Below are 55435 nucleotides of genomic sequence, written 5' to 3' on the forward strand. Positions count from 1 at the left end.
GGCTGGGTTGCCGGTGCTCTGACCCTTGACCGGCTTGGGCGTGGAGCTCTTCGTCGAGTTCGGTCTCACCGTGGACCGGCCCGGCGAAGAGGTGGATTGGCCGGGTGGCGTTGTCGGCTTGCCCTTGGCTGGTGTGGACGTCGGACGCGCCGTGGAGCCCGGGGGTGTGACGGTGCCATTCCCGGGGACGCCGCCACTTCCGGGCGTGCTCCCAGGGCCGCCTGGACGGTTCGACGGTCCGGGCGTCGATGTGGTCCCGCCCGGGGTTGTCGCCGGACCGGAGACCGGGGCGGCCCCGGTGCGACGGGCGTCCTCGACCGCGTCAGCCGCGCCGACCTCGTCGCCGTCGGTGGTGACGACTTCCGGGGCCCGCGGGCCGGGGAGAACGCCACCCGCCCCGGGCACCACGAGTCGGTCGAGACCGGGAGGCGCCACCAGCGAGGCAACCACAAGCGCCAGGTAACCGGCGAGCCCGGCTCCCGCGACGCGGCCCGCCATCCGCAGGGCGCCCAGTCGCCGCCCGGTCGGGTCGACGAAAATCGGCTTGTCCATCTACCTTCTCCGCCACCGTCGGACTCGCGGACCCGCGCCGTCCGTAGAACCGCTGAGGTATCGCGGGGACATCGTGTCACTGCGCGCCCTCCGAGGGCGTCCAGCACTCCACGGATCGGTGGACTTCCGCAAAGGGTCGGGCGCTCGACAAGTTCAGAGCCCTGAGGGGGCTGTCGCTCGCGACGATGCACGTGTCTACCGGCGGGCCATGGTGGTGCTGGCAGGCAACGAGGTCTGGAACGCGTTCTTCTTCGGTCGCCGCAGCACCCGAGACGGCTTCTACGGGGTCCTCGCGTTCCTGCCGCCGCTGGCCCTGCTACAGACCGCAGTGGCGGGCGACACAACCTGACCGGCCCGGAGTAGGTTGGCAGGACGTTCCGGACGGGCGGTCCGGCCGTACCGGAGCCGGTTTTCCTGGCCGAGGCCGCCGCCTCTGACATCGGGAGCTTCTGCACGGATGAGCAAGATCCAGACCTTCACCGTCGCCCCCGACCGGTCAGCTCTCCTGGTCGAGACACGCAGCAACGTGGGTCCGATCGTCTTCGGTTCCCTCAGCGTCGAAGGCGAGGCCGAACTCAGTGTCGCGAGCTCGGCCATTGACTCCGCTGTTGTGTTGTCGGCGGTCATCCGCGTCCCGGTCGGTTCGCTGGAATCGGGCAACTCCCTGTACGACTCCGAACTGCGCAATCGGCTGGATCAGCGTCGCTTTCCGGCGATCACGGTGGCACTCACGCAAGCCCGCTCCCTGGGCGACGGGCGCTTCGACGCTGAGGGCGACCTGACAATCCACGGCACCACCCAGCGGCTGACCGGCAGCCTGGCGGTCACGATGCCCGATGAGAAGACCGTGATCGCCGAAGGGCGACACGTCGTCGACATCCGCGATTTCGCGATCAGCCTCCCCACGATGCTGATGCTCAAGATCTACCCCGACGTCAGCGTCCAGTTCCGAATCACGGCTGTGCGCGCCTGACCCCGCGAACACGTGCGCAGATCAGGGTTTCGCCTTCTCGACAATGCTCAACAGCTCCGGCCCGGTGAACGGTTTGACCAGGTAGCCGCTGGCGCCCTCCAGCTCGGCCCGTCGGAATTCGCGAGGATCCACGTGTGCGGAGAACAGCACAACGCCGGTGTGGCGGAGCCAGTCCCGGCGGCGCAGATCGGCGAGCAGTCCCCAGCCGTCCATGCCCGGCAGCTGCAGGTCGAGCAGGATCACGTCCGGCCGCCCGTCGGCCAGAACGTCGAGGGCGGCCTCGGCGGTCGCCGCCTCCGCGACCTGATGACCAGCACGCTCGAGCAGCAGGCGCGCGAGCAGTCGGATGTCGGGCGCGTCATCCACCACGAGCACCTGACTCATCGCCCGTCACCGTTCGCGACGCCGAACCGGAACGTCGATCCCTGTCCTGGCTCGCTGTCCACCCACACCCTGCCCCCGTGGAGTTCTACGTACTGGCGCACGATGGCCAGGCCGACGCCGGTGCCCCGCTTGGCCCTCGTGGAGCCCGGGACCCGGAAGAATCGTTCGAAGATCTCGGACTGATGCTCAGCCGCGATGCCAGGCCCGTCGTCGGCCACTGACACGACCGTGCCCTGTTCCCCCGGTCCAGCGCACACCCGAATGATCCCCGGCGGTTCTGAGTACTTGGCCGCGTTGCCGATGAGGTTGACCAGGATCCGCTGCAATGCGTCCGGGTCGGCCCACACGACCAAGTCGTCCGGCACGTCGACCTCGACGGTGCGACCGGCCAGCGCGGAGTCGAGCTGGCCTTGCACACTTCTGACCTGTTCGGCCAGACCAACGGATCGGGGCTCGATCATCACCCGACCGGCCTCTAGACGCGAGTAGTCCAGCAGGCGCTCGACCATCTGATGCATGTCATACGCGTTGCGTTCGATCGGCTCCAGCAACAGCGCATGCTCGGTGGGGGTCGCGCGCAGAAGCGAGGAGAAACCCAGGATCGCGGTCAGCGGCGTTCGCAACTCGTGCGAGACCGTGGCCAAGAACTCCTCCTTCGCCCTGTCGAGTCGGCGCAATTCCTCGCTGGCCGCCCGCTCGCGATCCAGGGCCTCGCGGGCCGTTGCCTCGGCTCGCGTCCGGACGCTGACGTCCTGGCACACGCCACTCGCGCCGATGACGCGACCGTCGGGGTCGCGAGTGGGCTCGATGGCCAGGAACACCCAGACCGTCGAGCCGTCCGGATGCCGGGCGCGGTGATCGAGCTCGGCCGGAGTGCGACCCGCCAGTACTTCCGCCAGCGCGGCGCGGACCAGATCCTGATCGTCGGGGTGGATCAGGTCGAGATGGGCGCTGAACGAGGGAAAGAACTCGGCGGGGTCCACGCCGAAGATCGCGTACATGCCCTCCGACCACTGCACCATCGAGGCGCCGAAGTCGACCACGAAGGTGCCGGTGCCCGCGAGCGCTTCACTGCGACGCACCCGCCGCTCGCTCTCCGCCAGGGTGCGCTGCGACTCCCGCCGCTCGGTGAGGTCGAACGCGACCACCCACCAACCGCCACCCTCACCCGGCGCCGATGTCGGGGCAAGGGTCAGGACCACTGGCACGACCTGGTCGTCGGTCCGACGCAGCTGAAGTTGGAGATCGTCATCGATTCGCGCGCCGGCGCCGGCCTGCACGAGCACCTTTGCGAACCTGACCGCATCCGGGGGGTGCAGCGCATCCACGAAGGGCGCACCCACCAGATCGCCGTCGATCCGGCCGAGCATCCGCCGCGCGGCCCGGTTACGCCAGGTGACCACCCCCGCCGAGTCGAGGTGGAACGTCGCGTCGGTGGAAGAGTCCAGGATCGCGGCGAGGTCTGGATCCACCGCCACGCCGGTCGCGGCGACGTGGGCTGTGGAAGTGGCAGCCAGAGAGTTCACCTGGGCCCCCTCGCGGGTGCCAGCTCAGACCGCCGAGCCGAGCTGCAGGACATCGGCCAACCGATCAGGCACGGGTCCATCGCGAAGGCTCTTCTCCAAGCAACCCCGCGCACCCAACTCATACGCGCGCTCGGCGAACTCGTGCAAGGCGTAGCCCGAATGGAACACGATCTGCGTGCGCGGGGACGTCTCCAGGATGAGCGGCACCGCGTCCAGGCCGTCCATGTCCGGAAGCGAGAGGTCGAGCAGCACAACGTCCGGGCGCAGCCGACCGCTCAGGTCGATCGCTTCCTGTCCGGTGGCGCCCTCGCCGCAGACCTCGAACTCCGAACTGGCCGCAAACTGCAGTTTCAGTAATAGCCGGATGTCCGGTGAGTCGTCGATGATGACGAGCGTCAGCACGGCTGGGACCTTCTCCCCCTGGCAAGGTCAAAGCGAGGACCTCAGGGTCCCGCCCAGAAAGTATCGGCTGCGCAGACACTCGACTTGACCCCTTTCCGGCGGTTCGATTGCGGTCATCAGCGGACTCCACCAGAGTGCGACGGAAGTGGCGATTCGGGCAGGGCCGGACGACCCGCCGCTGGCCCCATTTACGGTCGATCGATGGCCCATATGGACAAGGACCTTCGGCCCAGGGGCAGCGGCCCGCGTGGGCCGGAGGCATCGTCGCCTTCAGGTTCCGGTCGAGGTCGGACCGGCCGGCTGAACCAAGGCGCGGACCCGTGCCACCAGGTCGATCACGGACCCGGGACGGCTGTCCGCCGAGTCGAGCAATGCCGCGCCGAGGTTCTGCAACGAGTGGCCGGCGTGGTGCCGCATGGCGGTCACGAGGTCGGCGACCTCATCGGAGTCCCGGACGGCCTTGAGTGCGTCAAGGACCTCATCGCTCGTCTGGCCGCCCCGGGCGCAGGTCATCCACCCGGCGAAGAATGCGAAGAGGATTCCCACGGTCGCGCCTCCGAACTCCTACGAGACCGCTCGGACACCAAGCGCAACTCATTGTGTTCGCCCACGGGCACCCGCTTCCTGTCGCCACCGTAGTCCCCCACGGCGACCTACTGGAAGCCTCACTTCTACTGCCTGGAAAAGCACACCGAGACCTGGCTGCTCAACGCCTAGTCTCATGCTGGTTCGTCGGCGACCACGTGTCTGACGGACCTTCCCCCGGCCCGGTCAGCTTCGCTAGCCTTCGCCCAGCGCTGGCCAGGGCTCGGAGGTCGAGATGCACCGACGGATCCAGTTGACGTGCGCATGGGCCGGGCCACTCCTGGTGGTCCTGGTCGGGCTCGGGCTCACGGTGTTCGCCGACCTGATCCCGGCGAACAGTCCGGGGGACAGCTCCGGCCAGGTGGTCCAGCACTACGCCGACCACACCACCGGCATCCGCATCGGCATGGTGCTGGTGATATTCGGCGGAGGCTTGATCGTCCCCTGGGCCATCGCCCTGGCGACCCAGGTCCGCCGGGCGGCGCCGGGTCATCCCATCCTGTTCCACATCCAGGTCGCCTGCTCGATCGGCGCCTGCATGCTCCTGGTGATCTTCAGTCTGGTCGGCGGTCTCGCGGCCTTCCGGCCCGGGGAGATCGACGAGCAAACGACGCAGGCACTCAACGACCTGCTCTGGTTCTGCTGGGTCATCCCGGGCTCGTACTTCGAGGTGTGGTCCGTCGTGGTCGGAGTCTCGATCCTGCTGGACAAGCGGGCTCAGCCGATCTTCCCCCGGTGGTCCGGCTACCTGAGCATCCTGGCGGCCATGTCCTACCTGCCGGGGTGCTTGGGCTACTTCTTCAAGGACGGACCGTTCGCCTACAACGGCCTGTTCGTGTGGTGGATCCCGACCGTGGTGTTCTTCGCCTGGATCATGCCGATGTCGTTCCTGACCATCGGTGCGATCAACCAGGAGGCCCGGGAGAACCCCGACGGTGCGCCGACGATCGCAGACCCGGCCGTGGTCGCCGAGTTCGCCCGGCTGCGCTCCGAGCTCGCGCGCCGCGGGCTGACCCAACCCGATCCGGTCGGGACGAATGTTCCCTGAGCCGCCGAGGCGTCGGACCTCCTCCATCCCGGCTATCCCGCCGCTACCCGAGGGGTCGGGTCCGGCCGCGATTCGCACGGCCTTGCTACCGGAGGAGCACGAGGAGTTCGACCGCGACTACCGGCGCGCGTTGGCGTCAGCCGCGGACTCGCTCGACCTCGCCGAGGTGTTGCGGATCCTGGAGCATTGGCGGCTTCGGGTGATCATTTCCTCGGACCCTGAGGCCTACCGGCTCGGACTCGCGCACGCGGTCACCCTGCTGTCGGGCGAGCAAGCGCCGGTGGGCGAGCCTCTGACGAGCGTCAAGGAGCGGCTCGACCAGCTCGGTGCGTAGGTGTACCGGGTCGTCGAGGGCGAGCACGCCGCCCAGCAGGTCGCTGCGCTGCCGCCGGACGCGTTGGCCGCCTACGCGCAGGCCCGCGTTGTGTCTGGAGGTCGCGCCCTGGTCGGGCGATCCCTACAAGGACGAGTATCCGGAACGACCGGTCAGGGTCTTGCCCTTCGGTGGTGGTGGCGGAGCCACCTACCTGATCCTGGAACCGCGACGAGAGGTGCACCGCCTGTGGTCGCAGCTGGCATAGCACTCAGTGCTATACTTTGATCCATGACCGGGCGTGGCGACCTGCTGCGTGAGGTGATGCTCAACACGAGCACCACCCAGTCCGAGCTGTCGCGGCTCAGCGGAGTCCGCCAGCCCAGCATCAGCCAGTTCCTATCAGGCAAGGTCGAGCTGAGCGACGAACAGCTCGACCGACTCCTGTCCTGCATGGGCTACCGGCTCGAAGTCGTGCGACGACCGGTCGAGCCGAAGCTGACCCGATCCGAGCGCCGGTCGTGGGAGTTGCACCGCCGGCTCTCGTCCCACTTGAACCGCTCAACCCTCGAAGAGTGGCGCCCCACGATCGAGCGCAACCTGGAACGCCTGCGCGGCCGGGTGATCGGTCAGCCCCACCTCCGGAACCTCGACCACTGGACGTCGCTCGTCCAGCGAGGCGACGTCCTGCGCCTCCATCGGATGATGACAGGGCTCGATCGTGAGTCGATCGAGATGCGCGAGGTCTCCCCGATGGGCGGGCTGCTCGCCGCGGACCAACGCGCCGAGGTTCTCGCGACGGCCGACTGATGCGCCGCGACCAATTGGAGCACGCCATCCGCACGGTCTGTCAGATCATCGGCGCGCCCGCGGTGATCGTGGTGGGCTCGCAGTCGATCCTGGGTACCTTCGATGAGGAGCAACTGCCGGCCGAGGCCACGATGTCGATCGAGGTCGACATCCTGCCCATCGCCGACGACAACCACGAGACCGCACGGCTCGCTGACCTCATCGAAGGTGTAGCCGGAGAGTTCTCGCCGTTCGAGGAGCTCCACGGGTTCAGTCTCGACGGCGTCGACCTGGAGACCTGCGCCCTCCCGGAAGGCTGGCGCGAGCGTCTGGTCAAGGTCCAGAACGCCAACACTGCTGCGCCCTCTGGCGAGCCACAGTTCACGGGCTGGTGCCTCGACAAGGAGGACCTCTGTGTGGCGAAGCTCTGCGCCCTTCGTGAGAAAGACCAGAACTTCGTTGCCGCGCTCATGGAGGCGCACCTGATCGACGTCCAGACGATTGTCGACCGACTACCCACTGTCGAACATCGTCACCACAAGTCGGCGGATCGGCGATCTCATGGCTGCGATCATGGACGTGACCTCGCCCGGAAATCGGCTATGCCGAGTAGACGGTGACCTCACCGACCCGCTCCAAAATTGCAGTGTCGGCGCGGTGGAGGACTGGCGCGGGATCGCCGCCGGCCGGCAATGGCTCGGAGTTCGTCCAGCGAATGCGCCGGCGTCCATTGCGGCGAGTCGCGAAAGTGTGCGTACAAGCTGCCCACCAACGATTAAAACCCCGATCGCCGTGGTGGGCAATCAGGGCCCTGACCTGCGGAAACGGTAGTAGCGGGGGTAGGATTTGAACCTACGACCTCTGGGTTATGAGCGACCCGAGCAGGTGGGTGTCATCCGCCGTCGGTAGACGGCCGCGGCCGCGCCGGCGAGCAGGTTTGAAGAACCTGATCGAAGACGACAATCACGACACGCCCCCTGTTGAGGCGTGACCCCAATCCTCGGCAGTCGCGGAGGGGGTCAGGGCACCCCTGGGGCGCGACGCTCCTTCACCGCCGGGATCATGTCTGGTATCGCCCGCCCGGCTCGCCACCATCGCCTGGTCGGCGTCCGGCCTCCGGTAGCCAGGCACCCGGCCGGATCGAGCACGACCGGACAGCGTCGAGAGGAATCCATGTCCCCCGCCCCCCGCAGCCGCCGTTCCGAGACACCGACCAGCCGACGGATCCGCGCGATCGCCGGCGGTGCCTCGATCGTGCTCCTCCTGACCGGATGCGGCCCTTTCGGCGGTGGGTCCGACGAGGACGAGGTGACCGCGACCGGCGCGGCGTTCCTCGCCGACTGGTCCGCCGGTCGGTACGCGGACGCGGCCGCCCGCACCACCGACCCGCGCCAGGCGGAGGCGGTCCTGCGCAAGGTGCAGGACACGCTTCGGCTGGGCACCCGGTCGTTCCGTCCCGGTGTGCTCTCCGGATGCAAGGACGACCGGCCCTGCGTGCTCGCCTTCGACGCAACGCTCTCGCTCGACGCCCTCGGGGACTGGAGCTACGGGGGCGCGTTGACCCTCAAGGAGAACCCGGACCATTCCGACCCGGCCCGAGCGTGGCAGGTCGACTGGAGTCCTGCGGTCGTCCACCCGAAGCTCACCAGCGACACTGCGCTGGCGCGCGTGCGCAAGCTCCCCTCGCGCGCCCCGATCCTGGGCCGCGACGGCGACCCGCTGGTGATCGAACGGGAGGTCGTCCGGGTCGGCGTGGCCGCCGGGAAGATCCCGGCTCAGGAATTGGCGAAGCTCTCCGAGGTGCTCGACGTCGGCTACGACGGACTGGTCAAGCGGACCCAGAACGCGCCGGCAGGCCAGTTCGTCGAGGCGGTGGTCCTGCGCCGGGCGGAGTTCGAGGCCGTCAAGCCGAGACTGGACGCCCTCGAGGGCGTCGTGACACGGAGCGACATGCTCCCCCTCGCTCCGACCCGGCAGTACGCCCGGGGCGTGCTCGGCACCGTCGGCGTGGCCACGAAGGAGACGCTGGAGAAGGCCGGCCCCACGGCCTCCGGCGTCGACGCCATCGGCTCGTCCGGCTTGCAGGCCGTCTATCAGAAGCAACTGGCCGGGCAACCGGGCGGGCGGGTCGACCTCGTCGACGCAGACGACGGCTCGGTGCTGGAGACGCTGCACGAGTTCACCCCGGTGGCCGGCACGCCATTGCGGATCTCGCTGGACAAGCAGGTGCAGGACGCGGCCGAACGCGCGCTGGAGTCGACCGAGGGGACTGCCTCGCTGGTGGCCATCGACACCGAGACCGGGGAGATCCTCGCCGTTGCCAACAGCCCGAAGGGCAGGGCCGGCGAGGACCGGGCCCTGGGCGGCCGGTACGCCCCCGGCTCCACCTTCAAGATCATCACGACGACCGCGCTGCTGCGCGACGGGCTCTCGCCGTCCGACACTGTCCCCTGCCCGCCGAGCATCAACGTCGGCGGCAAGCGGTTCGAGAACTACGACGGCCTCGGGTCCCTGGGCGAAGTCCCGTTCAGCGAGGACTTCACCGAGTCCTGCAACACCGCCTTCATCTCCAAGGCCGAGGACCTGGCGCCGGACGCGCTGAAGAAGGCGGCGGACTCCTTCGGCATCGGCGGCACGTGGGACCTCGCCATGAACAGCTTCTCCGGTGACGTCCCGGCGTCCTCGGACTCGGTCGACCAGGCCGCCGCCGCGATCGGCCAAGGGCGGGTCCTGATGAGCCCCCTGGCGATGGCCTCGGTCGCGGCCACCGTCGCCTCCGGGACCCCGCTGACTCCGCGGCTGGTCCTGAGCGGACCGCCGGCGGAAACGGCCCCCGCGGCGCCGCTCCCGGACGGCCCCGCGCCCCTGCCCGCATTGCCAGAGGCGGCGACGCTGCGCGACCTCATGCTGGCGACCGTGCGCTCCGGGACCGCCCGCGTCCTGGAGATCCCGGGCGAGCAGATCGGGGCGAAGACGGGCACCGCCGAGTACGGCAGCGGCACCCAGGCCGGCCTGCACGCCTGGATGGTCGGATTCCTGGACCACATCGCGTTCGCCGTCATCGTGGAGAACGGGGTGACCGGGGCGCAGACGGCCGGCCCGATCGCCCGTCGCTTCCTGCTCGACGTCCGCGACCTCGGCTGATCCTCCCCGGGCCCAGGCAGGAGGGCCGGGGATGGTTCCTGAACGGACAACGCTCGAAATCTGACGCGGTTTCAGAGGTCAGGGGATCCGCAGACCCAGAGGTCTGAGGCCCGCTGTACTCATCGCCAGTGCCCACGGTCCGGGACCGCGTTTGATGATCTCTCGCCGCAGCCGGTCTTCGTGGCGCAGGAACAGCTCCAGTTGTTGATGCGGGCCGAGGTCCTTCTTGGTCCCGATCCACACGGAACGGATTCCAAATTCGGCGTGGCCGCCAACTCGGCTGGTCGGGTGCGGATGCGCTTGTCGCGGGTGATCACGATCAACTTCCGGTGGGCGACGACAGGCATCCAGTCGAGATCCGGGGTACCAAGCGGAACTTGGGGCAGGCCAGGATGTCCCGGAAACAGCACGTCATCGCGCCCGCTCCTCAAGAGCAGCTTGCCAAGGCCCAAGGCGTTCTCGTCGGTGAAGTACAGCGCCCTTGGCGCCTTGGGCATCAGGCAGCAGGCTCGCGACCGACTATCAGCTCGAACCGAATCGCTGCATCGACCTGTTGGGCCGTCAGATCGTAGAGGTCGGCTAGTTCCTCGCGACTAGTACCAGCGCTGTAGTCCTCAGCTAGTGATTCGGTCCGCACGTTACGGATCGTCGGCTGGCCGAAACTGCGGACGGGGTCCATCACGACCTCAGGGGTACGAGGATCGGGCCGGAGGCGTCCGGCGACGCCCTCGTCATAGTCAACTGCCGAGCTGAATCGCTCAGCCTCGTCCGCGAGGATCAGCTGGTTGTTACGCACGATGACCAACTGCAGGCGGCGCTCCAGCTTCACCTGCTCCTGCACCACGCGGACCAACTCTCGCCCCTCGACCTCGAGGAACGGCCGAGCGTGCGCCAAGGGGTACAGACCGAACTCTTCGCGAAGCCGCACGATCGCCGGACGCATCCGCTGAACCGGGACGTCACGGCTGCGGAACTCCGCCAAAAGACGAGCCTCGACCATCTCGCCCCACGTCACGGCGTCGGACCCGGAGGGCTCCGGACGCAGCACGGGGTCGTAGAAGCAGCTGGCTCGTTCGTAGCCCTCGAGCCATCGACGAGCAGTGCCTGCATGCAGACCGACCAAGCGATCGACATCCCCGTAGGAGTAGATCGCGCGAGGTCGAGCATCGAACTGGCCATGCGCACATCTTGCACCTGGCCACCCACTGCACGCGCTCAAGTTCATCCGTGTTGGCAACACCGCCCAAGCAGCGCACGTCCGCCGCAATCCAGCGACGTCCGCCGAGGGGTCGCTCGAGTCCGTCTCGGCGTGTCGCGAAATCTGCGTACAAGCTGCGTACAAGCTGCGTACTCAAGAGCCCCGATCGCCGTATGTGGCGATCAGGGCTCTGACCTGCGGAAGCTAAGTAGCGGGGGCAGGATTTGAACCTGCGACCTCTGGGTTATGAGCGCTCAGAAGGCCTGGTCGATCTCGCCGATCCAGCTGTTGACCTGGCTCACGGCGTCGTCGAGAGGAATCGTGATGGCCGCCGATGATGCGGCCCGTGCATAGTCGTTCGCCCAGTGCGGATGGGAAATCACGGTTGGCGGCCAAGCCCGAGGAGTCAACCCGAGGTGCTCAGCTTCTTGGGCTCGACCTTCGAACACCGCGGCCCCGGCAGCACGGATCTCGCTGAGTCGCGGGCTCCCGGTTGCCTGCGTGAGGTCGCGCAGGAGCAGGAGGTCCACGACGTCACGAGGGCGGTCGTTGACGCTCGCCGGCGGATCGTGAAGATCCGACACGGCATGGAGCTTCTGCGCGATCTGGAACCTCATGGCGATGCCAACGAGAACGTCAGGGTCAGGCAGGCCGAAGCCGGCCAGCGGGGGTGGCTGGATGGATTCGAACTCGTCACCGACGCCGGCCTCATCAGGGGAGACCTCGATCTGGATACGCCGCCACGTGACACCGCGGAGCCCGATGATGATGTCGAATCGTCGGGGCTTGAGGGTTCTCGCGGGCACGTTGACCACCGTGACCTCACCACGCCGCAACGTCAGTGGGCCCCACGGCTCGGCCAGTACACGCTCGAGTTCGACCAGGAACGCATCGAGGTCGGCCCTGACCAGTCCGTCGACATCCTTGGTAGCGCGCGCTGTGGAGGTGAGGCGGTGCTGGAGGAGAGTGCCCCCTTTGAGCAGGAACACCTGCCTGTCGTCGACGTCGACGACTCGCTGCAGCGCCGCGATCACCACCGAAGAGGCGACGAGCCACCCGAGTCGCCCTCCGCTCGCCTCCGGGCCGAGCTTGCTCTCCGCTTGGAAGATCCAGTTGTTCAGCACCGCCGCGGACACCGGCTGCCTGTCCTTCGGCTTCAAGGTCCGCAGCAAGTCGGCGAGCCGCGAACCGACGGGTTCATCGCTCATGACGCAGCTCCAGTGCCGTCGCGAGCTCGTCGCGCTCCGCGCTCTGCAGGTATCCCTGGGCATGGCCGCGCTCAAGGGCCTGGCGAAGCACATACGTGGGAGTTCCGTAATCGAGGCACTGGGCCACGGCCGCCGCCGGAGCCACCGTGGGGATCTCCTGCCACCAACCGATCTGACGTTGCGTCAAATCTTCATAGTGGACCTCATACAGCTCTCCACCCGCGCGGCGAAGTCGGCGCCGCTTGGCGACAGTGACGTGGATGCGGTTGGGGTTGACGTCACTGATGCCATAGGCGTCGAGCGCGGTTTCGTGACTCAGACAGGCCTCGGGCGCTCGAGTCCACAGGACCGCCAGCGCGTACGGGTCGTACTGGTCGACCGGGTACTGCGGGAACCGGTACACCCCGTGGGCCGCGCGGTTCAGGGTTCCCCGGTGGACCAACATCTGCAAGGTCTGGATGCCGATTCCCAACGTGTCCGCCTGCTGAGCCGTCACGTACCCGTGCTGACGCGTCGCCACCTCCCAGAGGTCGTCCCGCGCGAGGGCTCTGCCCGGTTTCATGGCAAAACTATAACGTAACCGTGGTACTTTTGCCAGAGGACCAGCTGCTACCAGCTCCGCTCGTCGAACAGCTTGATCAGATTGCGCTTCGGCTTGTGGGTGGCGCGCAGCTTCATCAGGTACGGCGAGAAGTCCGGCGCCCGGTCCGCGGCGAGCATCAGGCGGCCCACCCGAGCGATCAGGTCCACCGCCTCGGCATAGGCCTGGTTGTTCTTCGCATCAATGCGACGCTCGACCTCGGCCTGCCAGATCGGGATCACCTCCAACGGATGCTCGGCCTCACGCAACGCGGCGAGTCTCAACCACAGCACCCGCCGGCAGCCCGCCCCATTCGCTTCCGTCCAGGCCTGCTCGACATCACCGTCGAAGAGCAGCACCTCGACCAGCGTCGAGCTGTCCAGACCATAGGACGACCACGGACTTGCCCGACCCTTCGTCGGCTGCTTATTAGCTTGGGTGATCCGCTTTCGCAGCAGCTCCAAGGCCTGCTCATGCCAGTCCGGCCACAGATCGGCGCGCTGCGCCTGCTCGGCCAGCTGTTGGTAGGTGCGTAGCCCGGGGGTGGCGTCATACGCATCCCACGCCACCCGCACGGCGTCCTCGCCGCGACCGGCACGGTGGTACTCCTGCGCCGCCGCCTCCACCAACCGCGAGTCCGAGCCACCGTGCAACGCCAGGCCCTTCTCCGCCCAGGCCAGCGCGTCCTCGTAGCGCTTCGCACCGCGGTAGACCTCGGCGATCCGCACGAACTGATAGGCGCAGGACTGGTCCCGCGCCAGAACATCGACCACCGCGTCGACATCACCGGTCAGCGCGGCGAGGGACTCCATGATGTTGGTGATCCGGAAGCGTCGGGATGAGTAGCTGCGCTCCTCCTGCCCTGGCCCTAGTGATGGCAGGGCGTCCCACTCCTCCTGCGCGAGGCGCCGGTACTCGACGAGACCCTTGTCACCGAGCACGTCTGCGTAGGTGCCTGCAGCACCGAAGAAGACATCGAGGTCGCCGGCGTGCCGCTCGCGGTCGAACAGATTCCGGGCGAGTGTCACCGGATCGGGCTTGACCGCCAGGCACGCATCGTGGTGCAGGTCATGCAGTCGTTCGGCAATGCCGGACATCCACCCATCGGAGTCATCGACGGAGCCGACGGCATCCTCTGCCCGGTCGATGGCATGCTCGGCCAGCGCGATCACCTGCTCGGCGTGCCCGTCGCCGACCAGGTCCTGCAACGAGTCGAGGACCGAGTTGACGTTGGCCACGTAGTCGTACATCTCGCGGTAACCGACGTAGTCGTCCACCACGAACGCCTCGTCGATCGCATGCCGAAACACCGCTGGGTTCGCCGAACCCCCGCCCGCCCGCGCCGCATCCATCCTCAGGCGCGCGTCGAAGATGTCGTCCTCAGCCGCACGCCCGACTAGGAGGTCCACCAACACGTAGTGGTCCAGGCCTTCCAAGTAGCCCCGGACATCGACCCCCGCCTCGGCACTCGCGCTCGGATCCGCGCCCGGATCGGTCACCACCAGCGCCACGGCTACCGCGTGCTTGCAGAACCGACCCTCCTGGCCCACCGGGCAGGAGCAGTTGTAGGCCGGTTCATCGTCGTCGTCGAGCCAGAGTTCGACCTGGTACGACGCCGAGCCGCGCACCTTGGCCTTGACGCTGTCCTCGCTGGCCGCCCGTTTGCCCACTCGGTCCTTCGCGGCGTACAGCAGGCCGCGCTCGAACGAACGCCGATCCGCCAACGCCTCAACCGAACGCCGGGCGAACGCCCGCCTGAATGAACCGCCCCAACCGTGGAGCAGCTCCGAGCCGCGCTCACCCGATGACGGACGACAAGAGGGTCGGCGCCATCGCCGCCCTGGCCGGTGTGGGGCTGGCGCTGTGTTGCGCCCTACCGGTGCTGGTGAGTCTCGGCGCCGGGATCACCATCGCCGGGCTCGGGCTCGGCAGCTCGGCGCTCGCCGTCGCCGGACTGATCGTCGTGGCCGTGGGCGTCGGGCAGTTCCGCCGCCACCGCACGTGCGGATCGGCGCAGCCTTCGGAGCGAAGGGAGCGCACCGGCGATGTCGACCGCGGTGGGACGCGCTGAGCTGCAGCGCCTTCTGGACGCCGGAGCCCAGCTCGTCGAGGTGTCCCCACGAAGGAGTACGACGAGGAGCACCTTCCCGGCGCCCTGCACCTGCCGCTGAAATCGCTGACCCGGCCGAAGGCGGAGGAGATCCTCGACCGAGTTCGCCCGGTCATCGCTACTGCTGGGACGCGCTCTGCGATATGACCCCGCGGGCCGCGGCCAGGCTCGAGGCGTTCGGCTACCCCGAGGTCTTCGACTACGTCGTCGGCAAGGCGGATTGGCTCGCCGCCGGTCTGCCCACCCAAGGCAACCGCCCGCACCCCGCGCGGGTGGCCGAGGTCATGAACCGGTCGGTGCCGACCTGCACCCCCGACGAGCGGATCGCCGACGTGGTCGCCCGACTGCCCCCCGGGTCAGCAGTCTGCGTGGTCATCAATGACCATCGAGTCGTCCAGGGACGGCTGCGCCAGCTCAGCGCTACTTCGCGCGTTCGCGGAAGACCTGACCCCGCGCTGGGAGCGAGGGCAGGCAGCGACGAGAGGTGCTCAGGTCTGGGCAGTTGGCGTCTTGCTCGGTCAGAATGTTCCTGCCGCGTGCCTCGTCAGGGAGTGTTGATGTACATGCAGTCGAGGAGCGTACGGGTCGACCTGTCCACGCATCGCGAGATCAAGGCGCTCGCCGCCGAGCTCGGCACGAGCATCGGGGACACCGTCGCGCTCGCGATCCGCAGGCTGCGGCAGGACCAGATCGGTGCCCAACTGCGGACAGAGCAGACAGCCGCCGAGGCGGCCTGGCAAGACGCCGAAACCGAGTGATCCTGCGCGAAAGCATCATCGTGGACCTCAACCCCGGCCAATCGGCCGCCAGGCAGGTCTGGGCTCCGTGTCGATTCTTGTCCCGGTTGCCAGAACCTAGCCCGGGTCGATCTCCCTGAGAATCACCACGGGGATTTCCCGCTCGGTTCGCTGCTGATAGGTCGCGTAAGCGCGATACATCTTCACCAGCTTTGGCCAGAGCCGCGCCTTGTCGTCCGCGTTCGCGACCTCGGCGCGCATCTCGCGCCGGGTTCCCAAGACCTCGACGGTGACCTTCGGATCGGCGACCAAGTTGTGGAACCACTGCGGGGACCGGTCGTCCCCGCCGTAACTGGCCACCACGACGATCCGCGCACCGTCGCTCAGGTAGACCAGCGGCACGGTGCGGGCCTTGCCCGACTTACGCCCGGCGGTGGTCAGCAGCAGCACCGGAGCCTTGCGAAGGTGGCTGCCGATCCTGCCGTCGGTGCGCCGGTAGACGTTGGAGTGCAGGCGATTGACGATCCTGACCGCGCGGTCCTTCATCGCTCTCGCACTCATTGGCCCAGGACCTGGCGAATCGGCGCCTGGTACCGGCCCGTGTTGGGCGGCCCGTCCTCAGCCTGGTCGGCTGGGCAGGGCCGGCCAAGCAGGTACACCGACGTCGCAACCATCCAGATCAACGGCGCGCCCAGCGGGACGTAGACCCCCAGCAGACCGTTGCTGATCTCCCAGACCCCGTGGTGCACGAAGCCGGTCGGGATGAAGAAGAGCTGCGAAGAACACGCGGGTCACCATTCCGTCGCCGCCCTCGGCCGCGCGCAGGATCGAGTACAGCCGCGCCTCGAACCAGATCAACGCGAACAGCGACAGGCAGCCCAGCGTCGCCGCGGCCCGACACGCGCCGGTATGGTCGACAAGCCCCTGCTGGACCTCGACCGCGTTGCCGTAGTCCGGCCGTCCGGGCAACCGCCAGCACGCCCATCCGAACGCGAACAGCAGGGCGGGCGCGATGCCACCCAGGGCACCGATGACGTTGCGCGCGCGTTCACTCAGCACCCGACACTCCGATCGTCACGAGCACGTGGCCCGCACAGGCGAAGGACCCCAGAGAGTGCGCGGAGCGGATCTGCCCGCGGTCACGGCCGACCGGCGCGCCCAACAGATACCGGGCACGACAGGACCTTGGCCTCGCGAGTAGCGGTGCGCTCCTGTTCGTTGAACGAGGGCGCGATGCACAAGAACAGGGTCGTGCCGTCGGCGCCGCCGAGCATGCACGCGAAGACGGCGTCGTCGCCGGTCGAGATCTCCTCCAGGATCTCCCCTCCCTCGCGCACCCGCACAACACGGTGCCCCAGGGCATCGGCGGCCCAGATCAATCCCTCGGCGTCGAGGCAGATCCCGTCGGGCGCCAACCGCAGACCTCCCAGCACCGTCATGAGGTCATCCGACTCGGCCGGCTCCCCGAACCTCGCCCAAGCGCGACGGTTGCTCAACGAACCGTCCGGCTCGACATCGAAGGCGGTGAGCTCCTGGCCGAAGGTCTGCGCCACGATCAGCGTGCGGCAGTCATCGGTCATGACCGTGCCGTTGGGAACGACGAGGTCCTCGGCCACGATGGTGGCGCTACCGTCCGGATCTACCCTGATCAGGTTTGTGGACTTGATCGGCTTGCCGGCATGCACATCAAAGCCGATGTTGCCGACGTACGCCCTGCCCTGGTCGTCGACGACAATGTCGTTCAGGTGCCAGTCGGCCAGTTGGGAGAGGTTGGCGTGCTCGACGAGCCGACCGTCGTCCACTCGCATCAGCTTCCGATCGTGCATCGAGACCACCAGCAGCCGACCGTCCGGCAACCAACCCAGACCTGAGGGCTGGCCCGGCACCTCCACAACCGTGCTGACGGTCCCGTCGCCGGAGACGGTCACGACCTGGTGGGTGTAGAAATCCGATAGCCAGAGAGCGCCGTCGTGCCAGCGCGGCGACTCCAGGTACGAGAACCCGTCTGCCACGACCATCAGGCGGGGGTCGGCCGGGGGGAACGAGGGCGTACTCATTCGGAGCCTCCATGGGATAGGTGCATCTCGAGAAGCTTGTTCTTCTGGACCTTGCCCGACGGCGTAGTGGGCAGCGCAGGAAGGACATGCCAGACCACGGGGCGCTTCTGCTTCGCCAGCTTCATCTGCTCGAGGAAGTCAATGACCTTCTCCGGGCCGGCCCAGGCAGCCCCGGGCATCAGCGTGACGAACGCTCCGACGGCCTCGCCGAACCGTTCGTCGGGGACGCCCACGACCGCCGCGCGGTCGATGTCCGGGTAGGCGACCAGCGCGGCCTCGATGTCCTGACAGGAGAACTTCTCGCCGCCCCGGTTGATCAGGTCCTTGATCCGGCCAACCATGCGGAGCCAGCCGTCCTCGGTGACGAACCCAACGTCGCCCGAGTAGAACCACCCGTCCTCATCGAGCTGCGCCGCGGAGACCTGACTGTTCGTGTAACCGGCCATCACTTGCGGCCCTCTGATCCGCAGCTCGCCGGTCTGGCCATGCGGAAGCGGCTTCCGGTTCTCGTCGACCGCCTGGATCTCCGTCCCCTCCCCGATGAGCCCGTCGAACTCCATCCGCACCTCGGGCGGGTCTTCCGGCCGCGGGAGCGTGCACGGCCCACCGGTCTCGGTCATGCCGTAACAGGTGAGAACCGTGATCCCGAGTCCCTCGGCGCGCTGGAACAGCGAGGCCGGCGTGGGCGCGCCGCCGCTCAGGAACTTCGAGAGCCGATGATCCGGCGATCGACCCGCCTCGTAACGCTGAACGAGATCGAGCAGGAACACCGACCCGCCCGACATGAACGTCCCACCCTCTTGTTCGACCACGTCGACCGCGTCGTCGGGCTTCCATTCCGACAACAGCACGGTCCGGCAACCGGCGACCGCAGGCAGCAAGAAACCGTTGACGAATCCCGACACGTGCGAGACGGGCGTGCCGTTCATGATCACGTCGTCGGACCCGATACCCATCCGGAGCCGCAGGGTCCTGCCGAGCGCCATGATGGCCCGACCGCTGAGCATCGCGCCCTTCGGCGCAGCGGTCGTTCCCGAGGTGTACAGCACGAGGGCGCACTCGTCGCCGGGTGCCGGGTCCGGCAGCTGCGCGGGGTCGACATCGTCCAGACCGAGCTCCGGCAGCGTCGCCCAACCGTCGACCGGGCCCCCGACGCAATATCGAACTGCGACGTCGAGGCCCAGCCCGTCCAGGAGGTTCGCCATCTCAGCGGCCGGGCGACGCTGCCCCAGCTCGACCGAGACCACGACGGCCTTCGGGCGCAGGTCGGCAAGGATCTGCTTCATCTCGTGCTCGCGGTAGATCGGCACGACCGGCGAGACGACGGCCCCGATCCGGAAGGCCGCGAGCTGCAGCAGCAGGGCCTCGAGGCAGTTCGGCAGCTGCACCAGGACGCGGTCGCCAGGTCCAATGCCGCGCGCCACGAGGTCGCGGGCCGTGAGCCGGACCCACCGGGCGAACTCCCCGTAGCTGTACCGGACACCCTTGAACATGGTGAACTCGCGGTCGGGCCACCGCTGCCCGTTCTGCTCGATGAGCCAACCGAGCCGTTCCTGGGTCCACATACCGAGCGCCTCGTACCGCTCCTGACGCCGCGCGGTGTCGGCAGTGCTCGTCATCAGCACCCCTCACAGGTCGAGACGGGACCGTGCCATGACGTCGTGCCCCGCGAAACCGCGAGGTGGGTGAGTTCGCCGTCCGGGGTCGCGCCGTGCCAGTGGCGTTCACCCGGATCCGCGATCACGAGATCGCCCACGGAGATCGGGACCGGTTCCGTGCCCTCGATCGCGACGAGGCCTTGGCCCGATAGCACCACGAGCAACTGGCCGAATTCGTGGTCGTGCCAGAAGGTCCGGCCGCCCCTGACGAACGTCACGACGTGCACCTTGTCGCTCGCGACCTGCTCCCACACGTGGTGTTGGCGGATCACGCCCTCGCCCTCGAACGTCTGCGAGCGATGCGCACCTGCGTCGGCCGCTTCGGAGGCGCGGATCACGCGCATGCCGACCACCTGCCGCCGCTCCTCATGTCGTCCGCTCGCTGCCGAAGACACCGACGAAACTGACACAACGGCCGGGAGCGCCACCCAGATTGTGCGTGAGGGCAAGGTTGCGTCCGCCCTCGGCAATCGCTCGGACCGTGCGCTCTGCGGGAGCCTCGTGCCGCAGCTGCAGGAAGCACTCGAAGAGCATCCGCAGCCCCGACGCGCCGACCGGATGCCCGAAACTCTTCAGACCACCGTCGGGATTGACCGCGAGCTCCCCTGTGAGGTCGAACGTGCCGGCCAGGACGTCCTTCCACGCGAGGCCGCGTTCGGAGAAGCCCAGGTCTTCCATCAGCACCATCTCAGTCGGGGTGAAGCAGTCGTGCACCTCGGCAAGTGCGAGCTGGGCGCGCGGATCGGTCACCCCCGCCTGCGCGTAGGCGTCGCGGGCGCTGCGGACGACCTCGGGGAACGTCGTGTAGTCGTAGTCAGCGTGGCGGACGCCGGTCGCCGGGCCGGCCACGAACGACAGGCCCTTTACGTAGATCGGTTTGTCGGTGTAGCGCAGCGCATCCTCGGCGCGCACGATCACCGCCGCTGCAGCGCCGTCGGACACTCCCGAGCAGTCGAACAGGCCGATGTCCCCGGCGACGATCGGGCTGTTCGCGATTGTCGCCAGCGACACCTCCTTGCGGAACTGGGCGCGCGGGTTGCGGGCCCCGTTGTAGTGGTTCTTCCACGCGATCCGGGTCATCGCCTCCTTGATCTGCGCGCGGTCGACGCCGTACTTCTCGGCGTAGGCGGGCACCAGGTAGGAGAACTTCGCCGGGGCACTGGCGGCCGTGCTCGTGCCGTCGTTGGCGGGCCCCGGCACGACGAGGCCGGAGTAGCCGGAGTCTTTGAGCTTCTCGACGCCGACGGCCATCACCATGTCGTAGGCGCCGGAAGCGACGGCATAGCAGGCGTTCCGGATGGCTTCGCTGCCAGTCGCGCAGTAGTTCTCCACACGCGTGACGGGCTTGTAGTCCAGGGCCAGCGGGCTGGACAGCGTCATCCCCGTCATGCCGGAGCCCATGGTCCCGAGCCAGAACGCGTCGACGTCGTCGATCGCGACGCCGGCGGAAGCGATCGCGGCGGAAGTGGCGTCCACCAGCATCGACTCGGTCGAGGAGTCCCAGTGCTCGCCGAAGGGGGTGCAGCCCATTCCGACGACGGCGACCCGGTCGCAGATCCCGCGCGAGCCCATCAGGCGGCGGCCGATCGCGCGCGGGACGTGCGGAGGGGACGGGCCTTCCAGAAGTAGTCGTGGACGCCGTCCACCGTGTAGAAGCGCCGGAAGGTCATCTCGACCGGCATCCCGATCCGGATCTCGTCCGGATCGACGTCGGTCAGCTCGCATGCGTACCGGCCTCCGCCGTCGAAGTCGACGACCGCGGCGATCAGCGGAACGCCCGGCGCGGAGTAGGCCAACCGGTCGACGGTGAACGTGGCGACCACGCCGGTCGCATCCGCCAGTGGCTCGACCGTCATCTGGTCGATGGCACGGCAGATCATGCAGACCCGCTCAGGCGGCAGGTGGCGCGTCCCGCAGGCCGTACAGCGCGAGGCCTCGAACGCGAACTTCCAGCGCATGCTGCGCAGCGACGGCGGCGCAGCGGGCCGGTCGGGATCGGGCCGGCGGGGCGGAGTGTTGCGCAACACCCCGCGCCAGCTGGTGAACATGTGGTAGCTCAGGGCGCGGCTCCACCCGGCCAGCTGCTCCTCTACGGTGGGCATCCCGGCTCGCGAAGCCAACGCGTCGGTCGTGCGCAGCAGGAGGCAGTCCGCGCCGTCGGCCAGGGCGAGGACGCAGATGACCTGGTCCGGCCCCGCCCGGTCGAGCGCTGCGGCAAGCAGAACGCCGACCTGCGCGGCGCCGGGAACGCCGATCCGATCGGCCAGGTTGTCTACGACCGCCTGCATGCCGACCCCGAGCTTGCCGGTGACGGCCGAGGTCGCCCGCACGTGCGGACCCGCCACGACGAGGTGGTCGATCGCCGATGGCTCAAGGCACGCCTGCGCGAGGGCACGCTGGACGGCCTGCTGGGCCAGCGGCACATACGCCGTCTCCCCGAATCGCTCCTCCCAGACGTGGCTCGCGATCTCCCCGGGCACCCGCCAGCGGTCGAGAAACTCGCGCGACACCGACGCGGCCGCGAGCTGGGTCGCGATCGGCGGGTCGCCCGGCGAGAACACGAACGCCGCCGCGGCGTCGCCGCCGTTGACCTCGTCCGGCGAACCCGGCAGACCAGTCCTGATGTCGGACAGCACGGCGAGAGCAGCCCGGCCGGCGTGCGCGGCATCGGCGGCGGCGCGAAGCGCCCCGAAGCCCGAGCGCACCGACCCCACAACGTCGTACGCGGCGCAGTCACCGTCCAGCGACAGCGCCGCGTGCGCGCCCACCGCGTTCGTCTTGTCAGCGTAGGCCGGAGCGGTCGTCGCGAACCAGAGCTCCAGGTCGCGCACCGCGGTCCCCACCAACGCCTTCCGCGCGGCCTCGACGCCGAGCGAGGTGGTGTCCTCGTCGTGCGCGGCGACGGCACGCGCACCCGTGCCCGCCCGCACGCCCAGCGCCCGGCCGATCGTCTCGCGGTGGATGCGCCACGGGGGCACATAAACGCCGTACGACGTGATCCTCATCGGACGGTCAGGACCCGGCGGGCCGGAACCGGATCGGCATCGACCCCATGCCCCGGGTCGCACCCGGGACACGACGGATCGCCGACGGGTCCGGGATGTCGTAATCGGGCGCCCGCTCCAGGAAGAGCCGCAGGAAGACGCTGAGTTCCAGACGCGCGAGGTGGGCGCCGACGCAACGGTGCGGGCCCGCACCGAACGCCAGGTGCTTGGTCGGCGCGCGGTCCAGCTTCAGCTTCTCGGGCTCGGGGAACTGGGTCTCGTCGTGGTTCGCCCCCATCCAGAGCAGGAGCACCTTCTCCCCCGCCGGGATGACGCTGCCGTCCACGTCGACGTCCCGGGTGGTGGTGCGGGCGAGGCCGGGGAACGGCGAGATGTAGCGCAGCAGCTCCTCGATCGACTGCGGCACGCGGTTGAGGTCCTCGACGAGCCAGGCCCGCTGATCTGGGTTGCGCCAGAGAAGCTCGAGTGCGTAGGCGGCGGCGCTGACGACCGTCTCCAAGCCCGCGGTGAACACCGTGAAGCAGGCGTTGATGATCTCCATGTCTTCTAGCGGCCGGCCCTCGATGGTTGCGGCGATCAGATCGCTGGGGATGTCACCTCTCGGGTGCTGCCGGCGCTCGGCGATGATGGCGCCGAACTGGGCGAAGAGGTCGCCGGCAGCCTCGAGGTTGCCCAACTTGATGATCTTGCCGACGTTCTCCTCCAGCGCCGCCGCTTGGGTCCGGTCCATGCCGAACAGCCAGGACAGGGTCACGGTCGCCATCGGGAAGAGCACGTCGTTGACGACGTCGCATTCGCCCCGCTCGATCGCCTCGTCGAGGAACTCGTTGACCAGCTTGACCAGATCGGGCTCGAGCGGCGAGACACGGTTGAGCCCGAGGTGCGAGAGCAGCAGCTTGCGGTAGTTCGTGTGTTGCGGCGGGTCGAACTCGATCGGGATCAACGGGACGGGAGCGGCCCGGGGAATCGACGCGCCGTTGGCCGACGAGAAGGTCGCGGTGTCTCTAGCAGCCTCCCAAACGTCGGCGAAGCGCAGCACGACGTAGTAGCCGTCGTGCGCGTCCGTGTGCAAGACCGGACAGCGCCCGCGCGCCTCCGCGACCACCGAGTACGGGTCCTCCATGCCGGCGAGCGCGATGTGGTCGAATGTCGGCGCCTCGGTCATGCGTCATCCCCTTGGATCCTGATTGCGCCTTCCGGGCACGCGTTTTCGGCTGCCCGTGCGCGCGAGAGCTGTGCGCCGGACACCTCGGGAACGAGGACCACGGCCAGGTCCTCGTCGTCGAGAGCGAACAACGTCGAATCGAGCGTCACGCAGCGGGCGTGCCCTTGGCATGCCCCGCGGTCCACAGTCAGCTTCACGCTTTGAATCTAGAGACATCGTGTCGCTAGTGCAAGAGTCGACGGGGGTCCAGCTAGCGCGAACCCGTCAGCTCGCGGTGGGACGCCGGGCGTACGTCCGCCGAGCCCCCGGAGCCGTTCTGAGACAGGTACTCGCGCGCCCGGAAGGACGCGGGTCCGACCAGACGGTCCTGGCGTTTCGCCGCCTCGGAACCCACGAAGCGTCCGATGCCGCCTTGCGAGGCACCCGCGGCGATGATCGCGGCCAGGCCGAAGCTGATCTGCAGCGCGAGGTTCAGGTCGGCGTCGCCGATGTAGGCGGGGACGACGACCATGAGCGCCGAGGCGACGACCGAGGCCAGCACGGTGGTCCGTCCAGAGATCGCCAGCACGGCCAGCAGGATGAGCGACTGGACGTAGTTGAAGCTGTCCTGGTTGACCGCCCCGAACAGTGAGGCGAAACAGGCCCCACTGATCCCGGCGAGGAAGCCGGAGATGCAGAAGATGATCACCTTGGACACGTTCACGTCGAGACCGAGCGTCGTGAGCGCAAGCGGCGAGTCCGCCATCGCCCGAAGCAACCGTCCGAGGCGTGACCGTTCTACGGCGACGGTCACGCCGATGGCGGCGATGACAATCCCGAGCAGCAGGTAGTAGTAGTGCTTGTCGTTGTCCATGCCCCAGAACTGGGGCCGCCCGGTCGGTAGGACACCGGCCGGGAACATGTAGCTCTTCCCGTATGCGAATTGGGCGACGGAGATGCCGAAGCCCAGCGTGGCGAGTCCGAGATAGAGCCCGGACAGCCGGATGGCGGGGATCGCGAGCAGCGCCGCGATCGGTACCACGACGAGCCCGCCGACAATGACGGCCAGCGGCCACGGCACACCGTGTTCCAGGGCGTGGCCGAGACCGGCCGCGCCGATCGCCGCGAACGCGATGTGGCACAGCGAGATCTGACCCGAGGTACGCACGAGCAAGCCCAGCGAGAGGAACAGGATGACCTGGGTCATGCCCTGATTCCACGACGGCAGACGCGTGCCGGCGAGTGTGGGCCCGAACAGCGCGACGACGAAGAGTGCGGCGTAGCCAAGCGCTCGAACCTGGGCGGGGAACGGGCTTACCGGCGGCGGCGCCGGCTTGACCTGCCGGCCGATCTCGACGAGCTTGCGGCGCGGCACGACAAGCAGGACCACAAACAGGATGATGAAGGGCAGGTTCAGGTCCAGCCCGTCCAGGTTCGCATGTGTGCCCGACCACTTCCCGACGAGCTTCTGCAGGACCCCGACGGCGATGCCGCCGGCAAAGGCGAGCGGCACACTACGGAACAATCCGAAGCAGGCGGCACCGAACGCCTGCACGACCAACAGCGAGAGCACGTTGATGTCCAACTGACCCTGGTTGGACGCGAACAGCACCCCGGACAGCGACGCGAACGTCGAGCCGATCATCCAGGCCTTGCGGCGTACGGCGGTCGGCGCATACCCCGTCATGTCGAGCAGGTTCGGGTCGTCGACGACCCCGCGCATCTGCGTGCCCAGGCGCGTGCGAGTGAACAGCAGCGTCAGCACGACCGCCGAGCCGACCCCGAGCCCGACGAAGATGAGGTTCTCGTAGCTCAGGGCCACACCGGCGAGGGTGAACGCGGTGTCCTGCGGAAGGAACGAACGGAACTGCAGGGCGGAGGACCCGTAGATGAGCTCACAGACCGCGCGGATCGCCACCAGCAGGCCGACCGTGCCCACGATCTTGTTCGCGGTCGTGGCGGGTCCCAGCACGACCGCCAGCCGCTCGAGGATCAGGCCGCTGATCGGACCGAGGATGAAGATCGAGATCACGGCCGCGAGCTGCCAGGGCAGATCAGCCTGCTGGCGTAGCGAGTAGAAGACGAAGGCCGAGGCGGCGCTCACGGCGCCGTGACCGATGTTGAACAGGCCGGATATCTTGTAGGTGAGTACCAGGCCCATCGCCGAGATGCCATACAGGCAGCCCGTGGTGATGCCGAAGATCAGGAAAGGGGCGTACTCGTTCATGGGCGACACACCGGGCAGCCCGCCAACCCGCGTACGAGGACCTCGGCCTCGGTAACCGGGGCGACCTGCTTGTTCCGCACGAATCGGCAACTGGGCAGGTGCGCACGGGTCATCGATGGGGCCGACACCAGCGCCGGCACACCCGGCGACTCGATCACCGGCTCGGACGACGCCGTGGGACGGACTCGCGCGACCCGGGGAGCAGTGTCCTGGCCGAGCGGAAGGTCGAGCGCCAGTCGACGTCGCAGGATGACTGCAGTGAGGAGCCGCTTCTCCTCGCCACGCACCGCCCGCATCCCCGCCTGCACCCAGAGGGTGAGGCCGACGCTGGCGATAGCTGCCGACGCGGTACCGGCGGCGAGCCAGCCGTACTGGTCACGGAAGTAGGTCTCGCCCGCGCAGCCGTACCAGCTCACGGCGAGACCGACCGCACCCACCGCGACGAGAATCGCCCGGACGAGGTGATCGCGCAGCACCCACGGGGACACGTCGGTCAGCGAGCGCCAGGTCTGCCCGGCGGTCGCCGTCGTCATGAGGTGGTTGCCGCATGGCGGCTGGGGGACTCGTTCGTGACGTCCGCGCGGGCGACTCGGGCCGTGGGCTGCTGGGGTTGCTCGTCCTGCGCCAGCAGGACCGCCACGGTGTGCAGTTGGCGCCATTCGTCCCGCAGGTCGGCGGAGATCCAGAACATGACTCCAACGCCGAGCAGGAAGATTCCGAGAAGCCCGCCGGAGACGATGTACGGCAACTGCAGCGCGAGGTACTCCTTACCGCTCGTCCCGATCCACCCGAAGAGCAAGGCAATCAGGCCACCGACGATCGCCAGCACCGCTCCCACCCTGTCCCACTGACAGCGGATATAGGTCATGAACGTCACAGCTGCTTCACCCCAGTCAGTCGCACGATCGTCGCGGAGAAGACGCCCACCGCCGCCACGGCAATGAGCAAGAGGTAGACGTCGAGCCCATCGATGGGGCGCGCGTCACGGGCGTCCGCCGCAAGCCTGAGAGTGGCCGTTGGCAAGCCGGACTGGTCCGTCTGGGCTGCAGCCGCGGAGCCAGCGACACCGGGCACCTCACCCACACCGGAGGGGAGCACACCCGCAGAGTCCACACCCGCGCCAAGCACGTTGTCAGTCCCGGCCGAGGACGGCAGACCCCCGGCGGCCGCTCCGCCGGTCGGCAGGTCGGCGGGCATACCGTCCACCGCAGTCGACGGGTCGAGGCTGACCCCGGTGGTCACCCCACCGAGAGTGAACGAGGTGGGCACCGCCCCGGTGAAGTAGGGGTTGGGCGGCAGTGCGGGAACCGTGTAATCCACATTGAAGCTCGCGCCTGTGATGCCCGTCTTGGTCTGCACCGCAGGCTGATAGCTCAGGTTGGCTCCACCTGCCCTGAACGCGTCGAGCACCGCGTCGGCTGGAACTGCGTACGCCTGCTTGCCACCCGCGAAAGGCAGGGTGATCGTGAACGTCCCGTCCACGAAGCCGATGTCCGGGGCATCGATCGTTTGCCCGCCGAAAGGGAACGGCACCGGCGGCGGCTGGAAAACGGGAAGTTGACCGAACCCGGGGACCGGTACCGGAATAGGTACGTTGCCCGGCGTCGCAGGCGGGATGGTGATCCTCAGGCCGGGGATCGTCATGCGCGCGATGCTCAGCGAGGAGCTCGTCACCCGCTTGCCCGCAGCACTCACCACCGTCTCGGCGTGGGACTGAAATCCGGTGAGGGAGAAGTTGCTGCCGAACTTCAGGGCGTTGAAGGCCACGTCAGCAGTTGCACTCAGGCCGCCGTCGACCGTCTGGTCCACGCGCGCTACCGAAGTTGCGCCCGAGACGCCATCGTTGCCGACCGTCGCACTGCCGACCACGCTTCCCGCCCCACTCTCCGCGTGCAGCGTGATCCCGGGGTAGCTGACGTTGGCCGGCTTGCTGCCTGCCGTGGCTGACGCGCCGAACGGATACTCCGGCGCCGGCAGCCCGAACAGGGCACCGAGGAAGATGCCCGGAAGCCCAGGCGCGATCGGGCCGATATATGGGAAGTACGCGTTGGCGCTCGCGGTACCCAGAGAGTCGAGGGTTGCGTCGGCCTCGGGACCGACGCCCTGGCCGACGAACGCCAGCGGCAGCGACTGGTTGGTGAATGTGCCGTCGATCGCATTCGCCGAGGCGGCGGCGGCGTACGAATCGGCCAAGACCTCCGCCTTCGCCGAGTACCCGCCGAGGCCGACCGCGGTACCCGTGACCGTCACCAACAGTGCTGCGGCTGAAACGGAACCGAATCCGCCCCCCCTCAGGTGACGACTCCTCGGGTGCTGCCTCATCGCATCTCCGCCTTCCGCGTCGCCTGTCCGTATGCGCCGTCAGCCACCCTGCCCCCGGTTATGGGCGGGACATCCGCTTGACACATGATGCCAACTGCAGCCAGATTTGTATACTAGTTTCGCGGCCACGCCAGGCAAGGCGAATAATCCCCCGTGGAGGCCCAGTGCCACTCACCACCCAGACGCACTCGCGTTCCGGCAGGAGCCTGAACCGACGGGCGAGGCGCACGCGGCTTGTGATGGTCAGCATCGCCGTGCTGATCTGCACGGCCCTCGTCGGTGCGTGCGGTTCCCGAGTGGAAGACCGCGTGGTGGCCGCCGAGACCAACACCGGCGGCAGTGCCGGCGTGAGCGCTCCGGCCGCGGGGGACCTCGCTCCGGACGCCGGGGAGATCGCCCCGGGCACGACAACCGGGCAGGCCCCCGCGGTCGCATCCGGCACCGCACCGCAGCAGTCAGGCGCAACTGGTGCGGCCACGAACGCCCCGGCTGCTAAGCCCGGCGCCAACAACAACGGCGGGGCAACGAGCACCACCCCGCAGGCCGGCCCCGCTCCGTGCACGTCGTCCGGGCCGCCGATCACCATCGCTCAGGTTGGCGCGTTCAGCGGATTCCTGGGCCAGGTCTTCAGCGGCATGAAGCTCGGCATGCAGGTCTGGGCCAAGGACGTCAACGCCCGCGGCGGCCTGGGTTGCCACCCCGTGCAGCTCCTGCAGAAGGATGACCAGTCGAACCCCTCGATCAGCTCCTCTGCCGTCTATGACGCGGTGCAGAGCCGCGGGGCACCAGTGCTGGTCGGCAGCGTGGTGCCGATCGCCATCGCTGGCTACCGCTCGGCGGTAGACAAACTCAAGGTCCCCACCCTTGGTGGCGACATGGTGGCGCCGGATTGGAAGATCGACCCGTACCTTTTCCCCCAGGGCGGCGACATACTGTCGTCCTTCGCCGCAGGCATCGACGCGGTCGGTCGCCTGCCCGGCGTGAAGAAGCTGGCCGTCCTGTACTGCGTCGAGGCGACGATCTGCGCGCAGATGCGAGACGGGATTCCAGGCCCGAACGGCTCTGCGGCACGCGCTGGCATGACGGTGGTGTCGACCCAGTCCATCTCGCTAACGCAGACCGACTTCACCACTGAATGTCAGAACGCCAAAAACGCGGGAGCGCAGGCAATCTTCTCCGGCATGGATGGCGCCTCCTCGCAACGTCTGGTGCGCTCCTGCAACGCGATCGGCTTCAAGTTCCCGATAGCCACCGCCGCGGTCGCCATTCCAGCCAACGTCGTCCTCGACCCGGTGGTGACCGCCAACGGCATGTACGTCGGGACCGCGGTGGCTCCGTTCACCGAAAGCGACACCCCCGGACTGAAGGAGTACCAAGCGGCGTTCGCCAAGTGGGCGCCGAACGCCCCTCTTGACGGGGGAACGATGCTCTCCTGGTCGGCGGGGAAGCTTGCCGAGACCGTCGTCGGGCTGATGGGCCCCGAAGCGCGGACGAAGCAGCTGACGACCGCGATGTTCATGGCCGCACTCGGCAAGATAAAGAACGAGACCCTCGGCGGACTAACGCCGAAGCCGGGTCTGACGTATGCGGAACCCGGCGTCAAGCCGATGCCGCCGATCACCTGCGCCTTCCTGGTGCGCTTCCAGGGCGGGAAGCCTTCCGCGCCCAACGGGAGCAAGCCGACCTGCATCGGCACCCCCGCGGTGAATCCGGCGGAAGTACCCAGTGACCTCGCTTTGTCACCTTACGCACGCCTGAATGGGGAACATCATGTCTCACTCGAACGCTGACACCATCACTCACCTCTACGAGCTCGCAGCGGCATCGAAGAACGAGGAGATGTTTGGGCTCATCAACGAGATCCTCGCGCCCGACGTCGTACTCCGGGAGGCGACCAGCCTGCCGTTCGGCGGCACGTTCGAGGGGAAGGCGAACGTGCTCCAGGCCCTCGGCGCCGTCATGCCGTTCGTCGACTCCAGCAAGCTCGTGCCGGAGCGGATTCTCTCCGATGGCGACGTTGTCGTCGCCCTGTTCCAAGCGGTGCACTGGCGGGCCGAAGGCTTCACCACGCACGGTGTCGAGGTCCCGGCTCCCACCAATTTCCTGGAGGTATGGCGGTTCCGCGACGGCAAGGTCGTGGAACTCCAGCCGTGGTACTTCGACCAGGCAACGGTACCCAAGATCTGACCATCGGACGCGTGCGGGACGGTCGCGCCCAGGGGTCAACCACGCCGGCAAGGGGAGTCCGCCCAGGGGCAGAGCGGACTCCCCTTGCTGGCGCTTCTACCTATGGACTCGTAGTTGAGGGTGGCGGCGCGAGCTAGCTGTCACAGGTAGTCGCGTGCCAACTGATTGATGTCGGCGCTCTCTCCGTAGCGGACGGCGCCATCCGCGAACAGCCGTCGGACCAGCTCGCCGATCGGCGCGTGCACCCCCGAGGACTCCGCCAGGCTCGACGCGAGTCCAACGTCCTTGAGCATGAGCCCGATCTGGAAGTGCTGCTCGTGGATCTCTTCGTCCAGGAGAAACCTGGGGAACGTCACCTCAGTCATGTAACTGCGCCCGCTGCCGGTGTTGATGCCCGCGACGCAGGTTGCGCGCTCAACCCCGTTTGCCGTCGCGATCGCCACTGCCTCCAGGGCGGCCAGCCGGTTACAGGCGGACAGCATGTTGTTGACCAGCTTCAGCACGTGACCGGCGCCTACCGGGCCGACGTGGGTGATGTTGGGACTGATGCCCGCGAGCACCGGGCGCACACGCGCGAAGTCGTCCGCGGCGGCGCCGACCATGATCGCGATAGTCCCGGCGGCCGCCGCCTGCGGTCCGCCACTGACCGGTGCATCCACGAACGACACCCCGGACCGCTCCAACCCGGCGGCAATCTCCCGGTCGATCGTCGGATCGCCGGTGGTCATGTCAACGAGCACGCTGCCCGGGTGTAACGCTGCCGCGAGTCCGCCGGCCCCGAGCACGAGGTCGCGCACGTCTTGGGATCGCGGCAGGCAGGTCATGACCACCTCGCATCGCGCGGCCAGGTCGGTGGCGGGCAGCCCCGTCGCACCTTCGGCCTCGAGTGATTCGACCGCCCCGACGTTGAGATCGGCCACATAGAGCGCCCCGGCCAGGGCGAGGCGTTTGGCGAGAGCGGAACCCATAGCGCCCAGCCCGATGAAACCGATGCGTGGCATGGTCGTGGCATCCTCCGTCGCAGTCACCGGATCAGTACCAACTGGTCATCACGTCTTGGTTCTGGTCCCAATAGGGTCGCCCGTCGACGACGTGGATCGGCCGGTCGTGGCCGGGAATGATCACGTCGGCGGTCGCCAGCAGCCAGGCCACGGATTCCTTCGCCTGCTTGAGCATCCGCGGATCGGACAGCACAGGATGACCCACGATCAGCTCACGGCCGTTCTTCGCGGCGTCCGAGGAGCACACCACCACCCCGTCGGCGGTCAGAGCCCTCACCACCAGCTGGCCGTGCCGGTGTCCCGGGAGGTGGACCACGTCCAACCCCTCGCCGAGGGAGAGAGTCCGACCGCTCATCACCGAGGGGGAACAGGCGTCCAGGAGTGGCTGCCAGAAGTCGGCGAGGTACGGATCGCGATCCGGGTGCTCGCGCGCCTCCGCTATCTCCGTCTCGTGCACGATCACCCGCGAGCTGGCGAAGAGCGCAACGTTTTCGCAGTGGTCGAAATGCAGATGGGTGAGGACGACCGTGTCGACGTCCCGCGGGCGCAGGCCCTTGCTCCGAAGCGCCGCCAGCAAGGTCTCCCTCGTCGGGTGGGCCCCGGTGTCGACGAGGACCTTCTGGCCGTCCGGGGTGGTCACGAGCGAGACCGTGCAGAAGCCGATCGGCGAGGAGTTGATGCGCATTCCAAGGCCGGCCACGAGCACCTCGACCTGGCTGAGCACGCGTCAGATCCCCGACGGGAGACGGTTTGCGGCGTCCAGACGGATCGTCTCGCCGTTGAGCATCGGGTTCTCGATGATGGCGAGTGCGAGCTGAGCGAACTCGTCCGCGTAACCCAGCCGCCGCGGATGTGGCACCGCGGCCTCCATCCGCGCTCTGGCATCGGCGGGCAGCTTGGCGAGCATCGCGGTGTCGAACAACCCCGGCGCAATCGTGCACACCCGGATCCGGTGGTTCGCGAGGTCTCGTGCCGCGACCAGTGTCATGCCGACAATCCCCGCCTTCGACGCCGCATACGGGATCTGGCCAACCTGACCCTCGAAGGCGGCGATTGAGGAGGTGAGCACGCAGACGCCCCGCTCACCCTCGATGTCTTCGTTGTGAGCCATGTGGATCGCGGCCAGGCGCAGCACGAGGAACGAACCGACGAGGTTGGTCCGTACGACGGACTCGAAATGGGTGACGGCGTCCGGATCGGGTTCGCCCTCCGCGGACAGCAGTGGCCGTACGCCGCCGCCTTGACCCGCACAGTGCACCACCGCCCGAAGGCTCCCGAGACCCGAAGCGATCTCAAAGGCCTGTGCGATCTGCGATTCCTCCGCGACATCGCCGGAGACCAGGATCGCCCCGGCCGGCACCTCGTCGTGCGGCCACTCGTCCTGCGTGATTCGGTCGACGAGAACGACCCGCGCCCCCGCGGCACTCAGCCGGCCGGCGGTCGCCAGCCCGAGCCCTGACGCGCCGCCGGTGACCAGTGCTACCGCACCGTCGATCCTCATGGTCACGACCTCTCGAGCACTGCGCGGTGGCGGATGTTGTGCCGGTCCATGCTCCGGAACCCGAGCGCGTCCTCGGCGATCGCGATCCGCAGAATGTTCGCAGCGCCCTCGCCGGTGCGGGCGAGGTGGGCCAGATGGAGCAGATGCACGATCGGATACTCCGCGGTGAGTCCGTAACCCCCGAAGATCTCCATCGTGGAGTTCGCCGCCCGGAACGTCACCTCGGCCATGTAATACTTCGCCATCGCGCTGAGCCTCGTGGCCGCGACGCCCTGGTCGTGCGCTGCGGCCGCCTGGTAGATGAGGCCGCGCCCCGCCTCGATCTCAGTGACCATGTCCGCGATGTGACCCTGGATCAGCTGGAAGTGACCGATCTCCTGACCGAACGCCCGACGGGTCTGCGCGTAGTCGATGCAATGGTCGCGGATCACCTGTCCGGTGGCGAGCGACTTGGTCGCGACGGCGATCCGGCCATAGTCAAGGGCGTTCATCGCGATCTTGAAGCCGTCCCCGACGTCGCCGACGATGCGGTCCGCGGGGATTCGAACGTCCGTGAACGAGATCTCGCCCGGCGGGATGAGGCTCCCCAGGCCGGGGGCCATCGCCATCCGCTGGACCGAGACGCCCGGATCGTCGTAGCGCACCAGGAACGCGCTCACACCCTTGTGGCCCGCATTCGGATCGGTCTTGGCGAAGACGAAGGCGACGTCGGCGACGGGCGCGAGGGTAATGAAGACCTTCGAGCCGTTCAGCACCCAGTCGTCGCCATCCCGGACGGCCCTCGTCCTCATGGAGCCCAGAGCATCTGAGCCGCCCGCGGGCTCGGTGAGCGCGAAGCTCCCGATCAGATCACCCTTGATCATCGGGGTCAGGTACTCATCGTGTTGCGCCGCCGTACCCCAGTTCAGTAGTGCCATCGGCGTCGTCATCGCGTTCATGTTGAACGCGGTAACCAGGCTAGGGCTGGCGAGCCCGACCTGTTCAGCGGCGAGGACCAGGTTGAGGAAGCCCGCTTCAGTGCCACCGACGGCAGCCGGGAAGGTCGCCCCCAGGAACCCCAGCTCACCGAGCCGTTTGAAGATCTGGCGCGGAAACGCGCCATCTCTCATCCAGTCCTGCACGAAGGGCTTGATCTCGCGCTGGGCGAAGGCCCGCGCTGAATCCCGAAACTGAAGGTTGGTGTCATCGAGCAAGACGTTCATCGATGTCTCCCCGCGGTTGTTGATTGCAGATTCTGACGCCGGCACTACTCGCTCGCGGGGCCGGCGAAGATCGGAGCGCGGCCTTCCCGAAGCGCCGCCACACCCTCCATAAAGTCCGGACCGCCGAGGCCGACGAATTCGAGACCCAGCGACGCATCGAATACCGGTCCGAGCGCGCGGTAGAGGTTGTTCATGCTGAGCTTGGTCCAACGGATGGCTGTCTTGGAGCCGGCCGCGAGTTGCTCGGCGATCTGTTCCGACCTCGCGACAAGGTCCGCATCGTCCACACAAAGGGACACCAGTCCGAGGCGCTCCGCCTCTTCCCCGTTGAGTGGCTCGCACAGCAGGACGTGGTACTTCGCCTTGGCCATGCCACACAGGAGCGGCCAGATCAAGGATGCGTGGTCACCGGCGGCCAGCCCGATTCGAGTGTGGCCGTCCACGAGCTGAGCCGACCGAGCGACCACGGAGACATCGGCGAGCAGACCGGCGACCATCGCCGCTCCATACGCTGGACCATGGATCGCGGAGACAATCGGCTTCGAGCAATTGAGCATGTTGTAGACGAGGTCTCGACCCTCCCGCATCACCCGGACGCGTACCGCGAAGTCAGTGACCAGACTCTCGAGGAAGTCGAAGGTGGCTCCCGCGGAAAAGCCCTTGCCCTCGCCGTTGAGCAGCACCGCGCTGACGTCGGGATCCCGGTCGACCACCGTCCAGATGTCCACCAGTTCGGTGTGCGTCGCCGCATCGACGGCGTTGAGCTTCGGTCCGCTGAGAGTGACGGTCAGTACACCGCCGACAGGGCCCCGGACAACGAGGGAAGAAAAGCGGTCGTAGAGCTCGCTCACCTCAGCTCCTCAGCGGTCTAGCACGAAGATGCAGACTGCCGCAGCGACCATGGAAACTAGTATACACTTTAGGATGGAGATGCTCGAGACCCGGCCGTGGGCGCATCGGCTCGCAGTAGCACCGCTTCCGGAAATGTAGGCGACACCGTGACGGCGGGCGCCCCTCAGTACGACATCGCTCCCGCGTCGACCCGCATTTCGAGCCCGGTGACGAATCGGCCCGTATCCGAGGCGAGATACAGCACCGCGTTGGTGACGTCCTGCATCTCGACGAACGGGATCGGCAGGACGTTGTGCATCGACTCCAGCAACGCCGGTTGCTCCTGCGCGAGTTGCCCGAATTCCGCGTTCGCGACCATCGGGCTGAACACACCCGTCGGGTGGATCGTGTTGCACCGGATGCTGTAGGGGCCGAGCACATTCGCGTAGGACCGCATCAGGCCGATGACCGCGTGCTTGGACGCGATGTAGCCGAGGTAGCCGTCGCGCTTCATGTCGAGCTGGCGCATCGGACCCTTCAGGCCGGCGGTCGAGCTGATGATGATGATCGACCCGCCCTGGCCCTGGTCGAGCAGGCGCGGGATCGCCGCCTCGCAGGTGTGCAGTACGCCCGTCAGATTGATGTCGATGGCGTCGTGCCAGGCCTGCCGGGTCTTGGACTGCTCCCCGACGATGGGCATGATCCCGGCGTTGGCGATGACGATGTCGACCCGCCCGAAGGCCAGGACGCCCTCGTCGAGGACGGCCTGGACAGCGGCCTGGGCGCGCACATCGGCCTTCAGCGCGACGATCTTTCCGCCGACCGCCTCGACCTCCTTGACAGTCGAGGCGAGATCGTCCTCAGTCGCGGCGGGATATCCGACGCTGGGTATCTGATCGCAGACGTCGAACGTGATGATGCTCGCCCCCTCCGCGGCCAGACCGACCGCGTGCGAGCGGCCCTGGCCGCGGGCACCACCGGAGATGAAGGCGACCTTGCCGTCAAGCGATCCCATGCAGACTCCCGAGCTCGAGATGGATGTGCGGCAACGTCAGCGACCGACGAACCGCTCGACGTTCTTCTGGAAGTGGCGGCAGATGTTCTCCTGATACTCGGAGTACATGAGCTGCTCGAACCGCCGGTTCCGGAGGCCCATCGTCTGCCCGACCATGTTGGGGATGTCCTGGTCGAGGATCGGCGCGAGCGCGCCGAGCTGGTCCGCCGCCATCTGCCAGGGCTCGTCCGCTTGGAGCAGCGTCATCGGCACGTCCGGCGGCAGTTCATCGGTGTCACCGAAGTCCTGGAGGTACATGACCTCGAAGAGCGACCATTCCGGATGCAGGTCGGCGCGGGGCCGGGAACGGTAGACGAGGGGAAAGCCCTCCCCGAGCCACGGGCACAGGTTCGGGAACAGGAAGTACAGGACGCCGTCCAGCATCTCCGTGTCGCTGCGCTGGCTGTAGTCGCGTCCAGTTCGAGCGGATAGCTTCTTGCGGGCGAAGTCGGCCATGATCTCGCGCGCCGGCTTGCCCGCGGCGAGGCCTTCCTCGATGTCCTCCTCGGCGCCGCCCTTGAGGCCGGCCACCATCTTCCCGTGCATCTGGGATTCGATGATCATCCGGGCGTCGACGGGGCGGTCGACGTGCGGGCTCGGCACCGCGATGGGCGCGATGAAGCGGCTGTGCCAGTCGAAGAGGTCGTACTGTGTCGAGCAGTCCCCCGCGTGCAGCATGACCTGAGGGTGCGTGGCGTAGGGGTGGTAGGACTCGATGAAGGCGTTCAGCCCGTTCTTCCAATTGGTGTTGACCCACTTGCCGACGTGGCCCGTCTTCACCCGGTTCCTGAGCGGGAACTTGTCGAAGTGCTCCAGGACCGGCTCACCGATGAACTCGTCCAGCGGAATGGCCGCGTCGTCGAAGTTGACGAAGACGAAACCCTGCCAGGTATCGACGCGGACCGGGGACAATGTGTGCGTCTTGTCGCCGAGGACCGGGAAGTCCCAACGGCACGGGACATCGACCAGGGTGCCGTCGATGTCGTACTCCCACTTGTGGAACCGGCACACGAATGACTGTGTGTTCCCCATGCCCTGTCGCAGCTGAGTTCCGCGGTGGATGCATGCGTTCGCGTGCGCCTTGATCTCCCCGTTGCGCTGTCGCACGACCAAAACGCTCTGGTCCCCGATCGTGTACTCCTGATAGTCGCCGGGATTCGGTATCTCGCGCTCGCGGCAGGCGACCTGCCACACCTTCATCCAGAGGCGGTCCATCTCGAGCTGGGCATACTCCGCCGAGACGTACGGTTCCTTCGGCACGGGCGCGCTGCCGATGTCCCGGCGGAACGAGCGCTCAGTGAAGATCTCCGGCACCGGCCTGGTGTCCGCCTTGAGGTAGTCGGCCATCGTCGGCATGACCTGCGGATCCTCTGACGTACGGCCGAGATGTTGGATCGTCACACTGATGCCCTTCTGCACGACTTGCCATGAGAACTGACGCGAACGTCATCACGGTGCGAAACGGTGGGATGACCACCATCGACGCTAACGGCAACGTCCGTTGATGGCAAGAGACACTATGACGCTAGTGACCCTTAAGCCCGACCGCGACCCAGCGTCGACAATGCCGCCCACACTGGCCATTTCGTGCCGCCGAAGTACTTCAGCCCCGACGTGAGCTAGGTCGATCCCAGAAGTCGTGCAGAGACAGCACGTCTCTAGCCCATCGTTGCTAGCTTGTCGCTGTGAAGAACTCCGCCGTGCTCCGCCGGCCGTCGGCCGAGGTGCGTCAGCTCATCGTGGACGCGGCGGCCGAGGTCTTCGCCGAGCACGGGTACGGCAAGACCATGACCACTCAGATCGCGGAGCGCGCCGGCGTGCACCGGTCTGTGGTCTACCGGCACTTCGCGACCAAGGAGGAACTGTTCCGCGTCGCGCTGGCGCAGCCGTTCGTCGAGTTCCTCGCGGACTTCGCCACGGCCTGGCAGGAGCAGCAGGAGGCACCCTGGCCGGACGAACTCCTGCTCCGGGAGTTCCTCGCTGACTTCTACGACAGCTTCGTTCGGCACGGGTCCGCGCTGCGCATCCTGCTCGCGAACGAGACCGGGCTGGCCGAGGGCAACGGGCAACTCACCTCGGGCGTCCAGCAGGTACTGGCGCAGCTCACGCAGATGCTCACCGAAGGTATGCGCCAGCGGGGTCACCCGACGCACCGGGTGGACCTCACCATGCGTTTCATCATCTACATCATCATGGGGTTCACGCTGTTCGACGAGCAGATCGCGCCCGAAGCAAGCAAGACATCGCGCGACGCGATGATCGCCCACCTCACGGCCTTCGTTCTCTACGGTGTGCGGCTGGGCCCCGAGCCGGCCACCCGAACCGCTCGCTAGAAAGATCATCGTGCGGTCCACATCTGGTGAGTCGCCACCGTCAGGGATGCCGCGCGTCAGCGCTCGATGCGGCCGAACGGTAGGGGCTGGCGCAATACCTGGCTCAAGTGCGCCTCGATGGCAGCGCGGTGCTCGGCCATCGCCTCGTGATACGCGTCCTGGTCTCCGCCTGCAAGTGCCGCACGGATGATCTTGTGCTCCCGGATTACCCGCTGGCGGTTCGTTGGGTCGAAGAGGTACGTGGAGTGGTAGGGCGCTGCGAGGTCCCACATCCGGCCGACCACCTCGACCATCAGGCTGAGGCCCGACATCTGGAAGATCTCGAAATGGAACTCTCGGTTGAGCCGGACCATGTCCACAATCTGCATGTCCTCGGCGGCCCGGACCATCTGGCGGCTGAGCGAGGCCAGCCGCGCGGCGGCGGCCTTGTCGAGGTCGGGCAGCGGAGTGGTCATCTCCTCCTCGATCAGACGCCGCAGGCGGTAGAGCTGGCGGAAGTCGCTCTCATTGAGCCGGGCGACGGAGAACCCGAGGTTCATCGTGTACTCGAGCAGGCCGTTGGCCGCGAGCGTCTTGAGTGCCTCCCGCACCGGGATCCGGCTCACGCCCAACTGCTCGGCGAGGGCGTCCTGCCGGATCTTCTCGCCAGGCACCAGGTGGCCGCGCAGAATCGCGTGTCGCAGCTCATCGGCGACCGCCGCGACCGTGTCCACCGTGCGGCCGCGCTTGGGAGCCGGCAACTTCAGCCTCTCGGAAGCCGGGCCGTCCGTGCGGTTCGCCTTCGCCTTCGCCTTCGTGCGAGCGCGCGGGCTCGTAGCGTCTTCCATTGCGGCCGCCACCAGACGCCTCCTCCATACAGGTCCCCAGGTTAGCGGGGCGGTTGACGGAATCCCGTCATGCCGCCTCCGGCACGGCGACCCGTACAACTGGGCCCGCCCTCCGGACGGTCTGTGCAGATCCCTACTGCCTCTGTACGCAAAAGTGTATTAGTGTTTCCTTGTCCCTGGCGCCAGTCGGGCTGGCTCCGTCGATCGCGCTGGCGACCCGGCGAGCACCGAAGCGGCAACGGACTGACGAGAAGGCAGGCGCATGCGTAGCTACGACACCCTCTACATTGGAGGCTCGTGGACGCCGTCCTCCGACGACGCCCGGATCGAAGTCATCAGCCCGCACACCGAACGGGTGATCGCGACCGTGCCAGACTGCACTCCCGCCGACATGGACCGAGCGGTCGCGGCGGCGCGAGCGGCAGCGGACCGTTCGGGCTGGCCGACGACGAGCGTGGCCGAGCGACTCGCCCTGCTCGAGCGGCTGGCGGTGGTGTACGAACAGCGCCTTCCCGAGATGGCCGAGGTGGTCTCCGCCGAGATGGGGTCACCGATCAGCTTCTCGCAGGTCGGGCAGGCGGGCGCCGCGCTGGTGATCCTCCGGGCGATGATCGCAGTGGGTCGGTCGTTCGAGGTCACCGAACAGCGATCCGGCATGCTCAACCCGACGGTGACGATTCGGCGCGAGCCGGTGGGCGTCGTCGGCGCGATCGTGCCGTGGAATGTTCCACAGATCGTCACCATGGCCAAGCTCGCACCCGCGCTCGTCGCGGGGTGCACGGTCGTGCTCAAGTGCGCACCGGAGTCCCCCCTCGACGCCTTTCTGCTGTTCGAGATGCTCGACGAGGTCGGCTTTCCCCCGGGCGTCGTCAACCTTGTCCCCGGCGGGCGCGAGGTAGGTGCCCACCTCGTCCGGCACCCAGACGTCGACAAGATCGCCTTCACCGGCTCGACCGCGGCAGGACGGGCCATCGCCGCCGTCTGCGGCGAGACCCTCAAGCGGTGCAGTCTGGAGCTCGGGGGCAAGTCCGCGGCGGTCGTGCTCGACGACGCCGACATGAGCTCGCTGCCGGTGGGGCTGAAGTTCGCCTCGATGATCAACAGCGGCCAGGCCTGCACCAACCAGACCCGGATATTCGCGAGCCGCAAGCGGTACGCCGAGGTGGTCGAGGCGGTGGTCACCATGCTCAACACCATGAAGGTGGGCGACCCGTCGGACCCCGCGACCGAGATCGGCCCGATGGTCAGCGAGCGCCAACAGCAACGGGTGGAGAAGTACATCGCACTCGGCCAGGAGGAGGGAGCCAAGCTCGCCTTCGGCGGCACCGGCCGACCGCCGGGCCTGTCGACCGGCTGGTACGTGCGCCCGACGGTCTTCGCGGATGCGACGAACGAGATGCGGATCTCGCAGGAGGAGATCTTCGGCCCGGTCCTGTCGGTGATTCCCTACGCCGATGAGGAGGAGGCGATCGCCCTCGCGAACGCCAGTGAGTACGGCCTGGCGGCCTCGGTGTGGACGTCGGACACAGCGCACGGCGCGGAGGTGGCGGCGCGCCTGCGATCGGGCACCGTCGGTATCAACAATTACAGCGCCGAGTTCCTCGCGCCGTTCGGCGGATACAAGTGCTCAGGCATCGGGCGGGAATTCGGACGCGAGGGTCTCGAGGAGTACGTCGAGTTGAAGACCGTGTTCCCCTCCCCGCCCGAGCTGAGCGCCAGCCCGTTCAGGTGACGGCCGCACGTCGGACGCGGATGCCACCGCTCGTTCGTTTTCCGGGGTCGTTGCTGAGTCGTCCTCCACACTGTATAAAGATTTGCATGGTGCCAGCTCGGAAAGGGAGTCGATCGTGATCGCTATTGAGCGCTTTCCGGCCCCCGTCGACACACCGATGAACCACGACTACGAGATCGCCACCATGTGGGTCACCGGCGTGCTCGCCGCGACCGTGGTCGTCGCGGCGATCGTCTGGGCAGTGCGCCAGCGCTCGCTTCTCATTCCGGCGATCCTCGCTGGCGGCGCCGTCTGCACGCTCAACGAGCCCATCGCCGACGCCCCGGCGCGCATCTACCACTTCGGCCCCGGCTCGCACCATCTGTACACGATGCTCGACCGGCCGATGCCGGTCTGGATCTTCTTCGCGTACATCCTCTTCTACGGCGCGCTGCCGGCCATGATCGTCCTGCTGCTCAAGCGTGGGGCGTCCTACCGTCAGGTCTGGGCGGGAATCGGCATCGTGTTCATCTCTAACATGCTGATCGAGATCCCACTGACCGGCCCGGACAAGATGTACGACTACTACGGCTACCAGCCGTTCTCGATCGGCAACTGGTCGACGATGCAATTGGTCAACAACGGGACCGCGATCCTGCTGGCGGCCGGACTGATCGCGTGCCTGCCGCAGGCGTTCGCCGGCTGGCGCGCGCTGCTGGCCGTCCCGCTGATGCCGGTGGCCCAGGTCGTCGGGCTGGCCGCCGGCACGCCCGGCTACTGGGTCCTGAACTCGGACGTCAACCACCTCACGATGTGGATCGGCGTCGGCGCGGCCCTCGTACTGGGCGCCTTCGTGATGGACCAGGAGATCCGCGTGATGACCCGGGGCGCGACCGGAAACGTACGGTCCCGCGTCGGCGCCCCGACCACGGAGTCCCGCCACCGGGCCACCCTCGAGACCGTCGGGGCCTCCTGAGTAGAGCTGACCGCGGCGGGCGCAGCTCGCCTAGACTCCTCGGCGCGATTTCGTATACATTTTATCCATACACATGCCGCTGGGAGGTCTCCCTCCGACAGGAAGGAGTCAGGTCTGATGGACCTGCAGATGGCCGCTGGACTCGAAGTCGACAAGGTCTCGGTGCGTTACGGCGGACTGCTCGCTGTGGACGAAATCAGCCTGCAGGCGCCACTCAGCCGGATCACCGGTCTCATCGGCCCCAACGGGGCCGGCAAGACCACGACCTTCAACGCCTGCTCGGGCCTGGTACGGCCCACCTCAGGTCACGTCCGGCTGTTCGGCGAGGACGTCACACACGTGCCGCCGCAGAAACGCGCCCAGCGCGGCCTCGGCCGGACCTTCCAACGTATGGAATTGTTCGACTCCCTGCCGGTGCGGGAGAACGTGGCCTTGGGGCGCGAGTCCGGATTCGCGGCGAGCCGACCGTGGCAGCACCTGCGTTCTTCGCGCGCCCAGCGCACCCTGGTGGCGGCGGCAGCCCAGGAGTCGATGGAGCTCTGCGGCATCACCGATCTGGCGCAGCGCCGTCCGCGGGACCTGTCCACCGGTCAGCGCCGCCTCGTCGAGCTCGCCCGGTGCATCGCGGGCGGTTTCAAGGTGATGCTGTTGGACGAACCGAGCAGCGGCCTCGACCGGACGGAGACCCAACGGTTCGGCGAGATCCTGCGGCTGCTCGTGGAGCGCCGTCGGGTCGGGATCCTGATCGTCGAGCACGACATGGCACTGGTCATGGGCGTGTGCGACTACGTGCACGTGCTCGACTTCGGCAAACCGATCTTCGAGGGCACCACGCGGGAGATCGCTGCCAGCGACATAGTGCGCGCCGCGTACCTGGGCAGCGAGGCGGTCGAGGCCGCGGTTCCGGGGGGATACACCTGATGCTCGCGCTTGAGGCCGTCTACGCCGGCTACGGCGGAAGCACCGTGCTGCGCGGGGTGGACCTGGCTGTCCCGGACGGGAGCCTGGTCGCGTTGCTCGGGGCGAACGGCGCTGGGAAGACCACCTTGCTGCGCGTCGCGGCCGGTGCTTTGCACCCGACGTCGGGACGACTGACCCTCGACGGCGAGGACGTGAGCCGGCTCGCCCCGAACGCCCTGGTCAGTCGCGGCGTGTGCCCGATCCCCGAGGGCCGCGGCATCTTTCCCAACCTCACCGTGCGGGAGAACCTTTCCCTGCAGGCCCTGGACGGCAACGACAAGCAGGCCCTCGAGCGCGCCGTGAGTGCGTTCCCCCGCCTCGGCGAGAGACTGAGCCAGATGGCCGGGACGATGTCCGGCGGCGAACAGCAGATGCTCGCCCTGGCGCGCACCTACGTGCAGTCCCCGCGGATCGTTCTGCTCGACGAGGTGTCGATGGGACTCGCACCGAAGGTCGTGGACGAGATTTTCGAGTTCCTCGATCTGCTCCGCCGTCAGGGCGCCGCCATGCTGCTCGTCGAGCAGTACGTGACCCGGGCGCTCGAGGTCGCTGACTTCGTCTACCTGCTCAACCGCGGGGAGATCGCGTTCGCGGGCGAACCGTCCGAACTCAAGGACACCGACGTGTTCAGCCAGTACGTGGGCGCGGACCTCGGGCACTGAGCAGCCGCCTCAACCCGGCGCGGAACCAGCCCGGACGACGTGGACGGCGATCGAACGGGCGCCGGAGTCGTACCCAACCCTTGGCACCCGCGAAAGGCGACCATCGCGTACCTCGATGCCTTCAAGTGGACGTCTACCGAGTCGCAGACGTCGACCCGGATGATCATGGCTTCTCCCTCGAGATGTCTAGCTCACCGACCACGAGCGGCCACAGCCCGTCCGGACCCGCCTGCAGCACTCCAGCGGCCACCACCGCATCCCAGTGCTTCTCGCTGCCGAACTCGTCGCGCCACGACCAAGAGTCTGGTCGTCGTGCACCGCAGCTCGTGCTCCAGCGTGAAACCCATGGCGCCGTCCACTTGATGCGCGAGGCGGGCGATGCGCCCGGCGGCTGCGGCGGACCCGGGGGCCCTGGCGACGGCAACCGGCAACGTCGAGCCGCGCCCAAACCCCGTGGCCACGACGACCTCGACCGCGCGCTCGACGGCGGCCGCCGCCGAGGCTGCCTCACCCTTTGCCTCCGCGACCAAGTGCTGCACCGCCTGGAATCGCGCGAGCGGTCGCCCGAACTGCTCACGGTCCTGAACGTGCCGGATAGCCAGGTCTACCGCGTGCTGCCCACAGGCCGCGAGGCCCACGTCTCTCACCCCCCCGCAGGGTCCGCCTCCGGTCGGCGACTAGCCTTCCCGGCACTTGTACAGCTTGTTCGCCGTCATCGTGTGCACGATCTCGCCGCGCTGGTTGATGATTCGGCGGTCGAAGGTGATGACGCCGCGGCCGGGCTTGCTGGTGAGCCGCTTCGCGGTGACCTCCTCCTCCATGAAAATCGTGTCGCCGTGCTTGACGGTCTTGAGCATCCGCCAGTTGTCGATACCCAGCAGGGCGAGCAGCGTCCCCTCGCTGTTTCCGGTCGCGTACGACAGGCCGCCGCAGATCGCGTAGACGAGGGGGCCATGGGCGATCGGCTCCCCGTGCTCGGTGTTCTTGACGAACTCGTGGTTGCTGTGGACCTCGTTGAAGTCCCCGGTCAAGCAGGCGAAGTTGACGATGTCTGTCGCTGTGACGGTGCGCTGACCCGTCGGGTAGACGTCGCCGACGTTCATGTCCTCGTAGTACTTTCCGCGCGGCTCGCGTGCCATGGGGCGCTACTTCTCTCTACTCGGTGTTGGAGACGACAACGGTGCAATGGGCCGAAAGGATGCCGCCCTCGACGTGGGCGAGCGCCACCTGTGCGCCCTCGACCTGGCGCTCGCCGCATTCACCCCGGACCTGCAGGGCGGCCTCGGTGATGTCGAACAAGCCGCCGGCCCCGCCCGCATGCGCGTGAGACAACATCCCGCCGTGGGTGTTGACCGGGAGCTGTCCCCCGAGGCGCGCGTGCCCGCCGAGGAAGAAGTCGCCGCCCTCACCGGGCTTGACGAAGCCGAGTTCTTCCAGCTCCATGATCGGCACAATGCTGAAGCAGTCGTAGAGCGAGGCGTAATCGATGTCCTCGGGCCCGACGCCGGCCATCGCGTAGGCGATCTCGCTGGAGCGGCCCGCGCCCGTCTCGGTGAGGTTCCGCGCCATGCTGACGTGCTCGTGGGTGTGCATCTCGCCGATGCCCCGGACGTAGACGGGCGCCGACCGCAGGTCCTTCGCCCGCTCCGCCGAGGTCACGATCATCGCCCCGCCGGCGTCGGAGATCAGGCAGCAGTTCAGCATCCGGAACGGGTCGGAGATCATTCGCGAGTTCAGCACGTCCTCGACCGTGATGAGTTCGCGCATCTGGGCGGACGGGTTCAGGCTCGCGTGATACCGCGTGTTCACGGAGACGGCCGCGAGATGCTCGTACGTGGTGCCGTACTCGTGCATGTGACGGCGCGCCACCAGACCGTAGAGCCCGGGCATCGGGGCGCCGTAAGGATGCTCGTAGTACGGGTGGCCGATCTTGGAGATCGCGGCGATCGCGTCGTCCGAGGTCTGGCCCGTCCGGCGGTTCTCCCCCATCACGATGAGTACGTTCGTGGCGGCGCCGGTGACGATCGCGTGCATCGCGTGGTGGAGCATGAAGCCGGCCGACCCGCCGCCCACCATGATCGAGGCGGAGTAGGTGGGCTGCAGGCCGAGGTACTCGCACATGACGCTGCTGAGCATCAGGTACGGCTCGGTGAAGGTGTAGCCGGCCAGCACTCCGTCGATGTCGGCGGGGGTGAGTCCGGCATCGTCGAGTGCGGCCTTGGCGGCGTCCGCCGCGAGGGCCATACCGGTCCGGTCGGGCACCTTGCCGATGCGGGATTGCCCGACCCCGACGATCGCACATTTGTTACGCAGGCTCACGCTGCCACCTTGACGAAGACGGGGATCGCGGAGTTCTCGTCGACCCGCTCGAAGCGGACCCGGACCCGGTCGCCGATCTGCACCGCCTCGGGATCGTCGGCCTCGACGTTGCTCAGCATCCTGGGGCCTTCGTCGAGGTCGATCAGGGCGACCACGTAGGGCACCGCGTCGGCGAAATTCGCCGACGGCGCGCGGTGCACGACCGAGTAGGAGTAGACGGTCCCGTCGCCGCTGGCGGTGAACCAGCCCACCGAGTCCGACCAGCACTCGGGACAGAGCAGCCGCGGGTAAAACCGCGCGACGCCGCAAGCGGCGCACCGTTGGAGCCGCAGCTCGCCGCGCGCAGCGCCGTCCCAATACGGGGTGTTGTCGGCGTCCCGCTTGGGGGCTGACCTGGTGATGGGCATTCCGCGGTCCTCCGTCTAACCGGCGTTCGCCGGGTGCAGTTCTCGATGGGGGGCGGCTGCGGCCTGGGCGGCGCCAGCCGCGATCAGGTCCTCGATCTGCGCGGCCTCGTAGCCGAGTCGGGCGAGCACGGCCTCGGTGTCCGCGCCCCGGAGTGCGGGCACGGACCGCACCCGCCCCGGGGTGCGCGTCAACGCGATGGGGATGCCGATGCCGCGGTAGTCGTCGAGCTCGACGACCATGTTGCGGTGCCGGACCTGGGGCAGGTCGAGCACCTCCGGCACCTCGTTGACCATCGCCGCCGGCACCCCGGCCGCGAGCAACTCGTCCCCCAGGCCCGCGCCCGCGCGGTCGGCCACGGCCGCGCCCAGGAATTCGGCCAACGCGGCCTTGTTCGCCACCCGGCTGTTGTTGTCCACGAAGCGCGGGTCCTCGGCGAGGTGACCGAGCCCGAGGATCGCGCAGAGGCGCGCGAACTGCCGGTTGTTGTTCGCCGCGATCATCAGGCGGCCGTCGCGGCAGGCGAATGTCTGGTAGGGCGCAACCCCGCCGTGGGAGTCGCCCACCCGCACCGGACGGCCCCCGTACATCGCCGCGCTCGAGCCGTGCGGATGCAGCAGTCCGAGTGCCGAGTCGAGCAGGGTGCAGTCGACAAGCTGACCGAGTCCGGAACCCTGGCGCTCGTGGAGCGCGAGCAGGATGCCCGAGAAGGCCATCATCGCGGCGGCCAGGTCGACCATCGGAAGGCCGACGCGGGTCGGGGGCCCGTCGGTCTCGCCGGTCACACTCATCAGCCCGGCATACGCCTGCAGTAGAGCGTCGTAGCCCGGGGCACCACCCAACGGACCGTCCACCCCGAACCCGGTGATCCGGCAGTAGACGAGCTCCGGGTGCTCGGCCGCGAGGGTCTCGTATCCCAGGCCCCAGCGGTCCATCGTCCCCGACTTGAAGTTCTCGATGACGACGTCGGCACCGTCGAGGAGCCGGAGCAGCACCTCGCGGGCCGCGGGGTGACCGAGATCCAGGCAGATGTTCTGCTTGTTGCGATTCGCACCGTCGAAGTAGGCGCTCGTCCCCGGCCCGAAGGGAGGACCGTAGGTCCTCAGCTCGTCGCCGGCAGGGGCCTCTACCTTCACCACGTCGGCGCCGTGGTCACCGAGCATCTGCGCGCACAGCGGACCGGCCACGACGCGGGAGAGGTCCACGACGCGGACGCCGGTGAGAGCCGACTCGGCCATCACACGCCCTCGGAAACGGCGAGGAACTCGGCGGCGAGGGAATCGAGCTGGCTTGTGACCGAGCCGAGCCGCAGCTGCTGGGCCTTGACCCGCCGGAAGAAGACGTTGAGGGGGTACTCGCGCGTGAACCCCATGGCGCCGGTGAGCTGGGCTGCACCGAGAACCGCCTGCTCACACGCTCGGGCCGCCTGGAAGCGAGCCACGGCGATCGACCGGGTCGAGGCTGGCCCGGTACTCGCGGTCCACAACGCCTCGAAGGTGGCGAGCCACGCCCCATCCAGGGCGATCAGCATGTCGGCGCACCGGTGCTGCACCGCCTGTTTGGTGCCGAGCGGTTGACCGAACTGCACGCGGTCGGTCGCGTACTGGACGCTGAGCTCCAACGCCCGCCGCGCCCCGCCGAGCATCTCGCTGCAGCGCAGCAGGTCCCGCAAGGCGAGCATCGTTTCGAGGTCGTCGGCACGGACGTCGGCGGACAGAACGCCCGAGGCCGGGACCACGACGCGGTCGAAGGTGACGACGCCGATCCGCTCGTTGTCGAAGCTGGTCGCTTCCTCGACGCCGACGCCGCCAGCCTGCGCGTCCACCACGACAAGTGCGCAGCGTTCGGGCGCCCCCTCGACTCTGGCGGGAACGATGAAGGTCTGCGCCCACAGTGCCCACTCGGTGAGCACCGGCGATCCGCACAGGACGGCCGTACCGTCCGGATTCTCGGTCAACGTCACGAGGCGACCCGGATCGGCCGGTGCCACGGTCACCGCGCGGGCCTCGCCCTGGGCCAGGCGCTCGGCGAGGAGCGCCGCGGGATCACCGCCCAGGCGGGTCAGTCCCAGGACGGTGACGAGGGTCTGGAACAACGGTGACGGCAGCCCAGCCCGGCCGGTCTCCCCCAGAACTATTCCGGTGTGGATCAGGTTGGCACCGCCGCCCCCCTCGGCGGCCTGGGTCAGGGACGCCCACCCGAGCCCCACCATGGACGACCACACGTCGGAGTCGTAGCCGTCCTCGCTCGTTTCCCATGACAGCAGGCGTTCGACGCTGACCTGACGGAGGAAGCGGCGGGCGGTGTCCCGCAACATCTGCTCGATGTCGTCAAGCCGCAAGTCAGCCATAGACCTTGCCCAGAGCGCGCGCTCTGGGGAGGTGGAGGGCCCGCTGCGCGATGATGTCCCGCATCACTTCGTTGGTGCCGGACGCGAACTTCAGCACCGTCCCGGCGCGGTACTGGTGTTCCAGTTGACCGGCGGCCGGAGCCGCGTCCTCGCCGGCCTTGAGCTGGCCATGCTCACCGACGATCGCCAGGCCCTCGGTGGCGATCCGGTGGCGCAACTCCGAGATCCAGACCTTCAGGGCAGCCGCTTCGGCCGTCGGGACCACGCCGGTGTCGATGATGCACGCCGTGCGCAGCGCCAGCAGACGGGCGACCTCAAGATCTGCCGCCATCTCCGCCAGCCGGTGGGCCACCGTCCGGTCCGCGATGAGTGGGGACTTCTCCGAGGGGAAGACCCGCGTCCACGCGACGAGTTCCTCGAAGTCCTTCAGCGCCGCGGCGTAGACGAAGATCCGCTCGAAGTCGAGCGCGACCATCATCGCCGCCCAGCCCTCGTTCTCCTCACCCACGAGGTTGGCTACCGGGACGCGCACATCGTCGAAGTACACCTCGTTCGTCCGAGTGTCGGCCTGCGTGTAGATCGGCTGGACCGTCACGCCGAGTGAGTCGAGCGCTACGAGGAGGACCGAGAGGCCCCGGTGTCGGGTCTCCGTCGGGTGCGTCCGGACGGCCAACCAGATGTGGCTGCAGTCATGGGCGCCGGTGGTGTAGATCTTCTGACCTTTGACGACGTACTCGTCGCCGACCCTAACGGCTCGCGTGCGCAGGGACGCCACGTCGCTGCCCGCGTCCGGCTCGCTATAGCCCACCGCGAAGCGCACCTCGGCCCGCAGGATCGCCGGCAGGAACTCTGCCTTCTGTTCTGCGGTGCCGAGTTTCATGAGGGTCGGACCGACGGAGGTGATGCTCAGGCCGCCGGCGGGCAGGCGGCGGTAGGCCATCTCCTCGAGGTAAAGCCACTGGTCGACGGCCGAGCGCCCGCGACCGCCGTGCTCAGCCGGCCATCCGATACCGAGCCACCCGTCGCGGCCCATCTGAGCCAGCATCTCCTGGCCGGCGGGGCCGGCCTCGTGGTCGTCCTCCAGGGTTTCGGCAACCACCTTGTCCAGGTTCAGGCCATCGAGGTAGGAGCGCAGCTCACTCAGGAACCGGCGACTGTCGTCCGGCAATCCGAAATCCATGGGCTGAGCCTTCCTCTGCAGTGGTCTGACGGTGCCTCAGGCAGAAATGTGCGGGATGACCTTGTCCATCGTCAGTCTCATGGACTCCCGAGCCAGCTCAGTGTCGATGCCGCCGATGTTGAACCAGAGGATGAACTCGGTGATCCCGAACTTCTCCCGCATGAACTGCAGCTTGGAGATGCAGCCGGCCGGATCGGAGGCGATCGCGGCGCTGTGCCGGTGCAGGTGCTCGAACGCCAGCAGGCCCGCCTCCTTGGTCTTTTTGCCCTCAGTGAATTGCAGCTCGTAGCCGGGGACGAGCTTGTCCGCGGCCGCGCCTACGGGACGTTCGTGGCCGCTGACCTTGCTGTAGAACCACTCCACGTGCCTGGCGTACCGCTCGACCGCGAGATCCTCGGTCTCCGCGCAAAAGAACGGGACGAGGATCGCCCGCTCCGCGGCCTTGGGATCGCGGCCCTTTGCGACGCAGGCCGCCTCGTAGTCCGCGAGATGCTCGGCGAGCTTGTCCATCCACTCTTCGCGGTATGTGCGGTACGTGAAGGGAGCGGCCAGCTGTAAGCCCCACCCCTTGTCGGCCGCCGTCTGAAAGCTCGCCGGAGAGATGGTCGCCATGTACACGGGGGGATGCGGCTTCTGCGCGGGCTTGGGCAGGACCTCTACCGGGCCTGAGGTGGACCAGTACTTCCCGTGGTGGTCGACCTTCTCCTGGGTCCACGCGGCCAGGATCATCTCCATGCCCTCGTCGAACATCTGCCGGCTCTCGGCCATCTCCAGGCCCAGCCCGGTGAACTCGTGCGGCTGGTAGGCCCGGCCTACGCCGAAGTTCAGCCTCCCGTTGGACTGGATGTCGATCAGCCCGAAGTCCGAGGCCGTCCGCAAGGGGTGGTTGAACGGGATGATGCTGACGGCAGTGCCGATCCGGATGCGACTGGTGAGTGCCGCGATCGCCGCCGCGATGACCTGGGTCGACGCCACGACGCCGTAGGTGGAGAAGAGGTGCTCGGCGACCCAGGCGGTGTCGTATCCGAGCTGCTCGGCGAGCACGAACTCCTCGAGTTCCTCCTGGATCGCTTCGGCGCGGCGGGACTGGTCCGGGATCTGGCTCAGACTGAAGATGCCGAACTTCACGCTCACTAGATGTTCCTCTCGTCTGGTCCGGCGAAGCGAGGGCGCTGCCGGTCCCTGTGCGGCCGGACCGGCACTTCCGCGTGCGCCGTGGGGTTGCCTACCGGAACGCGGGGATGACGTGCTTTCCGAACAGCTCTACCGACTTCATGACCTTGTCGTGTGGCATGTTCGTCTGCGAGAGCATGGGCAGGAACACATCGACCCCCATCGCCTCGTACTCCTTGATACGCGTGATGATCTTTTCCGGGCTGCCGGCCATGACCATGTTGCTGGCCTCGATGTCCTCGTAGTTGAGTGAGTCGAGGTCGACGTCGATGAACGGCTTGAGGTAGTCGTAGCTGGGGATGTCCATCTTCGCGGCGTCCTGATTGGGGTTCAGATACGGAACCTGTCGCGACACCGAGTTGATGATGCCGATCGACTCCTTGATGTACTTCATCGCCGGCCCGCGCATGTTCTCCATCGCCTCTTCGTCCGTTTCGGCGACGTGCACCAGGGTGAAGGTGGCCACCCGCTCGTTGATGAACGCACCCTTGGGGTTGCCCTGTCCCGCGCGTGCCGAGGCGATGCCGGAGCGGTACAGGTCGATGCTCACCTTCAGCACGTCCAGCGGCGTGAGCAACGTGAACGAGAGCAGCCCGAGTCCGTTCTCGCCCGCGATGCGGTGCGAGTCCGGGCTGGTCGCCGCGCCCCACAGCGGCGGGTGCGGCTTCTGCAGCGGCTTGGGAATCACGTGGCGCGGCGGCAGCTTGTAGAACTGGCCGTCGTAGGAGGCAACGTCCTGGGTCCACGCGGTGGTGATGATGTCCAACGCCTCTTGCTGCTGCGCGCGCGTCTCCTCTGGATTGACCCCGAATCCCGCCATCTCGTCCCACGAGATCGACCGGCCGGTGCCGAACTCCAAGCGCCCGTCGCACAGCAGGTCGAGCGTCGCCGCGGACTCCGCGAGGCGCACCGGGTTGTTGTAGGCGAACGGCAGCAGGCGCACACCATGTCCGATCCGCATCCGCGACGTCTTGGCCGCGATGTACGGCAACAGCGACTCCGGGGCCGTGCTGACCGAGAACTCGTTGAGGAAGTGGTGCTCGACCGTCCAGAAGTAGTCGAAGCCCAGCTCCTCGCCCAGCACGGCGGTATCCACGATGTGCTTGAGGCTCTCGTGCTCGGTGTACGGGGGGTAGGACGGGATCTCGTTCATCAGACCGAACTGGAGTGCCATCGCGCCTGGGTCCTCTCAGGTAGGAGTGCGGGTCAGCACGGGTGGTGGCAGCTGAATGACCTGCAGCTACCAGCTACGATAACTTTATACACTTCTGGATGCGTCTGACAAGCGCATGGGTAGCCTGTCCGACAGAACTCGCCCGGACCGCAGCGACGGAGGAAGACCACATGGCCGATCTCGAATACTCGGTGACCGACCTCGTGGCGAGCTTCCGCCTGGACCGGCGTATCGGAAAAACGCGTCTACTTTGGCCATGGTTGACGCGTGGGCGGACGCGTTGGTCAGCGTCGGCGGCGACGACTACGTGCGGGTCGTCGTGGTGACGGGCTCCGCGGACTCGTTCTGCGCGGGAGTCGACCTGGACGATTTCAATGGCGAGACGCGCGATCCCCTTGGCGAGAAAGCCCTGCTGACGGGGGCGGGTGCACCGGAGTGGCACACGCGCTCGAGGATCTCGACAAGCCGGTCCTGGCCGCCATCCATGGACCGGCGATCGGAGCCGGCCTCGACATGGCCTTGCTCTGCGACCTGCGCTTCACTGCGCGCTCCGCCCGATTTCCGAGGCCTACATCAAGGTTGGACTCGTGCCGGGCGACGGCGGATGTTGGCTGCTGCCACGAGTCGTGGGGACCTCCCGGGCGCTGCACATGCTCTGGACTGGCGAGGTGATCGACGCGACGGACGCGTTGGCCATCGGCCTCATCGACCAGGTGCACGACGATGTAGACCTTCCTGACGCAGTGACCGCCTACGCCCGGGACCTGGCAGCGCGTCCGCCGGTCGCCGGTCGCCATCCAGATGATCAAGCGTGCCGTGCGCCAGGGCGCACGCCATGACCTGCGCACCGCCTTGGACCTCAGTTCCTCCCACCAAGCCGTCGTCACCTCAACCCGCGACTCCGCGGAGGCCTTCGCCGCCTTCTCGGAAAAGCGAGCAGGGACGTACGTCGGCCGGTAGCCCCGGGGTCGCCTACAACGCGGTGTAGCCCCCGTCGATGGTGATCTCGGTGCCCGCAATGAACGCCGACTCGTCGCTGGCCAGGAATACCGCCGGGTTGGCACCTCGCGTGGTTGGCCGATCCGCTTCACCGGGTTGGCGTCGACGATCGCCTTCATGAACTCCTCCGGCAGGGCGTCTACCATCGAGGTGTGAATGGTGCCTGGGCTGATGCAATTCGCCCGGATGCCCTTGTCCGCGTACTCCATCGCAGCGGTATTCGTGAGCATTTTCACTGCGCCTTTTGAGGCGCAGTAGACGGACATACCCGGGAAGGCGACCTCGGCCGACATAGATGCCGTGTTGACGATGACGCCACCGCCGTTACCCAGCAACACCGGAATCCCATAATGCATGCCGAGATAGACGCCGCGAAAGTTGACCGCCATGACCCGCTCGAAGTCTTCCTCGGGGTAATCGCACAGCGGCGCCACCGGCGCCTTCGATGCCCGCGTTGTTGACGAGCACGTCGACCCGACCGAATGTGTCGACCGCGGCCTGCAGCATCGCCTGCACCTCGGGCGAGAGTGAGACGTCCGCCTGGACGGGGTGACACTGCCGGCCCAGGCGATCGGCTACTGCCTTCTGTCGGCCGGAGATGTCGACCGCGACCACACCGGCGCCCTCACCGACGAAACGTTCCGCGATGGCGGCGCCGATACCGGAGCCCGCCCCCGTCACGACCGCGACCTTGCCCTCCAGTCGGCCTCCCATGGAATTCACCTCTCGCTTGGGGAATGGTGGGGACGCGCCCGCACGCTCACGGTCGGGTGCCCGCCATGGTTGCGTTGGAGGCGGCGGCCTTCACGAGCTGGGGAAGGAATTCGCCGATCTCTTCGGGCGTCCATGGGCGCCCGATCGTCTCGAGCGTAGGGCCTTGGACCCAACCCTCGTTGACCGCCAACTTGGTGCCGGAGACCGAGAACACCCGACCAGTGATCCCCCGGCTCTCGCCGCTGCCCAGCCAGACCACAGGCGAGGCAGCGTAGACCGGATCCAGCGAATGTCCAGCCCGGCCACCCTCCGCCTCAACGCGTGCCTTGACCTGCGGCAGGTCCTCGGTCATTCGGGTCAGTGCGCTCGGTGCGACAGCGTTGACGGTGATCCCGTAGCCTTCCAGTTCCTGCGCCAGGATCACGGTCATCGCAGCGATCCCCGCCTTTGCCGCGCCGTAGTTGCTCTGCCCGACGTTGCCGTAGATGCCCGAGGCGGACGTCGTATTAATAATCCGCGCGTCCACTTCGCGGCCGGCCTTGCTCTCGCTGCGCCAGTACTCGACGGCGTGCCGGGATGGTGCGAAGGTGCCCTTGAGATGCACCTTCACGACCGCATCCCAGGACGCTTCGTCCATGTTCGCGAACATCTTGTCGCGCAGGATTCCTGCGTTGTTGACGAGCACGTCGAGGCCACCGAAGGTGTCGATCGCCTGCCGCACGAGACGTTCGGCTCCATCCCAGGCCGAGACGTCGTCGGCGTTGGCTACGGCCAGGCCGCCCCTCGCCGCGATCTCGTCGGCGACCACCTGAGCGGCGCTGCGCTCCGACCCTTCACCCGCTGCGCTCGTGCCGAGGTCGTTGACGACCACCTTGGCTCCCTCGGCGGCGAACAGCCGCGCGTGTTCCCGGCCGATCCCGCCGCCGGCCCCGGTGACGATGACGATCCGACCCTGACAGATGCCCGCCATGCGCACTCCGGTTCAGAGAAGCCGCTTACATACCTGTATGCATAATAGTATCCTCTACACTTCGACGGCTCCGGACCAGAGGTCCGGCCTCAGATAGCCGGGCAGATGGTCACGGTCCGACCGACGGTGTAGAACTCGGCTGCCACCGACCCTTGCTCCTTGGGGCCGCTGCCGGAATTCCGTTCCCCGCCGAACGGGACATGCGGATCGGCCCCCGAGGTCTTCGCGTTCACCTTCACCTGGCCGGCTAGGACCCGGTCGGCGAAGGCAAGGGCGGCGTCCAGATCCCCGGTGAAGATGGCCGCCGCTAGACCGAACGGCGTGCCATTGACGATCTCGAGCGCGTCCGCGACGTCGCGTGCCGGCAACACCATGGCGAACGGACCGAAGACCTCCTCCTGGGCTAATACGCAGTCCGGCGTAAGGCCGTCCACGAGAGTCGGGGCCAATGCCCAGCCGGGTCCGTCCCCCGTGCGGCCTCCGGCGATGACCCGACCGCCGAGTGTGCGCGCGAGCGCGGCGGCTTCGAGGACGCGGGAGCGCGCGCGCTCCGAGATCACCGGACCCACGACGGTGCCAGGCTCGTCCGGATCCCCCTGTCGCAAGCCGTCCACGGCCGCTACCAGCGCCTCGGTGAAGGCGTGCGGGTCCCCGACCACCACCACCCGTCGAGTCGCGGTGCACTTCTGGCCGGCGAACTCCATCGCCGCCTCGGCGATGACCTGAGCCGCCCTGGCTGGATCGGCGTCAGGGAGAACAACGGAGGCGTTGTGCCCGCCCATTTCTGACTGCACCGGAATGTTCCGGGCCGTCGCCGCGGCGACGACCGCCCGGCCTCCGGAGACCGAGCCCGTGAAGGACACGCAGTCCGCGTGCACCAGAACCGCCTCCGCGGTCGGGACGCCGCCGGGCAGCACCTGCAGCAGTCCGTCCGGCAGACGAAC

The 55435-nt window shown here is 67.7% G+C and carries 58 protein-coding genes and 3 pseudogenes (1 of these 61 cut by a window edge); 17 read left to right on the forward strand and 44 right to left on the reverse strand.

Features of this window, described 5'->3' with window-relative positions:
- Nucleotides 1-552: pseudogene (locus H0X00_RS00005) on the reverse strand (hypothetical protein); the annotation flags it as partial.
- 208 nt (nucleotides 553-760) lie between these two features.
- On the opposite strand from H0X00_RS00005, the gene H0X00_RS00010 reads away from it, so the two are divergent.
- Entirely contained in the window at nucleotides 761-901 is a 141-nt protein-coding gene (locus H0X00_RS00010; protein WP_293766315.1) for a hypothetical protein, read from the forward strand.
- A 108-nt stretch (nucleotides 902-1009) separates the two neighbouring features.
- A complete protein-coding gene (locus H0X00_RS00015; RefSeq protein WP_293766317.1) occupies nucleotides 1010-1525 on the forward strand; it encodes a YceI family protein in 516 nt (171 codons plus the stop codon).
- Nucleotides 1526-1546: 21 nt separating this feature from the next.
- Here the strand turns inward: H0X00_RS00015 and H0X00_RS00020 are convergent, their stop codons facing one another.
- The 4 genes from H0X00_RS00020 to H0X00_RS00035 form a co-directional block, all read right to left on the reverse strand.
- On the reverse strand, nucleotides 1547-1909 hold the full coding sequence (locus tag H0X00_RS00020; RefSeq protein WP_293766319.1) for a response regulator: 363 nt from the start codon (nucleotides 1907-1909) through the stop codon (nucleotides 1547-1549).
- On the reverse strand, nucleotides 1906-3435 hold the full coding sequence (locus H0X00_RS00025; protein ID WP_293766321.1) for an ATP-binding protein: 1530 nt from the start codon (nucleotides 3433-3435) through the stop codon (nucleotides 1906-1908). The genes H0X00_RS00020 and H0X00_RS00025 overlap by 4 nt, the downstream gene beginning before the upstream one ends.
- Nucleotides 3436-3459: 24 nt before the next feature.
- A complete protein-coding gene (locus H0X00_RS00030; RefSeq protein WP_293766323.1) occupies nucleotides 3460-3837 on the reverse strand; it encodes a response regulator transcription factor in 378 nt (125 codons plus the stop codon).
- A gap of 270 nt (nucleotides 3838-4107) precedes the next feature.
- Nucleotides 4108-4383 (reverse strand): hypothetical protein, encoded by a 276-nt coding sequence (locus tag H0X00_RS00035; protein ID WP_293766325.1) that lies wholly within the window; start codon nucleotides 4381-4383, stop codon nucleotides 4108-4110.
- Between the two features lie 274 nt (nucleotides 4384-4657).
- Between H0X00_RS00035 and H0X00_RS00040 the strand changes: the two genes are divergently transcribed.
- From H0X00_RS00040 to H0X00_RS00060, 5 genes are all read left to right on the forward strand, one after another.
- Nucleotides 4658-5470: a DUF4386 family protein gene (locus H0X00_RS00040; protein ID WP_293766327.1), complete on the forward strand. Its 813-nt coding sequence runs from the start codon at nucleotides 4658-4660 to the stop codon at nucleotides 5468-5470.
- A complete protein-coding gene (locus H0X00_RS00045; RefSeq protein ID WP_293766329.1) occupies nucleotides 5460-5804 on the forward strand; it encodes a DUF6247 family protein in 345 nt (114 codons plus the stop codon). Before H0X00_RS00040 ends, H0X00_RS00045 begins: the two co-directional genes overlap by 11 nt.
- A gap of 270 nt (nucleotides 5805-6074) precedes the next feature.
- A complete protein-coding gene (locus H0X00_RS00050) occupies nucleotides 6075-6593 on the forward strand; it encodes a helix-turn-helix transcriptional regulator (protein WP_293766331.1) in 519 nt (172 codons plus the stop codon).
- On the forward strand, nucleotides 6593-7192 hold the full coding sequence (locus tag H0X00_RS00055; RefSeq protein WP_293766333.1) for a DUF6036 family nucleotidyltransferase: 600 nt from the start codon (nucleotides 6593-6595) through the stop codon (nucleotides 7190-7192). Before H0X00_RS00050 ends, H0X00_RS00055 begins: the two co-directional genes overlap by 1 nt.
- Before the next feature lie 553 nt (nucleotides 7193-7745).
- A complete protein-coding gene (locus H0X00_RS00060) occupies nucleotides 7746-9716 on the forward strand; it encodes a penicillin-binding transpeptidase domain-containing protein (RefSeq protein ID WP_293766335.1) in 1971 nt (656 codons plus the stop codon).
- A gap of 119 nt (nucleotides 9717-9835) precedes the next feature.
- Here the strand turns inward: H0X00_RS00060 and H0X00_RS00065 are convergent, their stop codons facing one another.
- From H0X00_RS00065 to H0X00_RS00085, 5 genes are all read right to left on the reverse strand, one after another.
- Nucleotides 9836-10213 (reverse strand): hypothetical protein, encoded by a 378-nt coding sequence (locus H0X00_RS00065; protein WP_293766337.1) that lies wholly within the window; start codon nucleotides 10211-10213, stop codon nucleotides 9836-9838.
- On the reverse strand, nucleotides 10213-10941 hold the full coding sequence (locus H0X00_RS00070) for a DUF433 domain-containing protein (protein ID WP_367186375.1): 729 nt from the start codon (nucleotides 10939-10941) through the stop codon (nucleotides 10213-10215). The genes H0X00_RS00065 and H0X00_RS00070 overlap by 1 nt, the downstream gene beginning before the upstream one ends.
- A gap of 227 nt (nucleotides 10942-11168) precedes the next feature.
- Nucleotides 11169-12122: a nucleotidyl transferase AbiEii/AbiGii toxin family protein gene (locus H0X00_RS00075; protein ID WP_293766341.1), complete on the reverse strand. Its 954-nt coding sequence runs from the start codon at nucleotides 12120-12122 to the stop codon at nucleotides 11169-11171.
- A complete protein-coding gene (locus H0X00_RS00080; RefSeq protein ID WP_293766343.1) occupies nucleotides 12112-12684 on the reverse strand; it encodes a type IV toxin-antitoxin system AbiEi family antitoxin domain-containing protein in 573 nt (190 codons plus the stop codon). Before H0X00_RS00080 ends, H0X00_RS00075 begins: the two co-directional genes overlap by 11 nt.
- A 47-nt stretch (nucleotides 12685-12731) precedes the next feature.
- Nucleotides 12732-14426 (reverse strand): DUF6880 family protein, encoded by a 1695-nt coding sequence (locus H0X00_RS00085; RefSeq protein ID WP_293766345.1) that lies wholly within the window; start codon nucleotides 14424-14426, stop codon nucleotides 12732-12734.
- Nucleotides 14427-14506: 80 nt separating this feature from the next.
- Between H0X00_RS00085 and H0X00_RS00090 the strand changes: the two genes are divergently transcribed.
- Both H0X00_RS00090 and H0X00_RS00095 read left to right on the forward strand, forming a co-directional pair.
- The gene (locus H0X00_RS00090) at nucleotides 14507-14773 is read left to right on the forward strand and encodes a hypothetical protein (RefSeq protein ID WP_293766347.1); all 267 of its coding nucleotides are present in this window, start codon (nucleotides 14507-14509) and stop codon (nucleotides 14771-14773) included.
- 596 nt (nucleotides 14774-15369) lie between these two features.
- Nucleotides 15370-15570 carry a hypothetical protein gene (locus H0X00_RS00095; protein WP_293766349.1) on the forward strand — a complete coding sequence of 67 codons (201 nt, stop codon included), beginning with the start codon at nucleotides 15370-15372 and terminating at the stop codon, nucleotides 15568-15570.
- A gap of 96 nt (nucleotides 15571-15666) precedes the next feature.
- Here H0X00_RS00095 and H0X00_RS00100 read toward each other — a convergent pair whose 3' ends face one another.
- The 13 genes from H0X00_RS00100 to H0X00_RS00160 all read right to left on the reverse strand — a co-directional run bounded on the left by H0X00_RS00100 (nucleotide 15667) and on the right by H0X00_RS00160 (nucleotide 27833).
- Nucleotides 15667-16110 (reverse strand): nitroreductase family deazaflavin-dependent oxidoreductase, encoded by a 444-nt coding sequence (locus tag H0X00_RS00100; RefSeq protein ID WP_293766350.1) that lies wholly within the window; start codon nucleotides 16108-16110, stop codon nucleotides 15667-15669.
- Nucleotides 16111-16167: 57 nt separating this feature from the next.
- The gene (locus H0X00_RS00105; protein WP_293766352.1) at nucleotides 16168-16608 is read right to left on the reverse strand and encodes a hypothetical protein; all 441 of its coding nucleotides are present in this window, start codon (nucleotides 16606-16608) and stop codon (nucleotides 16168-16170) included.
- A gap of 80 nt (nucleotides 16609-16688) precedes the next feature.
- Entirely contained in the window at nucleotides 16689-17567 is an 879-nt protein-coding gene (locus H0X00_RS00110; protein ID WP_293766429.1) for an SMP-30/gluconolactonase/LRE family protein, read from the reverse strand.
- 35 nt (nucleotides 17568-17602) lie between these two features.
- Nucleotides 17603-19225, reverse strand: a complete 1623-nt coding sequence (locus H0X00_RS00115; protein WP_293766354.1) for a class I adenylate-forming enzyme family protein — start codon at nucleotides 19223-19225, stop codon at nucleotides 17603-17605.
- Nucleotides 19225-19608 (reverse strand): cupin domain-containing protein, encoded by a 384-nt coding sequence (locus tag H0X00_RS00120; protein ID WP_293766430.1) that lies wholly within the window; start codon nucleotides 19606-19608, stop codon nucleotides 19225-19227. The genes H0X00_RS00115 and H0X00_RS00120 overlap by 1 nt, the downstream gene beginning before the upstream one ends.
- Nucleotides 19609-19630: 22 nt before the next feature.
- Entirely contained in the window at nucleotides 19631-20836 is a 1206-nt protein-coding gene (locus H0X00_RS00125) for an acetyl-CoA acetyltransferase (RefSeq protein WP_293766356.1), read from the reverse strand.
- A complete protein-coding gene (locus tag H0X00_RS00130) occupies nucleotides 20836-22269 on the reverse strand; it encodes an OB-fold domain-containing protein (protein ID WP_293766358.1) in 1434 nt (477 codons plus the stop codon). Before H0X00_RS00130 ends, H0X00_RS00125 begins: the two co-directional genes overlap by 1 nt.
- Nucleotides 22270-22276: 7 nt before the next feature.
- The gene (locus H0X00_RS00135; RefSeq protein ID WP_293766360.1) at nucleotides 22277-23434 is read right to left on the reverse strand and encodes a cytochrome P450; all 1158 of its coding nucleotides are present in this window, start codon (nucleotides 23432-23434) and stop codon (nucleotides 22277-22279) included.
- Complete coding sequence (locus H0X00_RS00140; RefSeq protein WP_293766362.1) at nucleotides 23431-23631, reverse strand: ferredoxin; 201 nt, start codon at nucleotides 23629-23631, stop codon at nucleotides 23431-23433. The genes H0X00_RS00135 and H0X00_RS00140 overlap by 4 nt, the downstream gene beginning before the upstream one ends.
- Nucleotides 23632-23684: 53 nt before the next feature.
- Nucleotides 23685-25640, reverse strand: a complete 1956-nt coding sequence (locus H0X00_RS00145; RefSeq protein WP_293766364.1) for an ABC transporter permease — start codon at nucleotides 25638-25640, stop codon at nucleotides 23685-23687.
- Nucleotides 25637-26173 carry a hypothetical protein gene (locus tag H0X00_RS00150; protein ID WP_293766366.1) on the reverse strand — a complete coding sequence of 179 codons (537 nt, stop codon included), beginning with the start codon at nucleotides 26171-26173 and terminating at the stop codon, nucleotides 25637-25639. Before H0X00_RS00150 ends, H0X00_RS00145 begins: the two co-directional genes overlap by 4 nt.
- Nucleotides 26170-26469, reverse strand: a complete 300-nt coding sequence (locus H0X00_RS00155; protein ID WP_293766368.1) for a hypothetical protein — start codon at nucleotides 26467-26469, stop codon at nucleotides 26170-26172. Before H0X00_RS00155 ends, H0X00_RS00150 begins: the two co-directional genes overlap by 4 nt.
- A 44-nt stretch (nucleotides 26470-26513) precedes the next feature.
- Nucleotides 26514-27833 carry a hypothetical protein gene (locus H0X00_RS00160; protein WP_293766370.1) on the reverse strand — a complete coding sequence of 440 codons (1320 nt, stop codon included), beginning with the start codon at nucleotides 27831-27833 and terminating at the stop codon, nucleotides 26514-26516.
- A 368-nt stretch (nucleotides 27834-28201) separates the two neighbouring features.
- Between H0X00_RS00160 and H0X00_RS00165 the strand changes: the two genes are divergently transcribed.
- Nucleotides 28202-29752, forward strand: a complete 1551-nt coding sequence (locus H0X00_RS00165; protein ID WP_293766372.1) for an ABC transporter substrate-binding protein — start codon at nucleotides 28202-28204, stop codon at nucleotides 29750-29752.
- Nucleotides 29733-30149: a nuclear transport factor 2 family protein gene (locus H0X00_RS00170; protein ID WP_293766374.1), complete on the forward strand. Its 417-nt coding sequence runs from the start codon at nucleotides 29733-29735 to the stop codon at nucleotides 30147-30149. Before H0X00_RS00165 ends, H0X00_RS00170 begins: the two co-directional genes overlap by 20 nt.
- Before the next feature lie 140 nt (nucleotides 30150-30289).
- Here H0X00_RS00170 and H0X00_RS00175 read toward each other — a convergent pair whose 3' ends face one another.
- The 7 genes from H0X00_RS00175 to H0X00_RS00205 all read right to left on the reverse strand — a co-directional run bounded on the left by H0X00_RS00175 (nucleotide 30290) and on the right by H0X00_RS00205 (nucleotide 37094).
- Nucleotides 30290-31150, reverse strand: a complete 861-nt coding sequence (locus H0X00_RS00175; protein WP_293766376.1) for an NAD(P)-dependent oxidoreductase — start codon at nucleotides 31148-31150, stop codon at nucleotides 30290-30292.
- A 31-nt stretch (nucleotides 31151-31181) separates the two neighbouring features.
- On the reverse strand, nucleotides 31182-31874 hold the full coding sequence (locus H0X00_RS00180; RefSeq protein WP_293766378.1) for an MBL fold metallo-hydrolase: 693 nt from the start codon (nucleotides 31872-31874) through the stop codon (nucleotides 31182-31184).
- A gap of 3 nt (nucleotides 31875-31877) precedes the next feature.
- On the reverse strand, nucleotides 31878-32651 hold the full coding sequence (locus tag H0X00_RS00185) for an SDR family NAD(P)-dependent oxidoreductase (protein ID WP_293766380.1): 774 nt from the start codon (nucleotides 32649-32651) through the stop codon (nucleotides 31878-31880).
- A gap of 2 nt (nucleotides 32652-32653) precedes the next feature.
- Nucleotides 32654-33853, reverse strand: coding sequence for an acyl-CoA dehydrogenase family protein (locus H0X00_RS00190; protein ID WP_293766382.1), 1200 nt, complete (start codon nucleotides 33851-33853; stop codon nucleotides 32654-32656).
- A 44-nt stretch (nucleotides 33854-33897) separates the two neighbouring features.
- A complete protein-coding gene (locus tag H0X00_RS00195) occupies nucleotides 33898-34704 on the reverse strand; it encodes an enoyl-CoA hydratase/isomerase family protein (protein ID WP_293766384.1) in 807 nt (268 codons plus the stop codon).
- 164 nt (nucleotides 34705-34868) lie between these two features.
- A complete protein-coding gene (locus tag H0X00_RS00200) occupies nucleotides 34869-35699 on the reverse strand; it encodes a mycofactocin-coupled SDR family oxidoreductase (RefSeq protein ID WP_293766386.1) in 831 nt (276 codons plus the stop codon).
- A gap of 36 nt (nucleotides 35700-35735) precedes the next feature.
- Entirely contained in the window at nucleotides 35736-37094 is a 1359-nt protein-coding gene (locus tag H0X00_RS00205) for an aromatic ring-hydroxylating dioxygenase subunit alpha (RefSeq protein ID WP_293766388.1), read from the reverse strand.
- A gap of 329 nt (nucleotides 37095-37423) precedes the next feature.
- Here H0X00_RS00205 and H0X00_RS00210 point away from each other — a divergent pair, with 329 nt between their 5' ends.
- Entirely contained in the window at nucleotides 37424-38071 is a 648-nt protein-coding gene (locus H0X00_RS00210; RefSeq protein WP_293766390.1) for a TetR/AcrR family transcriptional regulator, read from the forward strand.
- 56 nt (nucleotides 38072-38127) lie between these two features.
- Here the strand turns inward: H0X00_RS00210 and H0X00_RS00215 are convergent, their stop codons facing one another.
- Entirely contained in the window at nucleotides 38128-38910 is a 783-nt protein-coding gene (locus H0X00_RS00215; RefSeq protein WP_293766392.1) for a GntR family transcriptional regulator, read from the reverse strand.
- 250 nt (nucleotides 38911-39160) lie between these two features.
- Here H0X00_RS00215 and H0X00_RS00220 point away from each other — a divergent pair, with 250 nt between their 5' ends.
- The 4 genes from H0X00_RS00220 (at nucleotide 39161) to H0X00_RS00235 (ending at nucleotide 43207) form a co-directional block, all read left to right on the forward strand.
- On the forward strand, nucleotides 39161-40630 hold the full coding sequence (locus H0X00_RS00220; RefSeq protein ID WP_293766394.1) for an aldehyde dehydrogenase: 1470 nt from the start codon (nucleotides 39161-39163) through the stop codon (nucleotides 40628-40630).
- A 115-nt stretch (nucleotides 40631-40745) separates the two neighbouring features.
- Nucleotides 40746-41585, forward strand: a complete 840-nt coding sequence (locus tag H0X00_RS00225; protein ID WP_293766396.1) for a hypothetical protein — start codon at nucleotides 40746-40748, stop codon at nucleotides 41583-41585.
- Between the two features lie 117 nt (nucleotides 41586-41702).
- Nucleotides 41703-42506 carry an ABC transporter ATP-binding protein gene (locus tag H0X00_RS00230; protein WP_293766398.1) on the forward strand — a complete coding sequence of 268 codons (804 nt, stop codon included), beginning with the start codon at nucleotides 41703-41705 and terminating at the stop codon, nucleotides 42504-42506.
- Nucleotides 42506-43207 carry an ABC transporter ATP-binding protein gene (locus tag H0X00_RS00235; RefSeq protein ID WP_293766400.1) on the forward strand — a complete coding sequence of 234 codons (702 nt, stop codon included), beginning with the start codon at nucleotides 42506-42508 and terminating at the stop codon, nucleotides 43205-43207. The genes H0X00_RS00230 and H0X00_RS00235 overlap by 1 nt, the downstream gene beginning before the upstream one ends.
- A gap of 191 nt (nucleotides 43208-43398) precedes the next feature.
- Here H0X00_RS00235 and H0X00_RS23555 read toward each other — a convergent pair whose 3' ends face one another.
- From H0X00_RS23555 to H0X00_RS00275, 9 genes are all read right to left on the reverse strand, one after another.
- On the reverse strand, nucleotides 43399-43854 hold the full coding sequence (locus H0X00_RS23555; protein WP_367186376.1) for an acyl-CoA dehydrogenase family protein: 456 nt from the start codon (nucleotides 43852-43854) through the stop codon (nucleotides 43399-43401).
- Nucleotides 43855-43884: 30 nt separating this feature from the next.
- Nucleotides 43885-44346 (reverse strand): MaoC/PaaZ C-terminal domain-containing protein, encoded by a 462-nt coding sequence (locus tag H0X00_RS00240; RefSeq protein WP_293766402.1) that lies wholly within the window; start codon nucleotides 44344-44346, stop codon nucleotides 43885-43887.
- A 16-nt stretch (nucleotides 44347-44362) separates the two neighbouring features.
- Nucleotides 44363-45526, reverse strand: coding sequence for a thiolase family protein (locus H0X00_RS00245; protein ID WP_293766404.1), 1164 nt, complete (start codon nucleotides 45524-45526; stop codon nucleotides 44363-44365).
- The gene (locus H0X00_RS00250; protein ID WP_293766406.1) at nucleotides 45523-45933 is read right to left on the reverse strand and encodes a Zn-ribbon domain-containing OB-fold protein; all 411 of its coding nucleotides are present in this window, start codon (nucleotides 45931-45933) and stop codon (nucleotides 45523-45525) included. Before H0X00_RS00250 ends, H0X00_RS00245 begins: the two co-directional genes overlap by 4 nt.
- A gap of 15 nt (nucleotides 45934-45948) precedes the next feature.
- On the reverse strand, nucleotides 45949-47169 hold the full coding sequence (locus H0X00_RS00255) for a CoA transferase (RefSeq protein WP_293766408.1): 1221 nt from the start codon (nucleotides 47167-47169) through the stop codon (nucleotides 45949-45951).
- On the reverse strand, nucleotides 47169-48281 hold the full coding sequence (locus tag H0X00_RS00260) for an acyl-CoA dehydrogenase family protein (RefSeq protein WP_293766410.1): 1113 nt from the start codon (nucleotides 48279-48281) through the stop codon (nucleotides 47169-47171). Before H0X00_RS00260 ends, H0X00_RS00255 begins: the two co-directional genes overlap by 1 nt.
- A complete protein-coding gene (locus H0X00_RS00265) occupies nucleotides 48274-49461 on the reverse strand; it encodes an acyl-CoA dehydrogenase family protein (protein WP_293766412.1) in 1188 nt (395 codons plus the stop codon). Before H0X00_RS00265 ends, H0X00_RS00260 begins: the two co-directional genes overlap by 8 nt.
- Before the next feature lie 36 nt (nucleotides 49462-49497).
- Entirely contained in the window at nucleotides 49498-50595 is a 1098-nt protein-coding gene (locus H0X00_RS00270) for an LLM class flavin-dependent oxidoreductase (RefSeq protein ID WP_293766414.1), read from the reverse strand.
- Nucleotides 50596-50686: 91 nt separating this feature from the next.
- Entirely contained in the window at nucleotides 50687-51808 is a 1122-nt protein-coding gene (locus tag H0X00_RS00275; protein ID WP_293766416.1) for an LLM class flavin-dependent oxidoreductase, read from the reverse strand.
- Between the two features lie 435 nt (nucleotides 51809-52243).
- Between H0X00_RS00275 and H0X00_RS23560 the strand changes: the two are divergent.
- A pseudogene (locus tag H0X00_RS23560) lies at nucleotides 52244-52647 on the forward strand (enoyl-CoA hydratase/isomerase family protein).
- A gap of 282 nt (nucleotides 52648-52929) precedes the next feature.
- Here H0X00_RS23560 and H0X00_RS23565 read toward each other — a convergent pair.
- The 4 genes and pseudogenes from H0X00_RS23565 to H0X00_RS00290 form a co-directional block, all read right to left on the reverse strand.
- Nucleotides 52930-53196, reverse strand: a pseudogene (locus H0X00_RS23565) (SDR family NAD(P)-dependent oxidoreductase); the annotation flags it as partial.
- Nucleotides 53132-53521 (reverse strand): SDR family NAD(P)-dependent oxidoreductase, encoded by a 390-nt coding sequence (locus H0X00_RS00280; protein WP_293766418.1) that lies wholly within the window; start codon nucleotides 53519-53521, stop codon nucleotides 53132-53134. The gene H0X00_RS00280 and the pseudogene H0X00_RS23565, both read right to left, overlap by 65 nt.
- 46 nt (nucleotides 53522-53567) lie before the next feature.
- Nucleotides 53568-54491: an SDR family oxidoreductase gene (locus H0X00_RS00285; RefSeq protein WP_293766431.1), complete on the reverse strand. Its 924-nt coding sequence runs from the start codon at nucleotides 54489-54491 to the stop codon at nucleotides 53568-53570.
- A gap of 89 nt (nucleotides 54492-54580) precedes the next feature.
- Nucleotides 54581-55435, reverse strand: the 3' portion of a protein-coding gene (locus H0X00_RS00290; RefSeq protein ID WP_293766420.1) for an aldehyde dehydrogenase family protein. It continues 519 nt past the right edge of the window; the window shows 855 of its 1374 coding nt (coding positions 520-1374); its start codon lies off the right edge, out of view; it ends in the stop codon at nucleotides 54581-54583.

Origin of the sequence: Sporichthya sp., from assembly GCF_013815995.1 — a bacterium.
Taxonomy (GTDB): Bacteria; Actinomycetota; Actinomycetes; order Sporichthyales; family Sporichthyaceae; genus Sporichthya.

Coding starts and splice junctions, on each gene's coding strand:
- H0X00_RS00010 (WP_293766315.1), top strand. CDS start 761: ATGGTGGTGCTGGCAGGCAACGAGGTCTGGAACGCGTTCTTCTTCGGT.
- H0X00_RS00015 (WP_293766317.1), top strand. CDS start 1,010: ATGAGCAAGATCCAGACCTTCACCGTCGCCCCCGACCGGTCAGCTCTC.
- H0X00_RS00020 (WP_293766319.1), bottom strand. CDS start 1,909: ATGAGTCAGGTGCTCGTGGTGGATGACGCGCCCGACATCCGACTGCTC.
- H0X00_RS00040 (WP_293766327.1), top strand. CDS start 4,658: ATGCACCGACGGATCCAGTTGACGTGCGCATGGGCCGGGCCACTCCTG.
- H0X00_RS00045 (WP_293766329.1), top strand. CDS start 5,460: ATGTTCCCTGAGCCGCCGAGGCGTCGGACCTCCTCCATCCCGGCTATC.
- H0X00_RS00050 (WP_293766331.1), top strand. CDS start 6,075: ATGACCGGGCGTGGCGACCTGCTGCGTGAGGTGATGCTCAACACGAGC.
- H0X00_RS00055 (WP_293766333.1), top strand. CDS start 6,593: ATGCGCCGCGACCAATTGGAGCACGCCATCCGCACGGTCTGTCAGATC.
- H0X00_RS00060 (WP_293766335.1), top strand. CDS start 7,746: ATGTCCCCCGCCCCCCGCAGCCGCCGTTCCGAGACACCGACCAGCCGA.
- H0X00_RS00065 (WP_293766337.1), bottom strand. CDS start 10,213: ATGCCCAAGGCGCCAAGGGCGCTGTACTTCACCGACGAGAACGCCTTG.
- H0X00_RS00070 (WP_367186375.1), bottom strand. CDS start 10,941: ATGAACTTGAGCGCGTGCAGTGGGTGGCCAGGTGCAAGATGTGCGCAT.
- H0X00_RS00075 (WP_293766341.1), bottom strand. CDS start 12,122: ATGAGCGATGAACCCGTCGGTTCGCGGCTCGCCGACTTGCTGCGGACC.
- H0X00_RS00080 (WP_293766343.1), bottom strand. CDS start 12,684: ATGAAACCGGGCAGAGCCCTCGCGCGGGACGACCTCTGGGAGGTGGCG.
- H0X00_RS00090 (WP_293766347.1), top strand. CDS start 14,507: ATGACGGACGACAAGAGGGTCGGCGCCATCGCCGCCCTGGCCGGTGTG.
- H0X00_RS00095 (WP_293766349.1), top strand. CDS start 15,370: ATGTACATGCAGTCGAGGAGCGTACGGGTCGACCTGTCCACGCATCGC.
- H0X00_RS00100 (WP_293766350.1), bottom strand. CDS start 16,110: ATGAGTGCGAGAGCGATGAAGGACCGCGCGGTCAGGATCGTCAATCGC.
- H0X00_RS00110 (WP_293766429.1), bottom strand. CDS start 17,567: ATGGTCGTGGCAGACGGGTTCTCGTACCTGGAGTCGCCGCGCTGGCAC.
- H0X00_RS00115 (WP_293766354.1), bottom strand. CDS start 19,225: ATGACGAGCACTGCCGACACCGCGCGGCGTCAGGAGCGGTACGAGGCG.
- H0X00_RS00120 (WP_293766430.1), bottom strand. CDS start 19,608: ATGCGCGTGATCCGCGCCTCCGAAGCGGCCGACGCAGGTGCGCATCGC.
- H0X00_RS00125 (WP_293766356.1), bottom strand. CDS start 20,836: ATGGGCTCGCGCGGGATCTGCGACCGGGTCGCCGTCGTCGGAATGGGC.
- H0X00_RS00130 (WP_293766358.1), bottom strand. CDS start 22,269: ATGAGGATCACGTCGTACGGCGTTTATGTGCCCCCGTGGCGCATCCAC.
- H0X00_RS00135 (WP_293766360.1), bottom strand. CDS start 23,434: ATGACCGAGGCGCCGACATTCGACCACATCGCGCTCGCCGGCATGGAG.
- H0X00_RS00145 (WP_293766364.1), bottom strand. CDS start 25,640: ATGAACGAGTACGCCCCTTTCCTGATCTTCGGCATCACCACGGGCTGC.
- H0X00_RS00150 (WP_293766366.1), bottom strand. CDS start 26,173: ATGACGACGGCGACCGCCGGGCAGACCTGGCGCTCGCTGACCGACGTG.
- H0X00_RS00165 (WP_293766372.1), top strand. CDS start 28,202: ATGGTCAGCATCGCCGTGCTGATCTGCACGGCCCTCGTCGGTGCGTGC.
- H0X00_RS00170 (WP_293766374.1), top strand. CDS start 29,733: ATGTCTCACTCGAACGCTGACACCATCACTCACCTCTACGAGCTCGCA.
- H0X00_RS00175 (WP_293766376.1), bottom strand. CDS start 31,150: ATGCCACGCATCGGTTTCATCGGGCTGGGCGCTATGGGTTCCGCTCTC.
- H0X00_RS00185 (WP_293766380.1), bottom strand. CDS start 32,651: ATGAGGATCGACGGTGCGGTAGCACTGGTCACCGGCGGCGCGTCAGGG.
- H0X00_RS00190 (WP_293766382.1), bottom strand. CDS start 33,853: ATGAACGTCTTGCTCGATGACACCAACCTTCAGTTTCGGGATTCAGCG.
- H0X00_RS00200 (WP_293766386.1), bottom strand. CDS start 35,699: ATGGGATCGCTTGACGGCAAGGTCGCCTTCATCTCCGGTGGTGCCCGC.
- H0X00_RS00205 (WP_293766388.1), bottom strand. CDS start 37,094: ATGCCGACGATGGCCGACTACCTCAAGGCGGACACCAGGCCGGTGCCG.
- H0X00_RS00220 (WP_293766394.1), top strand. CDS start 39,161: ATGCGTAGCTACGACACCCTCTACATTGGAGGCTCGTGGACGCCGTCC.
- H0X00_RS00230 (WP_293766398.1), top strand. CDS start 41,703: ATGGACCTGCAGATGGCCGCTGGACTCGAAGTCGACAAGGTCTCGGTG.
- H0X00_RS00235 (WP_293766400.1), top strand. CDS start 42,506: ATGCTCGCGCTTGAGGCCGTCTACGCCGGCTACGGCGGAAGCACCGTG.
- H0X00_RS00240 (WP_293766402.1), bottom strand. CDS start 44,346: ATGGCACGCGAGCCGCGCGGAAAGTACTACGAGGACATGAACGTCGGC.
- H0X00_RS00250 (WP_293766406.1), bottom strand. CDS start 45,933: ATGCCCATCACCAGGTCAGCCCCCAAGCGGGACGCCGACAACACCCCG.
- H0X00_RS00255 (WP_293766408.1), bottom strand. CDS start 47,169: ATGGCCGAGTCGGCTCTCACCGGCGTCCGCGTCGTGGACCTCTCCCGC.
- H0X00_RS00260 (WP_293766410.1), bottom strand. CDS start 48,281: ATGGCTGACTTGCGGCTTGACGACATCGAGCAGATGTTGCGGGACACC.
- H0X00_RS00265 (WP_293766412.1), bottom strand. CDS start 49,461: ATGGATTTCGGATTGCCGGACGACAGTCGCCGGTTCCTGAGTGAGCTG.
- H0X00_RS00275 (WP_293766416.1), bottom strand. CDS start 51,808: ATGGCACTCCAGTTCGGTCTGATGAACGAGATCCCGTCCTACCCCCCG.
- H0X00_RS00280 (WP_293766418.1), bottom strand. CDS start 53,521: ATGGGAGGCCGACTGGAGGGCAAGGTCGCGGTCGTGACGGGGGCGGGC.
- H0X00_RS00285 (WP_293766431.1), bottom strand. CDS start 54,491: ATGGCGGGCATCTGTCAGGGTCGGATCGTCATCGTCACCGGGGCCGGC.